Consider the following 53,304-nt stretch of genomic DNA (forward strand, 5'->3'; position numbering starts at 1 on the left):
CACAACGCTCGGGTAATGTCGAAGCGGCATCACTCGACGACGAGAAGGGACGACCATGGTCGACATCCGAAAGAAGCGCTGGCCCCTCATCGGGATCACGGCGGTTGCAGCAGTGGCACTGACGGGCTGTGCAGGCGGCGATCAGCCGTCCGGCGACGGCGGCAGCGAAGGCGGCGACGAGACGCTCATCGTCTACACAAACTCGAACAGCGACGGCCGCGGCGAATGGATCATCGAGAAGGCGGCCGATGCCGGCTTCGAGATCGAGATCGTCGGCCTGGGCGGCGCGGATCTGACCAACCGCATCATCGCCGAGAAGAACAACCCCGTCGCGGATGTCGTCTTCGGACTCAACAACATGTTCTTCGAGCAGCTCAAGGCCGAAGAGGCCATCACGGCTTACGAGCCCGAGTGGAGCGGCGAGGTTCCCGCCGACGCCGGCGACCCGGCCGATGGCGCGTACTGGCCGCTCGTCGAGCAGGCGATCGTCACCGTGTACGACGAGAACCGCGTCGACGCCCCGCCCGCCACCCTCGAGGAGCTCTACACCGACGAGGCGTTCAAGGGCCACTACGAGGTCAACCCCGCCCTCGGTCAGGCGACTCCGCAGCTCGTGCTCGCCAGCATCCTCACCGAGAACCTCGACGAGTCGGGCGACCTCGGCGTCAGCGACGAGGGCTGGAGTCTCGTCGAGTCGTACTACGCCAACGGCTCGCCCGCGGTCGAGGGCACCGACCTCTACGCCCGCATCACCCGCGACGAGGTCGACTACGGCGTGCTGCCCTCGAGCGGCATCGAGGCGCGTGACGCCGAGTACGGCACATCGACCGGCGCGATCGTCCCCGAGTACGGCGTGCCGTACGTGACCGAGCAGATCGCCCAGATCGCCGGCTCCGGCAACGATGAGCAGGCGCAGGAGTTCATCGACTGGTTCGGCAGCGCCGAGGTTCAGGGCGAGTTCGCCGCCGAGTTCAACGCCATGCCCGTGAACGAGGGCGCGATCGAGCAGGCGAACCCCGCCGTCGTCGAGCTGATGGAGTCGATGCCGCGTCAGGACATCGACTTCGGCTTTGTCAGCGAGAACCTCGGCGCCTGGGTCGAGAAGGTCACCCTCGAGTACATCGGCTGACATCGCACATGATTCGCTTCGAAGACGTCGAGGTCGTGTTCGGCGACCACAAGGCAGTCTCGAACCTGAATCTGGAGATCCAGGAGGGTGAGTTCTTCACCCTCCTGGGTCCCTCCGGATGCGGGAAGACGACCGCCCTGCGCTCGCTGGCCGGGTTCATCGAGCCCACCGCGGGTCGCATCCACATCGGCGGCCGCGACGTCACGCGCGTGCCCAGCGAGAAGCGCGACGTGGGCATGGTGTTCCAGAACTACGCGCTCTTTCCGAGCATGAACGTGCGGGACAACATCGCCTTCGGCCTCTCGGTCAAGAAGGTGTCGAAGGCCGAGCAGCGCAAGCGCGTCGACGAGATCGCCGAGCGCACCGGGCTCGCCGCATCGCAGCTTGACAAGAACGTGTCCGAGCTCTCGGGCGGTCAGCAGCAGCGCGTCGCGATCGCCCGCGCGCTCGTGCTCACCCCGCGCATCCTGCTGCTCGACGAGCCGCTGTCGAACCTCGACGCCAAGCTGCGCGTGCAGCTGCGCGAGCAGCTCAAGCAGCTGCAGCACGAGGTCGGGGTGACCACCGTCTACGTCACCCATGACCAGGAGGAGGCGCTGACCCTCAGCGACCGCATCGCCGTACTCGACGCCGGTCGCCTGCAGCAGGTCGGCACTCCCGAGGAGATCTACGACCGCAGCGCCACGGCGTTCGTCTGCCGGTTCATCGGCGAGAGCAACCGCCTGACCCCCGGCATCCTCTCCCGCCTGTCGGGGACGGGCCTCGACGCGACCGCCGAGAGCTACGTTCGCCCCGAGAAGCTACAGCTCGCAGGCGCCGACGACCCGAGCCCTGCGGCCGCCGGTCTGACCGGCACCGTCGTGGAGCGCACGTACCACGGCAGCCACAGCGTGTACGAGATCGCGGTCGACGACGCGACCCTGCGCGTCAGTGTTCCGGCGAGCGCGAGCGCACGACGGTGGGATGCCGGAGAGACCGTTCAGATCGGCGTCGACCCGGCGTGGGTCCTGCAGTACCCGGCGGCCTGAGATGACGACGCCGACCAACCCCACTCCGCCGCCCGAGGCGGCGCTGCCCGGCGAAGCCGGGGTGCTGACCGCGACCGCCGCATCTGAGACGGCCCGTGGCACGCGCCGCCGTCACGGCCGCCCCGGCAGCATCCGCGCCATGCTCCGCTCGCCGCTGGCGTGGGTCACCGGCATCGTGGTGATCTGGTTCGCCGCCGCGTTCCTCGTGCTGCCGAACGCGGCGCTGCTGGGGACGACGTTCTTCCCCGACGGGCAGTTCAGCGTGCGCGCCGTCGAGAAGCTGCTCGGCAGCGAGCGCGCGATGAAGACGCTCGGCAACAGCTTCCTGCTCGCGATCACGCTGTCGATCACGGTCAACGTGGTGGGCGTGTTCATCGTGCTGGTGACGCAGTACTTCAAGATCCGCGGCGCCAGGCTGCTCTGGCTCGGGTACGCGACAACCCTGATCTACGGCGGCATCGTGCTGGCCGCCGGGTACAACTTCATCTACGGGCGGTTCGGTTTCGTCACCAACCTCATGGCGAACGTCAATCCCGAACTCGACCGCGACTGGTTCTCGGGCTACTTCGCCGTCGTGTTCGTGATGACGTTCGCGACGACGACCAACCACATGCTGTTCCTGTCGTCGTCGCTGGCGAAGGTCGACTACGCGTCGATCGAGGCTGCGAAGCTGATGGGCGCATCGAGCTGGACGATCCTGCGCCGCATCGTGCTGCCCGTGATGAAGCCGATGCTGTTCGCCGTCACCGTGCTGACCTTCCTCATCGGCCTCGGCGCCCTCACCGCGCCGCTCGTGCTGGGCGGGCCCGACTTCCAGACCGTCGCGCCGCTGATCATCGACCTGTCGCGCAGTCCCGTCACCCGCGACATCGCCGCGCTGCTGGCGATCGTGCTGGGTGTGGCCACGATCATCCTGCTGGCGATCATGAACCGGGCAGAGAAGTCCGGCGTGTACTTCTCGGTGGCGAAGGTGGCGACGCCGATTCAGAAGCAGCCGATCCGCAACCCGTTCGCGAACGTCGTCGTGCACGTCGTGGCGTATGCGCTGTGGATCATCTACCTCATCCCCGTGGTGCTGATCATCATCTTCTCGTTCGTCGACGCGCGCAGCATCCTGGCCGGGTCGATCACGCTCGACAGCTTCACGCTCGACAACTACATCGCCGTGTTCTCCAGCGCCAGCGCCCTGCGGCCGTTCATCGTCAGCGTGGTCTACAGCGCGCTGGCGTCGGTGATCGTCGTGGGCGGGCTGCTGTTCGTCGCCCGCGTGCTGCAGAAGCACCGCAACGTGATCACGACGGCGATCGAATACGTGCTGCACATTCCGTGGATCCTGCCGATCGTGCTGATCGCGCTCGGTCTGGTGATGGCGTTCGACCGGCCGCAGGCCGTCGTGGCGAACGTGGTGCTCACGGGCACGCCCGTGCTGCTGCTGGTCGCCTACATCATCGTCAAGATCCCCTTCACGCTGCGGCTCTTGAAGGCCGGGTTCGCGTCGGTGCCGGATTCGCTCGAGGATGCGGCGCGCATTCTGGGTGCGCGGTCGCTGACGACGTTCCGCCGCGTGCTGATCCCCCTCGTGCTGCCCACCGCCGCGGCGATCACGGCACTGAACTTCAACAGCCTGCTCGACGACTACGACGCGGCCATCTTCCTGTACCACCCGCTGTATCAGCCGCTGGGTGTTGCGATTCAGGAGAGCACGCGGGGCGAGAACAACCTCGACGCGATGCCGATCACGTTCGTGTACACGGTGCTGCTCATGATCGTCATGGGGGTCACCATGTATCTCGTGTATGGACGGGGATCACGAGCCGGGTCGTCGAAGACGCCGCGCCGGCGGAGGTCGCGCGCGTGAGCGGTGCGGATGAAGCGCGGGTGGGCCGGACGGATGCTGCCACGCCCGCGCTGCGCGTGACGATCAGCGATGTCGCCGCCGCGGCGGGGGTGTCGCGGGCGACGGCGACGCGCGCGCTGAAGGGGGAGGGGCGGTTCGCCGAGGAGACGCGCGAGCGCATCCTTGAGATCGCCGAGCGGCTCGGGTACGTGCGCAACACTGCGGCGGCCGAGCTCGCCGCCGGACGCACAGGCACCGTCGGGCTGATGCTGCGCGATGCGAGCAACCCGGCATACGGTCTGCTGTTCTCGCGTCTGCAGGATGAGGCTCACCGCCACGGGCTCGACCTCGTCACGGTGACGATCGGTGCCGACGAGCGCGGCGCCGCGCAGGTGAATGCGCTGCACCGGCTGCTCGGGATGCGAGTGGCGGGGCTCATCGTCGCGACCGGCGGCGTGAGCACCGAACAGCTCGAGCCGTTCGCCGATCAGGTGCCGATCCTGCGCGCCGGGCGGGTGGAGTCGTCGCGCCGCATCCACACCGTGCACTACGACGATCCCGCGCACGGGCGTCTGCTCGCGACGCACGTCGCGACGCTGGGCCACCGCCGCGTGGTGGTGCTGGCGGGAAGCCCCGAGGCGTCGTACCCCGAGCATCTGCGCGCGACCGCCATGCGGGAGGCGCTCGAGGATGCCGGGGCGAGCGTGACCCTGCTGTCGGCCGGCGCCGCGCCGGAGGACCGCGTCGACGAAGCGCTCGATGTCGTGCGCGACGGCGCCACCGCGGTGATGTGCGCCTCGGACTACCGGCAGCTCGCCGTGATGCGCGCAGCGCGCGCTGCGGGGCTGTCTGTGCCCGGTGACGTGAGCGTGACCGGGTGCGACGGCATCCTCCCCGGAGCGGACCTGCTCGGGCTGACCACGGTGCGCATTCCCGTGGAAGACGTCGCCGCGGCCGCCATCGAGACCATGCAGACGCTGCTGACCGCCGAGACGGATGTCGAGACCGTGCGGCGCGGGTTCTCGGGCTCGCTCGTCGCCGGCACGACCGCCGCCGCCCTCTGAACCTCACTTCGTTCGTTCGCCGACCTGGAAGAGACATGATCCTCACCGAGCATCCCCGCCCGTCGCACACCTTCGTGCACGTCTCAGACACGCACCTGCCAGCCGAGCGGTCGCCGCTGTACGGCAGCGGGACGGATGCCGACGCGAACCTTTCGCTCATGCTTGAGCGGCTGGTGTCGTCCGGGTTGAAGCCGGATGCGCTGCTGATGACCGGCGATCTGGTCGATCGTGGCGATGCGACGGCGTACCGGCGGCTGCGGGCGCTCGTCGAGCCGGCCGCGGCTGCGCTCGAGTGCGAGGTGGTGTGGGCGGCGGGGAACCACGACGCGCGCGGGGTGATGCGTGCCGAACTCGGGCTGAGTGGTGCCGCGGACGAGCCAGTCACCGAGGTTCGCTGGTTCGGCGGGATGCGGGTGATCGTGCTCGACTCGACCGTGCCCGGCGAGCACTGGGGTGAGATCGACGAGGCGCAGCTCGGATGGCTGCGCGACCACCTGGCGACGCCCGCTCCCGCTGGCACGCTGCTGCTGATCCACCACCCGCCGCTGCCGACCGTGCTCGATCTGGCGGTGACGGTCGAGCTGCGCGACCAGGGGCGCCTGGCTTCTGTGCTTCGCGGTAGCGACGTGCGCGGCATCCTCTCGGGCCACGTGCACCACCCGTCGTTCGGCACGTTCGCGGGCATCCCCGTCGCGGTGGCGTCGTCGAGCGCGTACGGGCAGGACCTCGCGCAGCCCGTTGGAGCGACGCGCGGGCAGGACGCCACGCAGGGCTACAACCTCGTGCACGTGTATGAGGACACGATCGTGCACTCCGCCGTCGGGCTGGAGCGCGGCACGGACGTCGGTGAGCCGGTCGCGGCGGATGAGGCGCAGCGGCGGATCGCCGGTGCGGGGATCGGATGGCGCGGGGTCGACTGAGGCGGTGGACCGGTGACGGTGGTTCTTCAGCGGACACCACGACGGAGACCGCCCTGCACCGGGATGTCGCCGTGACCAAGTATCTTGCGCGATATGGCATTCAAGACCCGGAGCGGAAGAACGGCGGCCGTCGGTCGCGGCGCGATGATCGTGGGGATGGCTCTTTGGTGGGTCGTACTCGCTGAGATCGTTCTGGCCGCGCTGGCGGTCGGGGCAGGTGCCTGGGGCGATTGGGCCGCGGGCGAGTCGCTCGCTGATGGAGACTACTTCTTCCTTCTGGCAGTGGAGACGGCCACTTCCTTGGTCACCTTGGCACTGGCCTTACACCTCGTGGCAGTCGGCTGGACACTTCCTGTCTTCGTCGGCCCCAAGAGCCGGATCCGCGATCTCGTCGCCGCCGGAGTCCGATCACGCACGGGGTGGTGGTTCCTGAGCAGTGCGGCCCTGCTCGGCTCACTCCGCATCGCGCTCTCGTGGCCCGCGAGCGATGCGCAGCTCCTCGTGATGATCGGCTTGCTGGTCGCATGGATCGCCGTGTGGATCATCGTCCTGCGGGGCCTGAGGATGATCGCCCACGCCGACCGACAACAGGCGTACTTCGAGGGGATGACCGAGAGCGAGAAGCAGGTCGCCGACAATCCGTGGCCGTCGCTCGCGACACCGGGCTACCTCGACGTGGATCGCCTGGAATCAGCAGAGGATGCCGATCGCTACGCGCATCGCGCCGCAGACACCGCTCGGGTTCACGACTGGCTCGGCGGCGGCGTCATGGTGCTCGCGACCGCACTTCTCGGCGCTGCTGTCTCACGGTTCTTCGAAACATCCGAGTCGGCGCCGTGGGTATGGGTCGCGGTCTCGCTCCTGGCAGTCGCCTTCGGGTACGCGGTTCAGCGGCGCGGCAGGGCGTACCACCGCCTGCGGGAGTCGTATGAGAAGGCCAGCGCCGAGCTGACCGCCCGGGAGAACGCGCGGCCGACGACCTGGCGCGGCAGATTCGCGCAGAGCATGCGAGTGCTCCTCGGCGGCTGATCGGTCGCGGCTGTGGGCGGAGCATCCGACCCGCTACTTCGTCGCTGCCTCGGCCCTACGTACCGCCGCGCTCACGGAGATACCGCTTCTCCACCTCGTTCGCAGCGAGTTCAGCGGCGGCGCGGAACTCGGCGCGCGACTCGGCGTGCCGGCCGAGGTCGTCGAGCAGGTGCGCCCGCACGCTATGCGTTCTCGCCGCGACGAGCGGGTCGGCCATGATGCCGTGCTTGCGGTCGAGGTCGTCGAGGAGTGCGAGCCCGCGTGGGGCGCCAAAGGCGCGGGCGACCGCCACGACACGGCTGAGACGGACGGGAGCGGTCGGCTCCAGCCGCTCCAGCCACAAGTAGAGGGCAGCGATCTGCGTCCAGTCGGTATCGGCCTCGGTCGCGGCCTCCGCGTGCACGGCGGCGATAGCCGCTTGGATCTGGTACGGGCCGAGCTCGCCGCGCTTCCAGGCGGCTTCGATGCGCCGTCGCCCCTCATCGAGGAGTGCGGCATCCCATCGGGAGCGGTCCTGGTGCTGCATGAGCACGAGGCGGTCGTCCTCCTGGCGCGCGTCGCGGCGGGCCTCGGTGAGAAGCATGAGCGCCAGCAGCCCCTGCACCTCGGCGTCGTCGGCAGCAACGCCCGCGAGCATCCGCGTCAGCCGGATCGCCTCCTGCGTGAGGTCGATGCGGCTCAGTGCCTCGCCCGCGGTTGCGGTGTATCCCTCGTTGAAGATCAGGTAAAGCACGCGGGACACGGCGGCGAGGCGGGTGCGCAGGTCGTCGGCGGCGGTCAGCTCGAATCGCGCACCCGCGTTGCGGAGCGTCTGCTTGGCGCGGCTGATGCGGGTCGCCATCGTCGCCTCGCTGACGCCGTAGGCACGTGCGATCTCGGCGGTGGTGAGTCCGCCGACCGCGCGCAGGGTGAGCGCGATGCGCGACGCGTCGCTGAGCGCGGGGTGGCAGCAGAGCACGAGCAGCTCGAGGCTGTCGTCGTGACCAACCACGACGGGTCCAGGGGTGAGCGGCGCGGCGCGCTTCTCAGGGCTGTCGACCCACTCCTGCTCACGCCGGCGGTCGGCATCCTCGGAACGCAGCAGGTCGATGAGCTTCCGATATCCGACGCGGATCAACCAGCTACGCGGCTCGACCGGAATGCCATCGGTGCGCCAGGCGGTGTGCGCGGAAAGCAGCGCCTCCTGAGTGGCATCCTCGGCCGCGTCGAACCGGCCGAACCGCCGCACCAGCGCACCGAGCACCTGCGGGGCCTCTTCTCGCAGAATGCGCTCGATGCGCTGGTCGACGGATGCCGTCACGCGAAGTCATCTCCCATGATCGGGCGAATCTCCATGGGCTCGTCGAGCACCGACACCATCTCGGCGACGATCTCACGCGCGCGTTCCATGCCGCTGCACTCGATGATGGCGAAGCTGGCGAGCACCTCCTTGAGCTCGGCGAAGGGCCCGTCTGTGGCGACGACGCCGTTCGGCCCCTTGCGGACGGTGGTGGTCACCGCGGGGTGGCCCAGGCCCTCGCTGAGCACGAACTCGCCGGTCTCGCGCAACCGGGCCTCGAACTGCTGGTAGGCGGCGAAGGCGTCGAGCGCCTCCTGGGTGGGAGCATCGGCGGTCGCGGCATCCCACGAATCGGCGGGGGTGTAGCTGAGCAGCAGAAACTTCACGGTTCTCCTCTTCGAAGTGTGAGCGTGCAGGGGAAGGGTATCGAGTGTCGGGTCGCTCACGCGTCGGCCCGTAGGCGGATCGCCATGACAGCGACCCAGGTGAAAGCGACCAGACCGGTGAGCGCGATCTGGATGCTCGACTCGGTGGGCGACGTGGGCAGCAGCAGCACGAGCGCGACGACGCCGTGACCGATGGATGCCGCCGCGCGACGCCGGCGCACCGACCGCACCACGAGCAGGATGCACGCGACCGCGAGGCTGAGGAACGACACCGCTGCTGCCGACACATGCACGATCGCGTGCCAGGACAGCGGGACGGTGCCTTCCGGCGCGCCGACCGGGAACCCGTTCTGAGGGTCCATGGGGAACAGCCCGGCGAGGATGAAGCCGAGCCCGAAGCCCGCGATGAGCAGCGGCGCCCAGCGCCGACCGAAGCCGTCGGGGCGGATGCGGCGGTACCCCGCCGCGAGCGCGAGGCCCCCGAGCCCGGCGATCACGAACGAAAGCACCTGGATCCAGCCGAGGTCACCGGTGGCGAGCTGGCTGAGCGGATGGATGCGGATGTCGAAGCCGGGGCGAGTCAGCGCCTGCAGCAGCGACGAGAGGTAGAAGGCCGGTCCTGCGAGTGCGGCGAGGAGCAGCAGTCGCCGCGTTGTGGCCGGGTGCGTGGTGCCCGTCGGAGCGGCGTTCCCGGTGCTGGTGCGGATGGTCATGATGTGGTCTCCGTTTCCGGCCCCGGAGTGGGGCCTCATGGACACCACGGAGCCGAGACCGACTCCTTGACATGAACGACCACGAATCTCTCTCGTGGCTGATGTCGAGAACGCTGCACGGGCTCCGTCGTCTCTGTTGAACGCGGCATCCGGCCGCCGGAGAGAGAAGGAATGATCATGAACGAGACCAGCGCGCAGACGATCGGTGAGTACGGCATGGGCGAGCAGCCGGTGCCGAGCGAGCAGCTGAAGGCGCTCGACCGCCTGGTGGGGACGTGGACCGTCACCGGTGGCGCCCCGGGAACCGTGACATACGAGTGGGCCCTGGGCGGGTTCTTCCTCCTTCAGAAGGTCGACCTCGAGCAGTTCGGCGAGAAGGTCGAGGGCTTCGAGGTGATCGGCAATCTGCGCCCGTTCGGAGAGCCGGTCGGCGAAGACCTCGCCTCGCGCTTCTACGACTCGCAGGGCAACACCTTCGACTACGTCTACGAGCTCGAGGGCGACACGCTGACCATCTGGGCCGGCGCGAAGGGCAGCCCGGCGTATTTCCGCGGCACCTTCAGCGGCGACGACCGCGAGATGGTCGGCGAGTGGGTGTACCCGGGTGGCGGCGGGTACCCGTCGACGATGACCCGGTCGTGACGCGAGCGGCTCCGCGGCCGGACGGTGCGAACCGTTCAGCCGCGGGGCGCTGTGCGAGTCAGGATGCCTCAGTCGTCCTGACCGGCGACGAACTCGACCGTCTTGGTCTCCGAGCGGTTGCCGTACATGTCGACCGCAGTCACCTCGGCGATGTAGGCGGTGCCCTTGGTGAGGGTGAGAAGCGGAGCATCCTCCTGCCGCCCGTCGCGGATCGCGAGCGGGACCTCGAGGATGCTGGGGCGCGGCGCCATCTGAAAGTCGGAGAGCACCTTCGCACCGGCGAGGATGGGCAGTGCCTCGGCGCCGGTGGCGGCGTCGCGCACGCGCACGTCGTAGCCGTAGACGGACTCGTCGTCTTTCGCAGCGGTGACGCGCAGCATGTCGCGACCGTCGGCGGTGACCTTGTGCTGCGGCTTTCGCTGCAGAACGGGCGCCACGGCGTCGCGGGCGGCGGAGGTGTAGTCGAAGTTCGCCCGCACCTCGTCGGCGGTGTCGCCCTCGAGGCGCACCGTCCAGCCGGGTCCGGCCAGCGTGCCGGCGCTGATGAACGGGAAGCCCGATTGGAAGCCCCACGCGCCGTTCGAGTACGTGCGCTCGTTCTCGGCGGCGAAGTTGATGCGCTCGATCTCGGTGCGGTCGTCGTATACCTCGACGTGCAGGGCCTGCGCGGTGGGGATGGTGTACTCGCTCCACAGGGCGTCGCCGTAGATCTGGTAGGCGTCATGCGGGGTCTCGGTGTACGACATGGAGCCGTCGTTGACCGCGGTGAACTCGCCCTGCCAGATGGAGCGCTCGTCATTCAGGTTCAGGTGCGAGTGGCCCGAGAAGTACACGACCTGCGGATGCTTGGCGAGGTCGCTGGTGAGCGACGGGTTCGACGACTGGGCGCCGTCGTGCACCGTGTTCGCGGTCGGACGGTGACCGATGACGAAGACCGGCTTGCTGTGCGCATCGGGTCGAGCCGACAGCTCGGCGAGGCGGGTCTGCAACCAGGTGCGCTGCGAGCCGGAGTAGCGCTCAGTATCGATCACGAGGAAAGTGTGCTCGCCGATGGTGCGCTCATAGTAGCCGCCGGCTGCGTTGGGGAACCAGTCGCCGTAGTACTTCTCCATATCGGCGTTGCCGACGTCGTGGTTGCCGTGCGACATCAGCACCGGGGTGTCCTCGATGCCGAGACGCGTCATGTTCTCGTCGAAGATCGTCTTCACGACCTGGTGGTCGGGTGCGGTGTTGCCGTGGTTGTCATTGATCTGGTCGCCGTTCGAGACGATCAGGTCGGGGTCGGGGTCGATGGCGGCGAGGGTGTCGAAGTGGCTCTTCCAGATGCCGCGGTTCTTGTCGCTGAGTGAGGAGGTATGCACGTCGCTCATCACGAAGAACGACAGCAGCGGCTTCTCGTCGGACTTGACGATGTACCCCTCGACCTCGGCGGGCGAGACTCGGTTGCCCTTGACCGTGACGGCGGTGAGGTTGGCGGTCTCGTCGATGACGATCGGCTTCTTGTAGCGCGGGCTCTTCTCGGTGGGCATCGAGCCGTCGAGGGTGTACCGGATCTGCGTGCCCTTCGGGGCGGTGAGTTCGACGGTGGTCGGCCCGGTGAACCGTCCGCCGTCCTGGCTGAACACCGGCGCCGGCAGCTCTCCGGTGCTGGTCGCGCTCGCGTTGGCGGCGCCGGGCAGCGCCACCGCCGTGGCGACGGCGGCCAGGGCGCAGGCCCCGGCGATCTTTCGCTTCATCACTTGTCTCCAGGTTGTCTATCCACGTCGCCCGCGGTCGGGCGCCACCTCGGACGCTAGGCAGTCGATCGGACGGTGGGACGACGAAGAAGGGAACGTCAGGAGAACAGGTTGTGCGCGGAGGATGCTCAGACGGCGGAGAGTAGTGAATACAAGACGAACGGGCTCGGTCAGCCCCGGCGGACTTCGTCGACGGATGCTTCGCCGGCCGCATCCGCTGCCTGCAGTGAGAGCCCGAGTTCGACGAAGACGATGCGGCTGCTGAGCCTCGGACCTTCCCGCCGGGCGAGTCCCACTTTGACGGCGCCGAAGGTGATAGTCGTGGTGGCGGGGAGCACGATGTCGTCGGCCTCGCCGGTGTCGGGGTCGAGTCCGCTGGGCAGGTCGACGGCGATCACACGCGAAGACGCAGGGAGCAGCGCTGTCACAGCGTCGCGCGCTGTGCCGCGGAGCGCGCCTCGCGCGCCGATGCCGAGGATGCCGTCGATGACGAGGTCGTAGGCGGCCGGATCGGTCTCTTCGAGTCGGACGGACGTGGCGCCGGCATCCGTCGCGGCTCGGAGTGCTTCGTCGTGGACACGGTCGGAGGTGTGGAGGATATCGACCTGGATGCCGCTGGCCGCGATCGATGCCGCGGCGAACAGCGCGTCGCCGCCGTTGTCGCCGGCTCCGGCGAGCACGAGCATCCGCGTCGGCGCGTGCTCGGCGATGACCTCGGCGAGCGCGTCAGCCGCCCGGCGCATGAGCGGGATGCCTGCGGCGAGAAGTGGCGCCTCGGCGGCGCGAACCTGGGAGGCGGTGAACGTCGGGACGGTGGTCGCCATGCGATCAACATACGACAGCATCATGCGTCGTTCGTCGATAGAGCGTGCCCTTGCTTGTCTGTTGTCAACCCTGCTGCCCCGCCTCGAACTGAGTGCGACGCTGATGCTCCATCACCACACGACTCGGAGGCTGCCACGTCTGACCCCACCCCGTTCCCCACCGATCCGCTCGAGCCCGAAGGCACTGATCCCGACCTGAGCAAGGACGACGACTCCCGCCAGCAATCTTCGGGAGCGGATGAAGAGCGCCCGGACGACCGGGCGCCGACCATGGACGAGCAGCGGGAGGATCGGGTCGCGGCGGAGGAGCAGGGGAAAGGTGAGGGGTATACGCCGATACCGTGAAATATCAGGCGACCATGCGATGGATCACCCGAGTCGCCTCAACGCGGACTTCGGCGAGCAGATTTAGGTCTATGCGTAACGCCGTACCGCGTCGCGGATCGCTTCCGCATGGACGTAGATCTCGTCGAGATCCTCAATCGGGTGACGCGTTTCGCTCTTCTCCTCATCGAGCAGACCTAGATACCTTTGCTTACCGTTGAAATGCAAGCGTGCAATCGGCTTTCGGTTGTTGTCGTCAAGAAGGACGGCGAAGTAGCTCTTGGCGTCCCGCTGAGTGACGCGCTGGGGCTTGACCTCTCCGCAAGCGATAGCTTTCACGATCTGGTAACCCTCTAGTTCCTCTAGCGTCGTCTCGATCTCGGTGTCGCGGTCCAGATCGGCTTCAGCAACTTCGGAACTCGTCGCAGGCGGCACTTCAGCGATCTGGCTAGCTCCGCTTACGCCAAGCGCGGCCTTGAGCCGGTCGTTGACGCGCTCGTTGAGGAACTGATGCGCAGCCTTTCCGACAAGTCCGGTGAATTGCTGTCGCACCCGCTGCGTGAAGGCGCCGTCATAAACGCGGGAGGTGAAGAACTTGATCCACTCGTCCGTAGGCTCTCGGAACTGCCCGGCTATCTCCCGCTTCAGTGCACCGATGTACTTGAGTTCCTCGGCTGCGCTGATGATGGAGTCTAGATCGAAGCTGTCCTTGCTCAGCTTCTGGATCTCTGCGATGAGTGTCTCGTCGATGTCAAGTAGGTCGAGGACAAGGAAGGGTTTTGCGTCCATCCGGTTGGGCGCATCGAGGTCGGTATAGAAGTGCCAGACGACACCGTTCGTGAGCACGGCGATACGGGCGTTCGTCACCGCGAAGTACCGGAACAGCTGCGAAGCGTGCTCAATCTTGAGTGAGCCCATCGACGGCTTGCATTCGATGAGGATCTGGACTTCGCCATCACGCATGATGGCGTAGTCGATCTTTTCGCCCTTCTTCGTACCGACGTCAGCAGTGAATTCGGGCACCACCTCGAGCGGATCGAAGACGTCGTACCCCAGGATCGTCGAGATGAACGGCATGACGAACGCGTTCTTCGTAGCCTCTTCCGTCCCGATCGCGGTGGCCTGGTTCCGCACCTTCACAGCGAGTGATTCAAGGCGCTCTGAAAATTCCACTCGTCGCTCCCTCTCCGTTGACTGAGCGTTGCGGCTCTCCCCTCGAGAGCCTGACTCAGACCATAGCGGACGGTAGGCGTGGTCGGGTGTCCGGCCATACCCAACGAATCCGGTATTGATTATCTGAACAAGGGTCGTGGCGTCGCCTGCCGCAAAGAGCCGGAGTGACGCAGACTAGGTCAGGGCACTCGAATGAACCAACCATTTGACGTCGTCGGCGCGATCATCGTGCGAGACAGCAGCGTGCGCGTTGCCCAGCGAGGCCCCGGAAGGGCGCTCGAAGGGAAATGGGAGTTTCCTGGCGGGAAGGTCGAGCGAGGCGAACGTCCGGAGATGGCGCTGGCGAGGGAAGTCCATGAAGAGCTGAACTGCTCGGTTGAAATTGGTGCACGCGTTACGACTACCACTCACGACTATCATTTCGGAGTCATCCGTCTAACGACGTACTATGCGACGGTCACGGCCGGTCAGCCGGCAGCGACCGAGCATGCCGCACTTCGATGGGTAAGGATAGAAGAGCTGCAGGATCTCAACTGGGCGCCAGCCGACCTGCCAGCGGTGCAAGAAGTCTTGCGAGATTATCTACGAAGTTAGCTTGGGCGGGCCGCCTGCTGAACTTCGAAGTGGTCGTCGTCTCGAAAGGCCAGGCCCAAGCCAGCCCCCTCGATCAGGTCGCGTAGATCAGCCCTCGGGCGTGCCGGCAGCAGCACGGCACATCGAAGGCCGGCAACGTCTACATGGCGACGATAGTCATATAACTGTCCAACGGCCATACGCACATCTGAACGCCCCGCGAGGGCTTTCGCCTCGTACAACACTCGGTCTGTATTGTCGTACGCGTCGGTTAGCAGCAGCGACTCCTTGGGTATTCTGATCGCCCATCGCGAGAACTCGTGGCCAGTTTGACTGGCTACGAATTCCTCTACGAGCTGTGACTCCCGTCGCACGGCCGTGCGTGCCTCAATTCCGCTCGTCTCGTAGAAGTGAGTTGAATTGAGTTCGACAGGCACCTGGACAGAGCGCATACCTTGCATCACACCTGACACCCCGACAGTTTGCATTATCGATTCGGGGACCGCAGCAACAGGCAGCAGTCGGAAGACAATAACGGTCCGAACCGCTTGCTTCATGTCCAGCGCCGGCATGCGCTCGTATGGCAGATGCGGATCAAGAATGAACTGACCGATGTACTGTTGACGCCGCGTCTGACGCCCGGGTACACGCCCTGCAGCGACGAACGCATGGAGCGTTCGTCCCTTCGCCGCGTGAGTCATGATCGGCGAATTACTTCCGGTCTCGACCTGGTCGCCGTTCTGGCCTGCTCCGGTGTAGTAGAAGACGCTGCCGTCGGCCGAAAAGCCGTCGTAAACGTATCCGAACTGTGACCCTTAACTTGGATCGGTAAAGATGAACACTGTCCTCGACTTGTTGCCAGGAACGATGCCCCCAGACTGCACGCTTCCGCCATACTCGACGACGAGATCCTCACGCGTGTAGTACTCACCTACGATAAGTGGCAATGCGGAGGACATGAGCTCACCATATCGACCCGGCGGCTCAAAGTACGCGACCTGAGATCTACGCAACACGTGCGATCTCGGCCTGGGAGAGTGTCTCCCTGCTAGCGTCAGGCTCATGTTCACAGCCGAGACCGTCATCGCGCTCCGCGCCATCGTCGCCGAGCGCGAGTGGGACCAGTTCCACTCGCCCGAGAATCTGGCCAAGAGCATCTCCATCGAGGCTGGCGAGCTGCTCGAGTGCTTCCAGTGGAGCCCCGAGTTCGACCAAACCCGCGTCGAAGAGGAACTCGCCGACGTCGTCACGTACTGCATCCACTTGGCGGGCAGGCTCGGCGTCGACCTCGACGAGATTGTGATGCGCAAGCTCGAGAAGACGCGCGCGAAGTACCCAGTGGAGCACTCGCGCGGCAGCAGCGCGAAGTACACCGAACTGCCCAATGACGGAGCACCGTGAGCTTCAGCATCCGACACATCCCCTTCGAGCGCGCGCAGGTCGACACCTGGGCGCGCGAGAACGATCAGCACACCAACTGGCCCGTCGTCTATGTGATCGACGGCGCGAACCGGCGCGCCGCGCCAACGCTGTACGTCGGCGAGACGACCAGCGCTCACAAGCGAATGCGGCAGCACCTCACCGGGTCCAAGAAGGACGAGGGGCTCGAGTCGATCCGCGTCGTCATTGACGACCGCTTCAACAAGTCCGTCTGCCTGGACCTCGAGTCGCACCTGATCCGCTGGTTCCACGGCGACGGGCGCTTCAGCTTGCTCAACGGCAACGACGGACTCACCGACTCCCGCTACTACGATCGCGAGCTGTATCGGGAGTCGTTTCGCGACGTTTTCGAGGCGCTGCGCGCTGAGGGGCTGTTCACCCGCAGCATCCCGCAGATCGAGAACACCGACCTCTTCAAACTCTCGCTGTTCAAGGCGCTCAGCAGCGACCAGGCCATTGCCGTCGAAGACATCGTCGACGGGCTGCTCGCCGACCTGCAGCATCCTCACGCCCGCTCCACCCTCGTCGTCCAGGGGGACCCGGGCACGGGCAAGACGATCATCGCGATCTTCCTGATGAAGTTTCTCGCCGACCTCCGCGACTTCCAGACGCATGAAGACGTCGACCCCGAGTCGATATTCGCCGAGTTCTTCACGCCCGAGAACCGAGAACTGCTCGCCGACCTGAAGATGGCGCTGGTCATCCCCCAGCAGTCCCTGCGGCAGTCGGTGAAGAACGTCTTCAAGAAGACACCCAAGCTCGACCCGGGGATGGTGCTCACCCCGTTCGAAGTGGGGGAGTCGGATGCCGTCTACGACCTGATCCTCGTCGACGAGACCCACCGCCTGAACCAGCGGGCGAACCAGGCGTCGGGTGTGCAGAACAAGAAGTTCGGCGTGATCAACGAACGGCTCTTCGGCGAGGATGACGCTCGGCACACGCAGCTTGACTGGATCAAGGCGCGCAGCCGGCACCAGCTGCTCCTCGTCGACGGCGCGCAGAGCGTGCGGCCGCACGACCTCTCGCCTGCGACACTTGCTGGCGAGCTGCAGGCGGCGAAGGCCGCGCACCGCCACTACCCGCTCACCACGCAGATGCGTGTGAAGGCCGGTGCCGACTATGTCGAGTACATGCGGGCGCTACTGCACGGCGAGCACCCGCAACAACCCGACCTCGGCGACTATGACCTGCGCTTCTTCGACGACCTCGGAGAGATGCGGCGGGCGATCCGGGAGCGCGACGCGGAGGTCGGCTTGTCGCGGCTCGTCGCCGGGTACGCGTGGGACTGGGTGTCGCGTCGCGACCCCGAAGCATTCGACATCGAGATCGACGGCGAGCGGATGCGGTGGAACAGCACTGACAAGGACTGGATCAACTCACCGGGATCGCTTGAGGAGGTCGGCTCGATCCATACCGTCCAGGGCTACGACCTGAACTACGCCGGCGTGATCATCGGGCCTGATCTGCGGCTGTCGCCGGATGGCTCGATCATCGCCGACCGCGAGGGGTACCGCGACAAGAAGGGCAAGGAGAACACCGGTCACCTAAAGGACGCGTTCGGGGACGACGACCTACTCGTGTTCATCCGCAACGTCTACGGGGTGCTGCTCACGCGCGGAATGCGGGGAACGTACGTGTACGTGTGTGATGAGCGGTTGCGGGAGCGCCTTCGCGCCTGCCTGAGTTAGATCAGTTGGTTGGGGACGCCTATGAGCGGCGGCTCGACGGCATCCTTCACTTCGGAAGCGATGCGCTCCCTGATCCTCTCGACCACCTCTTCGGCCGCCTTCATCTGCTTCAGCAGTGCGCGATGGTTAGACCAGTGCTCTTCCCAAAGCTCTTCTCCAACCAGCGCGGCGAAGTTCACCTTCGTCGGACGTGTCCAACGCTCGTAGCGCTCCAGCACGGCAGCACGAGCCTCGATATCGGGCACATTCCTCGACTTCGGCGAGAGCCGCGCCGACCCGAACATCCACTCGCGCCAGTGTTTGTTGCCTTTGCTCTGATTGCACTTGCCGCACGCCGGAACGAGGTTGTGGATTTCGTGGATGTAGCCCGTCGGTCGCTGATGCTGCACCAGCGGGCGCAGGTGATCCCACTCCGTCGCGTCGTCACCGCAGTATGAGCAGACCACCACATCGGACATCCCTAGGACCTCAAGCGCCTCGTCAATCTCGACATCACTCGGTTTGATGATCGGCACGATCCCGTTGACGAACGAGTTTGTGATGCTCGAGGAGCGTCCGGTTATCCGGACCGCTTTCGGCATCGCGAAGCGGAATGAGTTCGGCGCCATGCGCATCATCGTACGATCCCGGGTACCGCGCGATGGCAGCATCCGCGCACTCGTCCCCACGACCCCGATAACTAGCGCCACTACCACTGGCATCCATTCGATCCCCAGCGCCTGCGGAAAGATCTGCACCGCAGCATCCGCCATCTCGCGCAGGTCGCCCTGCAGCAACCGGCAGCCGAGCACATACGCGGGCGCCGTGATCACGGCGGGCAGCACCCACAAGGTAACCAGCGCGACCGCCCACACGACGAGGCGCCCCCACGGGCGCACATTACGCCGCGCCCGCGGCATCCCCTTCTGCTCCGATCTCGAGACGCGAGCTCGCTTTCTCGATACCCGCAAGCGCGTCCGCATCGCCGTCGGGCCGCACGGCCTTGCGATATGCGCGACGGATCTCATTCGAGACGACGTCGGCAAGGTAGCGCCACGGGTCCTTCGTCACCATGAGCCAGGTGTGCTCGGGCTCCCAGGCGGTGTCATTGACCACCTCGAGCGCGACGGCGGCGACTCCGAGGGGATCGACGACGGCGCCGACCTGCGCGAGTACGCGGCGCTGCACCCCGGGTACGATGCGGCGCAGAGCCTGGCGGCGAAACCCCTCGCGATCGAGATCCTCCTCGCCGATGCCGAAGATCCCTGCGTTGCGCAGCGCGGTCAGGAAGGCGCGGAGTTCATCGTTGGTCCAGTCGATTTCGGGCATGGCAGTCTCCTGTCGTGAATGAACGTTGACAAGAGAGGCGCCGCAGCCCGGGTCAGAGCTGCGGCCTCTCTCGCCTTCGCGGATCACGACGGATGTGGCTCACAGGAGCGAGGATAGCGGGCAAAGCGGACAATGGCGTCCTTCGCGTCGTCGCCGCGCTGCTCGCCCAGGATCGCGGGGTCAGCCGACGAACCGCGCCGCGCTCTCAAACCCCTGCGTGCACGCGCCTCGTGGGGCCTCGTCGAGAGCAGGGAGAAGATCGACGAGCTGTGGAACCCGGTCGTCGAGGCCTGGTTCACCGGCGGCAAGGACGACCCCGATGTCGGGGGTGCTGAAGTTCACCGCCGACTCGGCGGAGTACTGGGGCACCCGGTCGGCAAGATCGCCGCAGTGTTCAGCTTCGTGAAGGTGAAGGTCGCCGGCGACCGCCCCGACGGCGGCGACAGCGGCAAGGTCGACCACTGAGTTCACACTCCCACTGGAACAATACGGCAGCCCGGCGCGTCCACGGCGCGTGGGGCTTCGGCGTGCATCCGCCGCCGACGAGGGATCCTGATAACGTTCCCTCAGATCGCACCGACCGGAGCCCCCATGACCAACCGCACCCACCGCCCGACCATCAAAGAGGTCGCGCAGCGTGCGGGCGTGAGTCCCATGACGGTGTCGCGCACCCTCTCGGGCGGGGTCAACGTCAAGCCCGACGTGCAGCAGCGAGTGCTAGAGGCCGTCGCCGAGCTCGGGTACCACCGAAACGAGAACGCACGCAGCATCCGCCCCGGCCACAGCAGCGGGCTCATCGGCGTTGCGATCACCAACATCGCCAACCCGTACTACAGCACGTTCGCACTCGGCGTCGAAGAGGAGGCCGCGCTCACGGGCAGGCGCATCCTGCTCGGCAACACCGGCGAGGACACCGCGCGCGAAGCCGAGCTGGTCGGCGACTTCCTCGGGCGTCGGGTCGACGGGCTGATCGTCGTGCCGGCGAGCACAAGCTCGGCCCACCTCGCGCATTCGCAGAACCAGGGGGTGCCGGTCGTGCTCGCCTCGCGCCGCGTCGACGGACTCGCGGCCGACAGCGTCGTGCTCGCCGATGACGACGGCGCTTACCGGGGCACGATCGCCTTGATCGACCGCGGTCACACCCGCATCGGATACCTCGGCAATACCCTCTCGATCTTCACCGGCGAGCGCCGGCACGCCGGTTTCGTGCGCGCCCTCGACGAGCGCGGCATCCGCATCGACCCGGTGCTCGTCGCCGCCGGGCCACAGACCGTCGAACAGGCCCGCGAAGCCACCCGCGCGCTGCTGCGCAGCAAGAACCCGCCCACCGCCATCTTCTGCGCCAACAACCGCAACGCCATCGGCGCGCTCAAAGAGATCAACCAGCAGCTGCACACCGGCCTGCGACAGGCCTCCGAGTTCCCCGAGATCATGAGCTTCGACGACTTCGAGCTCGCTGAGCTGTCTCCGGTGCCGATCAGCGTGATCGACCACGACCCGCGGGAGCTTGGCCGTACGGCGGCTCGGCTGCTTCTCGACAGGCTGGATGCTCCCGAACGAGACGCCGCGCCGCGCGAGATCGAACTGCCCGTCTCGCTGCGCGTCGGTCTGCGCTGACCCACCGCGGTCCGTCGCCACCACGGTTGACATCTCCGAATAGAGATTGATAACGTTACCAACCAACGACGAGAGGACGCGATGGAGCTCTGCATCGATTTCGGTGGGACCGAGATCAAGCTCGCCCAGATCGACGGTGCGCGCGTCGTCGCCTCCGACAGCATCCCCGTCCGCGGCGACGCGAGCGACCTCGCCGCAGCCGCCGAAGCGGCCCGCACCCTCGGCAGCGCCGGTGCCCCAACCTCCCTCGGCATTGCCGTGCCCGGCGTCGTCGACCCGGCCACCGAACGGATGCTGCACGCCAACGCCAAGTACGACTTTCTCAACGACTTCGACCTCACTGCCTGGGCCGCCGCCGAGCTGAACCTGCCCGCGATCGTCGAGAACGACGCCCGAGCCGCGCTCGTCGGCGAGACCACGGCCGGCACCGCCGCTGGCACCCGCGATGCCGTGCTCGTGACGCTCGGCACCGGCATCGGCACGGCGGCGATGATCGACGGCGTTCCGCTGCGCGGGCATTCCGGGCACGCCGGCATCCTGGGCGGCCACGTCACCACTGACATCAACGGACCGACCTGCCCCTGCGGCAACATCGGCTGCGGCGAAGCGCTCGCCAGCACCTGGGCGCTCGCGCAGACCCACCCCGATCTCGCCATCCGCGACCTCTTCACCGGCGACGTTCACGCCGACATCCGCGACAGCTTCCTGCACGTGTGGGGCGCGACCGTCGTCACGCTGATCCACATGTACGACCCGTCGGTCGTGATCCTCTCGGGCGGCATCCTGCGCGCCGGCGACGCGGTACGCGAACCCATCGAGACCTACGTGCGCGCGCACCTATGGCCGTCGATCACACCGCCGCGCTTCGTCGTGCCACCCGAGCCCGAGTTGTCCGTCGCCCGCGGGCTCAGCGTGCTCGCCCGCGGCGCGACACGCTCCCCCGAAGACCAGGAGGACCAGTGACCACCCCGATCAGCGACATGCACGAAGGCCACACCCTGCGGGGCCGCTACGACACCCAGCCCACCGTGCCGCTGCCCTCCGGCGAGCGCATCCTTCGCGGAGCGGAAGCGTGGAAGGCGGTCGCGGATGCCGCGCAGCGGCGAGCATCCGTCATCCTGGTCGACACCTACCCCGGCACCGACGTCCCCGCGCTCACGACCCAGATCCAGAGCGCCCTGCCCGACTGGCAGATCGTCGACGTCGAGCAGGCCGCACGCCCCGTCGCCGAGGTCGAGCAGCTGATCGCCCCGAACCTCACCGACGATCGCGTCTTCGGCGTGATGAGCCACTACACCCTTCCCGACTTCTACGACGCCGACAAGCTCGACGCCCTCGCCGACCGGACGACCGAGAACACCGTCGTCGTCGGCTGGGGCGCCGCTCTCCTGCGCGACCGGCTCGAGAGCAGCCCCGTCACGGTGCTCGTCGACATGGCCCGGTGGGAGATCCAGCTGCGCCAGCGGGCCGGTGCCACGAACTGGCGCGCCGACAACGCCGGCGAAGACAACCTGCGCAAGTACAAGCGCGGCTTCTTCGTCGAGTGGCGCGTCGCCGACCGGCACAAGCGCACCCTCTTCGACACGATCGACTTCGTGCTCGACGGCAACGCGATCGCCCCGGCCGAGAAGCACGAGCACGAGGCCGGCATGATCACCGGCGACGCCTTCCGCGCAGCCCTCGCGAACGCGGCATCCCGCCCGTTCCGCGTGGTGCCCTTCTTCGATCCCGGGGTCTGGGGCGGACAGTGGATGAAGAACCTCATCGGACTCGACCCCTCGAAAGACAACTACGCCTGGTGCTTCGACTGCGTGCCCGAAGAGAACTCGCTGCTGCTCGAAGGCGAGGGCGGCGTCATCGAGATCCCCAGCCTCGACCTGGTCTTCTCGCAGCCCGTCGAGCTGCTGGGCGCCAAGACCTTCTCGCGCTTCGGCGCGGAGTTCCCCATCCGCTTCGACTTTCTCGACACGATGGACGGCGGCAACCTCAGCCTGCAGGTGCACCCGCTCACCGACTACATCCAGAACACCTTCGGCATGCACTACACGCAAGACGAGAGCTACTACATGCTCGACGCCGGCGACGACGCCGTGGTGTACCTCGGCACGAAGACCGGCATCGACCGCGACCGGATGCTGCGCGACCTTGCCCGCGCGCAGGACGGCGAGCATCCGTTCCCCGCTGAGCAGTACGTGAACGCCTTCCCCGCCCGCAAGCACGACCACTTCGCGATCCCCGCCGGCACCGTGCACTGCTCGGGTGCGAACTCGATGGTGCTCGAGATCTCGGCCACCCCGTTCATCTTCACGTTCAAGCTGTGGGACTGGGGCCGCGTCGGACTCGACGGCATCCCCCGGCCCGTTCACCTCGATCACGGCGCCCGCAACATCCAGTGGGACCGCGACACCGACTGGGTGCACGAGAACCTGCTCGATCAGGTCGAGACCATCGGCGAAGACGGCGACGTCGTCGAGGAACGCACCGGCCTGCACGCACTCGAGTTCATCGAGACCCGCCGGCACTGGTTCACCGAGGCTGCCGACCACGACACCGACGGCACCGTGAATGTGCTGAACCTCGTGGAGGGCGACGAGGCGCGCGTGGTCAGCCCGACGGATGCTTTCGAGCCGTTCGTCGTGCACTACGCCGAGACGTTCATCGTGCCGGCATCCGTGGGCCCGTATCGCATCGAGCGCACCGAGCACACCCGCAGCGAGCGCCTCGCCACCGTCAAGGCCTACGTGCGCGGCTCGCGCGCCGGCGACGAGTAGACCCGACAACTGAACACAGCACCCGGGGTTTCGCCTCGAAGACGACGAGACTCTTGCACCGCATCCATCACCTTGGTACCGTGAACCCAGATTTCTGGTAACGATACCAACGAACGAACAACGAACAAGGGAGTTCTGACATGATCGCGCGACGCACCATTGCCGCCGCCGCGGCCGGACTCGTCCTCGCCGGGGTCGCCCTCACGGGCTGCTCCGGCGGGGGCGGCAACGACGGCGGCGCAGACGGCGGCGAGGCCACCGGCACGCTCAACTTCTACACCGACAAGGCGGCGTGGAAGCCCGACTTCGAATCGCTCAACGACACGAGCGGCGGCGACGTCGACATCACCCTGAAGACCACCGGCTACTCCGACGCCAACCAGTACGACGCGTTCATCAAGCAGTCGTTCCGCACGAACAAGTCGCCGGGGCTGTTCACCTGGCACACCGGCGACTCGCTCAAGCAGCTGGTCGACGAGGGCCTGGTCGCCGAGACGAGCGACATCTGGCAGAAGGCGATCGACGAGGGCTGGGTGAGCGAAGACCTCGCCGAGGGCTACACCTTCGACGGCAAGCAGTACTGCGTGCCGATGAACATCGCCTACTGGATCATGTTCTACAACAAGCCGATCTTCGCCGAGAACGGCGTCGAGGTGCCGACGACGTGGGACGAGCTGAACGAAGTCGCCACCACCCTGAAGGATGCCGGGGTCACGCCGTACTACCAGACCAGCGTGCTGTTCACCTTCCAGTGGTTCCAGCACCTCGTCGCGTCGACCGACCCCGAACTGTACGAAGGCCTCACCACGGGCGACGTGAAGTACACCGACCCCGAGATCGTCGATGTGATGAACATCTGGCTCGAAGAGCACGAGAACGGCTGGTTCAGCGACGCGGGCAGCTCGACCGACCCGGCCGTGGCGCTGAAGCAGGGCGACTTCGCCATGATCAACTTCGGCACCTTCTACGCCGGCAACCTCGAAGGTGCCGGCATGAGCGCCGACGACTACGGCATGTTCGCCATCCCGGCGGTCAACCCCGACCTCGACAAGACCCCGGTCGCCGTCGAGTCGGGCCCGATCTGCGTGGCCGAGAACTCCTCACAGAAGGATCTCGGTCTGGCCTACTCGGAGTGGTGGATGTCGGCCGACGCGCAGACCGCCTGGAACGAGGCCCACGGCGACGTGGCGTTCAACCCGCAGGCCGAGGTCTCCGACCCGGCGCTGGCCGAGCTCGGCACCGAGATCGCCGGCGAGGACTACCAGCTGTACGACCGGTTCTTCGAGGCGATGCCCACCGAGATCGTGACCGTGGCCATCGAGCAGTTCGGCGCGTTCAACGCCAACCCCGGTGACCCGATGCCGTACCTCGAGAAGATCCAGGCCGTGGCCGACGACTACTGGGCTGAGCAGGAGTAAACACCGGATGGCGCATTCCAAGACGCCGTACCAGTGGTCCGCCCGGGGCTTCATCGCCCCGGGCGTGATCCTCGTCGCGGTGCTGCTGTACCTGCCGCTGCTGTGGACGGTGTTCCTCAGCTTCACGCAGTACAACGGCCTGGGCGACCCGGACTGGATCGGGTTCGACAACTACGTCGAGATGTTCACCGACGGCGACTTCACCGGCTCCGTGCTGAACACGTTGCTGTGGGTGATCGGCACGCTCATCATCCCGGTCGGCATCGGCCTCGGCGTCGCCCTGCTCACCTGGAACCTCGGCGGCGGGATCTGGCTGCGCCTTCCTTTCCTCATCCCCTACGCCCTCTCCGGCATCGGCGTCGGCGTGGTCTGGTCGTTCATCCTCTCCTCCGGCGGCGCGCTCGACCAGGCCCTCGCGGTGTTCGGCATCACCGATCCGCCGCGCTGGCTGCTGGATGCTCCGCTCAACACGGTCGTCATGATCATCGCCTCCTCCTGGCAGGGCGTCGGCGTGAATGCGCTGCTGTTCACGATCGGCCTGCAGGCGATCCCGAAGGAGCCGCTCGAGGCGGCGCGGATCGACGGCGCCGGCGGCATCCGGCTGTTCGGCAGCATCCTGTGGCCCATGCTGCGACCGCTCACCGCGGTCGTCGTCGGGCTCTCGATCGTCGCCAGCCTGAAGACCTTCGACATCGTCTGGGGCATGACCAAGGGCGGTCCCGGCACCGTCTCCGAGACCCTCGCACTGACCATGTACAAAGAGACCTTCGTCAACAGCGACTACGGCCTCGGCTCGGCGATCGCCGTGTTCCTCTCGGTCGTCACGCTCGTGGCATCCGTGCTCTACCTGCGCCAGCAGCTGTCGCCGAAGAACGAGGTGTGACCATGGGAAAGATCATCCGCACGGTCGTGCTCGTCATCCTCGGCATCCTCTGGCTGCTTCCTGCCTATCTGCTCGTCGTCAACGCGATGAAGGACCCCATGACCTTCACCTCGAAGCTGTCGTGGGTGCCGACCGACTTCCACCTGTTCGAGAACTTCGCCGAGGCCGTCAACCTCTCCGGGCTCGGCAGCAGCGTGCTGAGCACCCTGCTGTACGCCGTGCTCTCCCCGCTCATCGCCGTGCTCGTCGGCGCCGCAGCCGGGTTCGCGATCGTCGCCCTGCGACTCAAGCGGGGCTTCGCGTGGTTCGTACTGATCTTCGGCGGCACCGTGTTCCCGCTGCAGATGATCCTGCTGCCGCTGTTCGACGCCTATTCGCGGGCGGGCGTGTTCGACACCCGGGTCGGCATGGTGATCATCTACACCGCCATCTCGATCCCGTTCTCGGCGTTCGTGATGCGCAACTTCTTCACCGGGGTCGCGCACTCCACGTTCGAAGCTGCTGTGCTCGACGGCGCCACCACCTGGCGCATCTTCACCCGCATGTACCTGCCGATGGCGTCGAGCGCGCTGGTCGCGATCTTCATCCTGCAGGCCACGTTCGTGTGGAACGACCTGCTGCTCGGACTCACCCTGACCCAGAGCGACGACATCCGTCCGATCGTCACCACGCTCTCGAGCATGCAGAGCACCTACGGCGGAGCGCAGATGTCGACCGTGCTCGCCGCAGCCGTACTCGTCTCGCTGCCCACCGTGGTGCTGTTCCTGTGCACGCAAAGGTTCTTCGCCAAGGGACTGGCGCTCGGCCAGTACTGACCGCCCTCGTCATCCGGCTCCGAAAGGCATGATGCTCCCCACCATCCCCACGGTCGACGACCTCGCCGCCGACCCGATCACGCACCACTTCGACGACATGATCGCGCCACCCGGGCTCACCAACATGCTCGGCACCGTGCGCGTCGACCACGATCTCACCGCCGTGTCTGCCGTGCAGTTTCCGCCGGTGTCGCAGGGTCTCACGCAGACCGCTGTGCTCTTCGTCGATGGGCGGCTGTTCGCCTCGCATGGCGTGCCGGTGACGCACGAGTGGCGGCCCGACCGCGTGGTGCGCAGCGCCGAGGTGGACGGACTCGAGATCCGCACGACGACGGTGTGCGTGCCGGGGCGCACGGCGGTGGCGATCGACATCGAGGTGCGAAACACCACGGATGCGGATCGCGAGGTACGGCTGGGCCTGTCGGCCGCCGCCCGGGTCACCCGGTCGGCGGACGCGTGGCTGGATGCCGAGTCGCCGTCGGCGCGCAACAGCGCGGTGGTACGCGGCGAGGCGCTCGTGTTCTCCTCAGCGGATGCTGCGGCGTGGAGTGTGCAGGGCATCCGCGGTGGCGAAGCGGCGCTGAGCGGCGTGGCCGAGCTGCCCGACGCGTTCGACGTGGGCATCGGCGGCAACGGGCGCGGCGGCGAGCTGCGCATCGCGCTCACGGTGCCGGCCGGTGGCGTGGCCCGCGCTGGGTACGTGCAGACGGTCGGCACGTCGGAGGCGAATGCTCTCGCGGCCTACGAAGCCGTCAGTGCCGACGTGCCCGGTGCCGTGACGGCCGCGAAGGAATTCTGGAATCGCCAGCTGCGCGCCGCCTTCGACCCCGACGATGCCGAGTTCTCGGGCGCCCTACCGGTGCTGCAGACGAGCTCCGAGCCGCTGCGCCGGCTGTACTGGTGGGCGGCGCTCGGGCTGATCTGGTTCCGCCGCGACTTCGCCGACAACGTGCTGGGCCGCTCGTACGACACGCTCATGCCGAACTATTGGGGCACCACGACGTTCATCTGGGACTACAGCCTGAGCTCGGTCAGTCATGCGCTGCTCGATCCCGCCGAGATGCGCCGGCAGCTGAAGCACTGGATCTCGCTCGACATCCACTCGCACTTCGGCACCTCGTCGCTCACCGGCGGACCGGTCGGCCGGTGGTACTCAGTGAACGACTACGCCATGACCCGCCTGGTGCACGACTACGTGCGCTTCACCGGTGACGTCGGCTTTCTCGACGAGATCGTCGGCGATGTGTCGGTCGCCGACTCGGTAAGGCAGTGGGCCACCGCCTGGAAGGACCTGCGCCGCGACAGTCCGCTCGCCGACTACGGCGAGATTGACAACCTGCTCGAGTGCGTCAGCTCGTACACGCACGAGGTCGCCGGCCTCAACGCCGCCAACGTGTGGAGCATGCGCACCGCCGCGCGTCTCGCCGAGCTACATGGCGACGACGAGACGGCATCCGCTCTGCGCGGCGATGCCGATGCCCTGCTGCCCGCCGTGATCGAGCGTTACCTGCCCGGCACCGGCGTGTTCGCCACCGGGCAGCCCGACGGCACCCGCCTGCCGGTGCGGCACTGCTACGACTTCAGCGTCGTCGGCACGACCATCGCCGACGACCTCGAGCCGGCCGTGCGCGCCGAGATGGTCGACTTCTTCGTGCGCGAGCTGCAGACCGAGAACTGGATGCGCGCGCTCTCACCGTGGGATGCCGACGCCAGCTACAGCGTGCGGCCCGACCATCAGTGGAACGGCGCCTACCCGGCCTGGCCCGCGGATGCGGGGCGTGCGCTGGCCGCGCTGGGGGCGCCGTCCGTGCTCACGGAATGGATCGAGGGGCTCTCACGCACCGCGAACCAGGGGCCGATGGGCCAGGCGCACTTCGTCGACGAGGCCGTGCCGGGCATCAACGGCGGCGCCCGCAAGGCTCCCCCGCAGCTGCCGTACATCATCGATTGGGCGTGCTCGTCGTCAGGCGCCTGGATCGAGCTCGTGATCGAGGGCCTGTTCGGGGTGTCGGTGGATGCAGACGGCACGGTCACCGCATCCGGTTGCGTCGCCGCGCTCGACCCGGATGCCGCGCTGCGCGGCCTTTCGGTCGGCGCGCACACCTACGACATCGACGCATCGGGCCGGGTGATCGAGGTGTGACGGCATCCGGTCGTCGCCCGGGTTCGACCCGGTCGTTGAGCGAGGAGCGCAGCGACGAGACGAAACGCACCGATACCGCAGAAACCCCTACCAGCAGTTCTCAACACGAAGGAGTGATCGAGATGAACAGAAGAATCCTCGCTGCCGTCGGCCTCGCCGCGGCATCCGTGTGCGCCGGGGGCCTGCTCGCCGCACCGGCGAGCGCGGCCGTGCCGACGTCGCGCACCGACGGGCAGTGCTCACTGGTCGACAAGACGATCACGGCGACGGCATCCGTGAACGAGACCCTCACCGACGACTTCCGCACCTACGCCGAGACCGGCGGCGCGTGGACCGGCGGCGACAGCACCTACTCGCTGCCACTCGGCGGCGGCCGCACCGGCTGGTTCTTCAGCGACACGTTCCTGGGCACCGTGAACCCCGACGGTTCTCGCCCGACCGACTCGCCGTTCGTGAACCAGTCGATAATCGTGCAGACGAGCAAGGGCTTCGAGACGGTGACCGGAGGAACCCCGGATGCCCCCGAGTCGATCGTGCCGCCCGAGGACGACGGCCGGTGGTACTGGATCGGCGACCCAGCCTCGGGGAAGCGCGGCACGGTGCAGGTGCCGCTGCTTCAGTTCACCCGGTTCGGTCCGGGGCAGTGGGATTGGGGGTGGAGCGGCAACCGGCTGGCGACCCTCGACAGCGACACGCTGCAACTCGAGTCGATCATCGACCTGCCCTCGGCGACCGACATCAACTGGGGGTCGTGGACCCTGCAGGAGGGCCGCACGACGTACATCTACGGCATCGCCGACTACGACGGCGTGCGCTCGGCGCACGTCGCCCGCACGACCGACGGCACGGGCCTGGCGGGCGAGTGGACCTTCTGGGACGGCTCGGCCTGGTCGGCCGATGAGTCGGATGCCGTGCCCGTGGCGCCCTACGTGGCCAACGAGTTCAGCGTCTCGCGTTACCGCGACGGGTATCTGATGGTCACGCAGGACACCTCCGAGCTGTTCAGCACCCGCATCGTGGCACGCACCTCGTGCTCGCCGATGGGTCCGTTCACCGAGGGCGTCGAGCTGTACCGCACGCCCGAGACCGGGCTGTTCGGCAGCTACGGCGACGCCGACGTGTTCACGTACAACGCGCATGAGCATCCCGAGATGCGGCAGGGCAACAAGGTGCTGGTGACGTACAACGTGAACACCTTCGACAACGTCGGCGACGTGTACGACGACGCGACGATCTATCGCCCGCGGTTCATCGACGTCGAACTGACGGTGCGCTGAGGGGCGGGGCTGTGGCCGACGATCGCGCACGTCTCGCGTCGTTGCTGGCGTCGGGGGCTCCGGTGACCTGGGTGATGACCGGTGACTCGATCACGCACGGGTTGATCCACACCCGCGGCGCCCGCAGCTATGTCGAGCACCTGCACGAGCTGATCCGGGGCGACCTGGGGCGGGTGCAGGACGTCGTGTTCAACACCGCGATCACCGGCTGGCGGATGCAGCTGATCCTGGAGGACTTCGAGCGTCGGGTCGCCGTCTGGCGACCCGACGTGGTCACCCTGATGATCGGCACGAACGATTGCACGACGGTCTGGCTGGACCCGATCGTCGAGGTCTCGGAGTTCCGGGCCTCGGTGGGCGAATTCGTCTCACGTGTGCGGCAACTCGGCGCGATCCCGGTACTGCAGACCCCGCCGACGATCGACCTGCTGCGCGCGCCGGACCGGGAGCGCATCGGCGAGTTCGTGCAGGCGATCCGGGAGGTGGCGGCGTCGGAGGGCGTCATGCTCGTCGATCAGCACGCGGCCTTCGCGGCGTTCGCCGAAGGGACGGGGCCCGGAAACGAGGGACATCCGTGGGGGCTGCTCGACGATGCCTTCCATCCGAACGCCGACGGGCACGCGGCACTGGCGCTGGAGTTGGCGCGCGGGTTGGGCCTGACTGATGGCGTCGACGCGTCGCGCGTCGTGACGGACCTCGCCGCGCGGGTGGCTGTGGCGCGGCATCCGCTCTGGCCGCCTGTCGCGGAGGACTGAACGCGCGCGGGCCGGCACCTCACCCGTTCCAGTGCCGCAGCTTCTCCGGATTGCACACCACCCACACCGCCGAAATCCGATGCGCCCTCGACTCGGCCGTGACGGCACCGACGACAGCATCCTCACGCTCGAGCACGAAACCGGGAGCGCTGTTGATCGACACCATCGTCACCGACGTCTCGGGCGTCATGAGCGCGAGCAGCGCCACAGACGCCGCATCCGCACCCTCGACGGGCGATGACGTCCCCGGCACGCGGCCACCGCTGTCGATCACCACCACGACGTCGGGCTGCAGCACCGCGCGGATGCCGTCGGCATCCCCTACCGCCATCCCCATCGCCAGCTGCTCGATGAGTTCCCGATCGGACGCACCACGATGTCTCCGGCGCAACCACGCCGGCGGCTTCCTGCGGGTCATGCGATGACCGGCGTCACATGGCCGAGCTTGGGCGGGCTCATCATCCACAGCAGCTGCTCGATGCCGTCGTCCGACGCGGTGACGGTCACGACGGTGGTGATCTCGCCGTTCTCGGTGAGCGCCGCGGCCGGTTGTCCGTTGACCTGCACCCAGTCGATGCTCTTGCCCGTCCAGAAGTGGTGCGCGAAGGCGGCGATGAACTTCGCCACCCGCGTGCGCCCGATCACCGGGATCCGCGCGGCGAGCTTCACCCCGTTGCCGTCGGAGTAGCTGACGACGTCGTCGACGAAGAGCTTCTCGAGCTCCTGCGCATCGCCCTTCTGCGCCGCCACCAGGAACGCCTCCAGCAGGCGGCGCTGATGAGACGGCTCGACGGCCGTGTGCCGGGTCGACGACAGGTGCGCGCGCGCCCGGCTGACCAGCTGCCTGGCGCTCACGACACTGGCCGAGATCACCTCGGCAATGCGCGGATACGGATAGTCGAACGCCTCGCGCAGGATGTATGCGGCGCGCTCGGTCGGCGTCAGCTTCTCGAGCGTCAGCAGGATCGCGAACTGCAGCGCCTCGGCGCGCTCGGCACCGAGGGCCGGATCGTCGTCGGTGTTGATCGGCTCGGGCAGCCACGGGCCGATGTAGGTCTCGCGCTTGGTGTGCGACGACTGCAGCACGTTGATCGAGAGTCGCGTCACGATGGTCGCGAGGAACGCCGCGGGCTCCTGCACCTGGCTGCGATCGGTGTTCTGCCAGCGGATCCACGCGTCCTGCACAATGTCTTCGGCGTCGGCGACCGTGCCGAGCATCCGGTAGGCGATGCCGAACAGGCGCCGTCTCTGCGCGGCGAAGACCTCGACGGCCGCGTCGAGATCGTCGCCAGGGCGATCGTCGTCGCCTGCCTGTGTCACGCTGACACTCTCCACCCGATCACCGTGCGAGAGCAAGCTTGCGCCGTCCTTCCGCGTGCACCCAGTCGTCGAGGCTCGTCGGCGCCAGCCGCATCGGCTCGCGCGGCAGCAGCAGCTCGGAGGCGATGTTGAAGCCGATAGGCTCCACGGCATCGTCGGCCACCACGTAGCGCGGGTCGTGGTCGGTGCGCAGCACGCGATGCACGAACTCGGGCAACAGCATCCGCTCCGGCCCGGCCAGGTCGACCGCGGCGCCGGAGGGCGCGCCCAGGGCCAGCTCCACCAGCGCGTCGGCGACGTCGGATGCGGCCAGCGGCTGCACCGCACGTGCGGGCAGCCGCACGGTGCCGTCAGCGGTGTTCCACGCGGCGATCGTGCGCCCGAAGTCGAAGAACTGCGTGGCGCGCAGGATCGAATGCGCGACCGGCCCCGAGCGGACGAGCTGCTCCTGCACGCCCTTCGCCGCGAAGTAGCCGTCGTCTCCGGCGTGATCCGCGCCGACGATCGACAGCACCACGTGGTGAGCGACACCAGCGCGCTGCTCGGCGTCGAGCAGCCGCTGCGTCGTCTCCTCGAAGAACGCGCGGGCGGCAGGGCCCGAGAGGTCGGGCGCGTTCGTCGCGTCGATCACGGCATCCGCGTACTCGAGAGCCGCATCGAGGCCGCGACCCGTGCGCGCATCCACGCCGTTCGTCGGCGACGCGACCACCACGGCCTGCGCGCGCCGCTCCAGTCTGTCCACGACCATCCGGCCGACCTGGCCGGTACCGCCCAACACGACGATCCGCATCTCGCTCACTCCGTTCCGGACTCGCGCTCCGCGCGACGTGTCCCTCACCAGGTGAGACCGGGCGGCTCCGCGATCTGTGACAGCGGGCTCGGAACTTTCTCGCCCGGCTGTGCTCAGCCCGGGCTCGCCGCCCGGATGCGGCGGCGTTCGTAGGTGAGCGTGGCCGTGAGCAGCGCGAGCCCGACGACGCCGCCGGCGAGCTGTGCCACCCCGGTCGGCACCTCGACGCCGATCGCGAGGACGAGGGCGACCAGTGCCCCGCCGAGCACGGCGTTCACCGCGGCGATCATGCTCGCCATCGTGAAGAGGAACGAGGTGCGCGAGTAGCGGACGCCGAGCTCGCCGGTGCGCGGATCGTCGAGGCCGATCAGCTCGGGTCCCGAGGGATGCAGCGACGCGAAGTACTCGCGGATCCGCTTCATGCGCCGACGCACCGTGATGTTCTCGACACTGTTGTCGACCAGGCGCACGACGGTGAACCAGCCCAGCATGAAGATCGTCGGCAGCACCGTGAACGTCAGGGTCGCGAGCAGCACCGGCGAGCCGCTCGCGAAGCCGAGCGCGACGAGCCCGCTCGACAGGGTCGAGAGGTAGATCGTCGCCCGGGTGCCCGCCTCGCTGATGGTCGCACCGGCGATCGCCTGCAGCACGAACAGCTCGGTGCCCAGCGCGCTGTTCAGCGGCGCGCGATCCGGGGTGTCGGCGCGCTTGCCGTGACCGCGACGCCGGATCATGGCGTCCCCGCACCGTCTCCGGGCGGCTCGGCGACGTCGAGCACGGCTTGCGCGAAGGCGTGCGGCGCCTCGGCCGGAAGGTGGTGCCCCGCGTGCGGCACCTGCCGGTGCTCGCGCGGCCCGGTGAACAGGTGCGCATGCTGCGAGCCGTCGGTCGCGGGAAAGTTGCCGTCGGCCGTTCCGTCGAGCGTGATGGTCGGCACCGGGATCGGCGGTGCGGCGGCCAGCCGGGCCTCGAACTCGTCGAAGCGCGGCGCTCCGGGCGCCAGCCCGAGCCGGTGGCGGTACGAGTGGATCACCACGTCGACGTAGTCGGGGTTGTCGAACGACGCAGCGGTACGGTCGAGCACCGACGGGTCGTACGCCCACTCCGGCGAGTTGCGGCGCCAGATCACCTCGGCGATGTCGCGGCGGTCGGCCGCGAGCCCACGCCGGCCGCGCTCGGTCGCGAAGTACCAGAAGTACCAGAAGCCCGCCTCGAGGTCGGGACGGATCGGATGCTGTGCGGCGGCGATGTCCTGGATGAGATAGCCGTTCACCGAGACCAGCCCCGAGATGCGCTCGGGCCAGAGCGCCGCGACCACGCAGGCCGCGCGCCCGCCCCAGTCGTACCCGGCGAGCACCGGCTCTTCGAGCGCGAGCGCGTCGAGCAGCGCCACCACGTCGACGGCGAGTGCGGCCTGCTGACCGGAGCGCGGCGTGGCGGCATCCAGGAACCGGGTCTGTCCGTGCCCGCGCAGCGCAGGGATGACGACGCGGAACCCGGCGTCGACGAGCAGCGGCGCGACGTCGACGTAGCTGTGCATGTCGTAGGGGAAGCCGTGCAGCAGCACGACGGGCTCGGCGTGCGGGTCGCCGAGATCGACGTACGCGACCGACAACTCGCCCGCGTCGATGCGGCGGAGGGGCGGGAATGGCGACATGCGGATGCTCCGTCAGGATGGTCCGGCGCCCCGCACGGAGGATGCACGTGCGAGGCGCCGGGGGATGATCAGGCCGCGTGCTCCTGGGTTGCCACCCAGGCCCGGCCGGCCTCGGCGATCGCCTGCGCGACCACGTCGGGGTTCGACACCGGCACGGCGTGCGAGGCGCCGGCGATCTCGCGGGTGCCGTGGGATGCGGCGCGCTCGGCACCGGCGCGCAGCACCGCGAGCGGGATGTTGCGGTCCTGGTCGCCGAAGACGTGCCAGGAGGGGATCGTCTTCCACGCCGGCTCGGCGGCGGCCAGACCCTCGGACAGCGCCGCCTGGGTGACCGGTCGCTGGGTCGCCGCCATGATCGCTGCGACGTCCTCATCGACGTCTGCCGCGAACTGGTCGTGGAAGACGTCCTGACGGATCGCGAACTCGTTGCCTCCGGTCGCGACCGGGTAGGCGGCGAGCGCGTCGCCGAGCGTGCTGCCCGGTGCGCTCGTGGACAGCTCGAACGCGCTCTGTCCGGTCTCGGGCACGAACGCCGAGACGTACACGAGTCCGACGACGGCGTCGTTGCCTGCGGCGGCATCCGTGATGACGAGTCCGCCATAGGAGTGCCCGACGAGCACCACCGGGCCGCCGATCGACGCGATGACATCACGCACGTAGGCGGCGTCGCCGGCGAGGCTGCGCAGCGGGTTGGCGACCGCGACGGCCGTAACGTCGTGCTCCTGCAGACGCGCGATGACGCCGTTCCAGGAGGCTGATTCGGCGAAGGCGCCGTGGACGAGCACGATGGTGGGCTTGATGTGAGTCATGATCTTTCTCTCTGTTCGGGGTGGGTGATTCAGGCCTGCGCGAAGGCGGTGCGCAGGGTGTGGACGGCCTGCGCGATCGCGGCCGTGGTCGCGGCGGAGCCGCGCAGCGGGTTGAGCATCATGAAGTCGTGGATGGTCGCGTCGTAGCGCACGAGCGTGGTGCGCACGCCGGCGGCGATGAGCTTGCGGCCGTATGCCTCGCCCTCGTCGCGCAGCACGTCGTTCTCGTCGACCACGAGGAACGTCTCTGGCAGGCCGGCGAGGTCGTCGACCGATGCCTGCAGCGGTGAGACGGTCACGTCGGTGCGCGCGTTCACGTCGGGCATGTAGCTGTCCCAGAACCACGCCATGGCGTCGGCGCGAAGGTGGAAGCCCTCCGCGAATTCGCGGTAGCTGGCCGTGTCCTGCCCGGCATCCGTGACGGGGTAGTACAGCGACTGGTGGATGAACGACACGTCGCCGCGCCGCTTCGCGAGGATCGCGAGCACCGCGGCCATGTTGCCGCCGACGGAGTCGCCGGCCACGGCCATGCGCGACGCGTCGAGTCCCTTGGTGGCGCCGTCGGTCATGACCCAGCGCGCTGTCGCGTACGCCTGCTCGACGGCGACCGGATGCTGCGCCTCGGGCGAGCGGTCGTATTCCACGAACACCACGGCCGCCTCGGCGCCGGTCGCGAGGTCGCGCACCAGGCGGTCGTGCGTGCCGGCGTTGCCGAGCACCCAGCCGCCGCCGTGCACGTACAGGATCACGGGCAGGGTCCCGGTCGCGCCGACCGGCTTGACGATGCGCACCCGCACATCGCCCACAGCGGCGGGCACGGTGATCCATTCCTCGTCCACGGGAGGCTTTTCGATCGGGGCGGCCTGCACCTCGTCGAGCAGAGCGCGCGCCCCGTCGACACCGCGGTCGGCGAGGAACGGCGGGGTGGAGGTGGCGTCGGCGAACGCCTGCGCGTCCGGCTCGAGCACATGTTCGGTCATCGGAGAGTCCTTTCGTCGGAGGGGGCGGGCCCGCCGCGGGCGATCATCGGCGGGCCCATGCCAGAGATGACAGGGCTCTCGCCGCGGCTGTGACGTCGCGGACGGATTTCGTCGAGTTGCCGCGTTCCTGTCACAACCCGCGGACGCTGCCGGTCAATCAGATACACGCGGATGCCCGCGGCATCCCCCGGACGATCAAGGAGCGACATGAGAATCACGGTCATCGGCGGAACCGGACTGATCGGCACCCGCGTCGTGCGGAACCTGCGCAACGCCGGCCATGTCGTCGTCGCCGCCGCGCGCGCGACCGGTGTGAACTCGTACACCGGCGAGGGGCTGGAAGAGGCCCTCGCCGGCGCGGAGGTCGTCGTCGACGTGTCGAACTCGTCGTACACCGACGAGGCGGCGGCGCAGGAGTTCTTCTACACCTCGACCATGAACCTGCTCACCTATGGAGAGCTCGCGGGGGTCGCGCATCACGTCGCCCTCTCGGTCGTCGGCACCGATCGGCTCGCGCGCGCGGAGGGCGGCTACTTCGTCGCCAAGGAGCAGCAGGAGCGCCTGATCACCGCATCCGGTCGCCCCTACACGCTCGTGCACGCGACGCAGTTCTTCGAGTTCCTGCGCAACATCACCGACCACGCGATGCGCGAGCGCGCGGCGCATGTCGCCGACGTGCTCGTGCAGCCGATGGCGGCGGACGACGTCGCGAACGCGGTGGCGGGGGCAGCGCTCGGCGAACCGCGGTTCGGGATGATCGAGTTCGGCGGCCCCGAGGTGTTTCGCCTGGAGGAGATCGCCCAGCTCGACCTGCGCTGGCGCCAGGACGATCGCGACGTCGTCGCCGATCCGCTCGGCACGTACTTCGGCGCACGCCTGTCGAGCCGCGATCTGCTGCCCGAGGCGACCGCGACGATCGCGCCGACGCGCTACCACGACTGGCGCGTGCAGAACACGGCGGTCGCCTGACCGCTGTCACACCCGTGGCCGCCTCTCGGTCACAGCTATCAGACGTCGCCAGCGGCATCACCCTCACAAGAAAGGCTCGACATGGCAAAGATCGTCGTCATCGGAGGCACCGGCCTCATCGGCTCCAAGGTCGTCTCGAAACTGACCGAGCACGGGCATGAGGCCATCGCGGCCTCGCCCAACACGGGCGTGAACACCCTCACCGGTGAAGGCCTCGCCGAGGTGCTCGTCGGCGCGAACACCGTGGTCGACGTGTCGAACTCCCCCTCGTTCGCCCCCGACGACGTGATGGAGTTCTTCACGACCTCGACCCGCAACCTGCTCGCCGCAGAAGCGGAGGCCGGGGTGACCCACCACGTCGCCCTGACCATCGTCGGCACCAACCGTCCGCAGAACATCGCCTACTTCGCGGCCAAGGTCGCACAGGAGAAGCTGATCCGCGAATCGGGCATCGGCTACACGCTCGTGCACGCGACCCAGTTCTTCGAGTTCGTCGGCAGCATCGCCGACATCTCGACCGAGGGCGACACCGTGCGGCTTCCCGGTGCGCTCATCCAGCCCATCGCCGCGGAGGACGTCGCGACCGCCGTCGCCCGCGCCGCGGCCGGCGAGCCGCAGGGAGACACCGAGATCGCCGGCCCGGAGGCGCTCGGCATGGACGAGTTCGCCCGACGCGCGCTCACCTTCCGCAAGGACCCGCGCACCGTCGTGCGCGACGACGACGCCACCTACTACGGGGCGCACATCGAGGAGCACACGCTCATTCCGGTCGACGGCGCGCACATCTTCGAAACGACGCTCGAGGACTGGCTGCCGGCGAACCCGCCGCGCGCGTAGCGGCATCCTTGCGGTTCGCTCGACGACGTTCCCCTTGGCGTCGTCGAGCGGGCCGCCGGGTCGCCCGGGGACCTGGGCACCCTTCAGGCGGAGGCGGGCCGATAGCGGGTCGCGACCGCCCCGGACCCGAACTCCCGCCGATCCACGGCCTCGAGCCGGATGCGCTCGCGCAGGCCGTCCATCAGCCTCGGGCCGTGTCCGGCGAGGATCGGATGCACCACGAAGGTGTACTCGTCGATCAGACCTAGGTCGGCCAGCGCGAGCGGAAGAGTCACGCCGCCGACCGACAGGCCGTCGCCCGGCTGATCTTTGAGACGCTGAACCGCCTCGCCCAGTTCACCCCGCACCAGTTCGGCGTTCCAGTCGACGGCCGTCAGCGTGCTCGAGACGACGTGCTTCGGCGCCCGGTCGATGGCCTCGGCGAACGGGATCTCCCACTCATCCATCCAGTCGGGCCACGACCCCGAGGCGGGGCGCCGCCACGCGGACTCCATCATCTGGTACGTCACCCGGCCGTACAGCAGGGCGTCGGCGCGCTCGATGTCCGCCGTCCAGAAGCGCATCAACTCCTCGTCGGGAGCCACCCCCGCCTCGTGGTGCACGCAGCCGTCGAGAGTGACGTTGATCGCGTACCGCAGTGGTCTCATGCGTCGATCTCCTTCGATGCGAGCGGTGGCGGTCACCGGATGGGACTCACAGTACTGTCGGTGGGCGACGATCGTCAGCCGATCTAGGCTGACCGGATGCTGATGATCGCATCGATCGTGATGCGTGTGGACGATCTGCCTGCGCAGTCCCGTTTCTGGCAAGCCGCTCTGGACTACGTCGAGCGGGACCCCGCGGACGACGACTGGGTGGTGCTGAAACCGCGCCACGCGGACACGCCGTGCATCGCCCTCGATGCCCATCGCTCAGAACGGGTTCTGCCTCCGCGCATCCACCTCGACATCTACGCCGAGGATCAGCAGGCCGAGGTGCGCCGCCTCGCCGAGCTGGGCGCGCGCGAGGTGCACTGGGACAACCTGCCCGTCGACGCGGACTACGTGATCATGGAGGACCCGGAGGGCAACCGCTTCTGCATCGTCGACCGCCCGGACTGGTCGGGCTGGGGGCGAGTGCGGGGCGAGAAGGATTCCCGCTCCGTTACCGAATGAAAGCGGTCAGGGACCGACCACCGGCATCCGCGCCACCGCCGCCCTCACGAGCGCCGCGTTGTCGCCCGCGAGGCTGCCGTCGGGCAGCGTGAGGCCGTCCTCCAGGCCGATCCGCGCGTCCAGCCCCCACTCGATCGCCAGATCGAGCGCCGTCCACGTCGAGCGCTCCTCCCCGTGCAGCAGCACCGGCATGCCCGGCTCCGCGCGGACGACGTGGGCGAGCAGCCCCTCGGCGTGACGACGGACGTTCTCGGCGGGCTCGTCGGGCAGTTCAATCATCGCGCGCAGGCAGTCCGCGCGCACGGGCGAGCGGCGCCACGCTTCCAGCCCGCTGCCGTCCCAGATACCCGCCTCGACGCCGACGCCGCGGCTCTGCAGCAGCGCGGCGACCTCGTCGGCCCCTTCCTCGTGCCAGTTGACCGACGCGAAGTCCGGCAGCTCCGTCCACCCGGCGATCGCCGCCAGCCGACGCTCGACCTCGGGCTCCGCCCAGGCGCCCGTCGTCACGCCGACCGGCACGCCGGGGCACGCGGCCCGAACCGCGCGCAGCCAGCGAGCGACATCGCCGCCGGCGAGGCTGTCCTGCCCCGCGGCATCCTTGGGGTGCACGTGGATCTCGCGCGCGCCCGCCGCGACGGCATCCGCGGCTCCGTCGGCGACGATCGTCGCGTCGGCGCTCAACCGGGGATGCTGCGTCACATCCCTCGCGCCGTTCACGCACACCTGTACCCGGATCGCGCGCCCTTCGGCACTGCGGCCGTCGAAGCCGGCCCTCATCAACCGATCAGGTCGCGCGGGTGGCGGTCGTTGACGTCGTCTGCCGACGGGCCCTCGTCCGTGCGCACCGAGTGCTCCACCTGGCGCGCGACAGCGGCGCCGCGTCCGACCCGCGCCGCTTCCTCCTGAGTGTTGAAGCTGCTGCCCAACGTGTGCGCCTCCCCCTCGATCCGGTTGAACCAGATCCCGTTCCGCTGGAACGTCTCGATGTCGCCTGCGGCCATGGCCGTCACCTCTCTCTTGCCTCTGTTCTACGTCAGGGACCGGGTGGGCGTGCGGGGGTTGACACGCGTCGCGTTCGTTACCCGTTCGTGACCCGGCGAGGTGGTCTGGGGACTCGAAACTGGCTTCGAATGTCGGTGGCCCTCCCGATACTGGAAGCATGACATTCGCATCCGAGATCACCGATCGGGCGGCCGCGCTGGCCGACCTGCTCGGTGCGGATGTGCAGCCGCAGGAGCTCGCGACGCGGGTCTCGACGCTGAGCGACGCCGAGGCGGTCTCGGTGGCCGAGGCGTCGGCCGCGCTCATGCGCTGCGCCGAGCTCGCGCAGGTCGCGGCGGTCGGGGTGATCGCGACGCGCTCGGCACGGGATGCGGGGCAGTCCGGCCTCGCGCAGTCCCGCGGGCACCGCACCGCGGTCTCGCTGGTGCAGGAGCTCACGGGCACCGCGAAGGCGGATGCCGCACGCAAGATGCGCGTCGGCGAATCGCTGCTGGGAGCGCACGAGCCGACGGTCGCCCCGGATGCTGCCGCGACTGCCGAGACCGCCGGCGACGAAAAGGCGCAGCCGTGGGATGCTCCGCTCGGCGCCGCCCTGTTCGCGCAGGCCATCACTGCGGCGCAGCACGATGCCATCCGTCAGGGGCTCGGTGAGCCCCCTGCTCCCGAGGGAGCGGATGCCGACCAGACGGCTGTCGCGCGCGACGCCTGGTTCCTCGCGGCCGAGCAGCTGATCGCCGAGGCGTCAACGCAGTCGCTGGAGGAACTGCGGCACACCGCGCGGGCGATCCGCGACCAGCTGGACCCCGACGGCGCGTACCGTCGGTTCCTCGAGCGGTACGAGCGCCGCAGCTTCCGGCTCTGGACCGACGCCGACGGCAACCGGCGCGGGTCGTTCCTCTTCGACGATGAGGGAGGGATGCTCGCGCAGACCGTGCTCGACAGCGCCCTTCGCCCGCGCCGCGGCGGACCGCGCTTTGTCGACTCCGCCGAGCGCGAGCGGGCCGCGGAACTGAGCGCCGATGATCGCAGCAACGACCAGCTGGCCTATGACCTGTTCCGCGACGTGCTGCGCGCCGGTGCGCTGGCCGACGCCGAGACCGTCTTCGGTACGCGACAGGCAGGGGTGCGGCTCGTGAAGGTGGTCGATGAGACCGGCACGCCCTCGCCTACCGCCCACTCCGAAGACGGCCTGACGAGCCTGCCCGCCGCGGTCGCCGACCAGCACATCTGCGACAGCGGCTACGTGCCGGTCACGGTCGACGGATGCGGCAACCCGCTCGACGTCGGGCGGGAGCACCGCCTGTTCACACCTCGACAGCGCGTCGCCCTGGCCATCCGCGACGGCGGATGCATGTGGCCGAGCTGCGACCGCCCCGCGTCATACTGCGAAGCGCACCACATCGACCACTGGGCCGACCACGAGGGCCGCACCGACATCGACCGCGGCGTCCTGCTCTGCCGGTTCCATCATATGAATCTCCACCACCACGGCTGGCGGCTGACGCGACGCGGTAAAGAGGAGTTCGTCCTGCATCCGCCCGGCACGAGACCCGGCGAGGGGCCGATCAGGCTGCGGCCGCGACTGGCACTCACCTACGCGTGGGGGGGAATCGACCCGCCGCCGCGAAGATTCCGCCCGGCCGGCTGAGCCGCGGGCCGGGGACCGCGGCGAACCGCGGGGTGCGTCGACAATCTCGGGCTGCGTTGGCTCAGAGCGCGGATGAGAGTGCGCGCCGTTGCGGTTGCGAACACGCAAGACGCGCAACGGGACCGAGTCGCTCGCGCGAGCGGTGAGCCACCCCCGGCCTCGGCGACAGAGGCCCGAACACGCGGATGCCCGCGGCGCTGTTCTGCGCTGCGGGCATCCGAACGTTGTGTCAGCCGGCTGCAGGCCGGTACGGCGAGTACAGGGCCAGGTCGCCCAGAGTGTCGAACTCTGTCGCGGGGTCGGTGAGGATCGAGATGAGCGGGCGGCTGTGCTGCAGGGCCGGCCCGCTCGTGGATGGCAGGTACTCGAACACTTGCCGACCCGTGCGAGCGGGCACGCTCAGCGGAATGTCGAAGTAGCGCGCGATGAACTGGCCGGACTCGGCCGCCCTCTCACCGTTGTACGTGACTCCATTGGAGGTGAACAGTCGAACCGAGGGCAGGGGGAAGCCCCACACGCCGGTGCGGATGGCGCCGGTGTCGCTGTACGGGGTCTCGGTGGTGTTCCCGATGAAGAACCCCGGGCTTCCGGCGGGGTTGCCCTGCCCGCCGGGCGTCACCGCGTACCAGAGCAGCTGGTACGGCGACGCCACCGTGACCGGGCCCGCCGGGGTGATGCTCGCGGACGAGTCGACAGCCACGGTGAGCGGCCGCTGCTCGGCGGCCTCAGGGAAGGGTCCGTCCCACGTCAGGTCGAGGACGATCGACTGGCCCGCGGCGATCGACGCGGCCGGGATGGTCCACACGGTGGTGCCGTCGGCGGTCGTCGGAGTCGCCCCCGGCACCGAGAACGGGGCGACCGTCGCCCACGCCGGAGTGCTGAGCGTGATCGGACCGGAGTATTCGGCCGTGCCCGTGTTCGTCAGGCGAACCGAAACCGCACCGTAGGGCGCGTACACATCGGCGATCGGCGTCACCTCATAGGTGAGAGCGGCAGTCGCGGTCGAAGCCGCGGCGAGCGGGGTGGCGATGGCGACAGCGACCGCGGGGACGGACCAGGCCGCACCCTTGACGATCGTCCGGCGGCTGACCCCTTTCGCGGCGGCGTGGGCGTTCTCGGGCAATGAAGTGGTCACGCTAGTTCCCTCCTTGGCCACTGCAGTGGCAAGCGACAGTCGTGCGCAACGACATCCGCCAGATGGCTGGCAACGGCACGGCGGACTCATCCTAAGGACGCCCTGGCTGACCCCTGAGGCGTGCGCGGAAAATCACCCCGATCTTCACCCCATCCGCGGTCGCACCACAGCAAGCCGGTTAGTGCTCCGCGCCGCCGAAGCGCTCTGCCGACGCCACCTGCTGCGCCACCCGTCGCAGAGCGAGCAGCAGCGGCTCGACCAGCACCGATCCCAGCACGACGTAGCGCACGGCCGCCTCGGCTGACTCGGAGGGGACGCCGGCGATCTCGGCATCCGCGATCTTCCGAGCACTGTCGAGGTACACCGGCATCACGTCGTCCGAGACGGCGAACCCGGCGCGCTCCAATCCGGCCAGCGCCCGGGCGACGTCGCCGAGCACCGCCGGATCGCACATCCCGGGCCGCCACCCGAGCCCCGCCACGAGGCGCTCGGCATCCGCGAGATCCAGGCCTTCGTCGAGGGGCGGCGTCACCGCGGCGTGCGCGGCGCCGAGCAGATCATGCGCGTTCGCTGGTGCCGCATCGAGCGCCTCCAGAACCCGGCGCGTCTCTGCGATGCTCACCCTGGCATCCAGCAGCGCACGAATCACCCGAAGTCGTTCCACGTGCCGCTCACCGTACGTCGCCTGCGTCGGCGCGGTGCGCTCGCCCTCCGGGAGCAGACCCTCGCGCAGGTAGTACTTGATCGTCGGCACGGTCACACCCGTCTGCGCCGACAGCTCGGAAATCCTCATAGCCACCTCTTGACATCGATAGTATCGCTATCCAATATGGATAGTGGAACTATCGAATAGGAGAAGACCATGACACGAGTCGTCCCCGGACGCATGACCCACCGCCACGACGGCGAACTCGTCGTCTTCCACATCGGCATGCAGATCAACCGCTGGTGGCGCCCCGACCTGTGGCTGCCGGTCTTCGGCGCCATGCCCCGGATGCTGCGCGAGCTCTCCCGCGACGACGATTCAGGCCTGCTCGGCTACGAACTGCTTCTGGGCGGCGGAGGCCCGTACGTCGTGCAGTACTGGTCGTCGATCGAGAAGCTGTACGCCTATGCCGCGAACCCGACGCAGGAGCACCGGCCCGCCTGGACCCGGTTCAACCGGATGGCGCGAAAGGCGCCAGGGGCCGTCGGAATCTGGCACGAGACCTTCCTCGTCGAGCGTGCCGAGAGCGTCTACGTCTCGACGAAGCCGATGGGGCTGCCCAAGGCGACCGAGCTCGTCGAGGTCGGGCGCCGGCATGACGGCGCCAGGCAGCGGTTCGCCGACGGTCGCACCCGGGCGAGCGAAGCGGTCGACGCACCCGTCAGGCAGTGAGGGTCGAACTGCGATCCTCCCCGGCCGGCGCGTCCTCCTGCGGCGCTCCGTTCCCTCCGCGTTCGACAATCGCACGCACGACCGTGCCTGCGACGGCGATGGCCAGAGCGACCGCCGTCGGCATCCAGATCTCGCGAAGCGCCATCGGGAACACATCAGCGGCGGCAGCCGCCATCTCTCCCACGTCGCCCTGCAGCACCCGCATTCCGAGCCCGTATTGGATCGCGGTGAACAGCGCCGGCACGATCCACAGGGCCAGCAGTGAGACCAGCCACACGGCGAGCCGCCTCGCCGGTCGCACTCCGCACCAGATGAGCGCGGCTCCGACGATGACCGCCGGAAGCCAAGACACGATGCTCGACAGGAACATCGGCGGCGTGACCTCGCTCGTGAACGCGACGACACCGCGCGCGAACCAGCTTGCGAACGGAACCGCGGAGAGCGCGACTCCGAGCGCCGCCGTACCGGGCGAGAGGCGAGACGTCATCCACAGCGCCAGCTGTGCCAGCAGCATCGCGACGACGGCGCCGGCCAGCATCCCTGCGAAGTAGAGCCCGGCGCGCGAGTCGCCCCCACCGGCGAGCCCGAGGCCGTCGGCGAGCACACCGAAGCTCTGGATCGCCGCGACGAGATGCACGGCCGCGAGGCCCAGCACCGCAGGCCACACGGCGAGCGCGCGACGGCGCCGAGCGAACCGCAGCCCGATGCCGGCGAAAGTCCCGCCGAGCAGCACGAGGGAGAACAGAACCGTGGCGTAATACTGGCTCAACGGCAGCAGGACGAACGGCATGTCCTCCGGCATCGTCGCGCTGCTCCAGAGGTTCTGCAGGGGCAGCCGGCCACCGCCCATCAGCCACGGCAGGAGTCCCAGGGCGCCGCCGCCGACTCCGATCGCGAAGGATGTCAGGCGGTGCGCCATCACGGGAGCGGGAGAAGGGTCGGTCATGAGCACACGGTGCCACAGTTCGACTCGCAGACGCGGATCGGCTCGCGCGCGGCGGATGCGCACGCCTGCGAACGAACCGTGCCGCGGGCGCGGCCGCACGGAGGTCAGGCCCGCTCAGGGTCGGCATCCGGCCGGAATCTGAGCGGACTAAACTGGAAGCGCCCCGCCGGCCCCTTCCATTGGAGTGCGCGTGACCACCCCGAACACCCCCACCACCCACGTACCCGACTCTGTCGAGAACGCGATCGCCACCCCCGAGAAGGAGCAGCCGTACGGCGCTCTCGGACTCAAGGACGACGAGTACGCGCGCATCAGGGAGATCCTCGGTCGTCGCCCCACCTCTGGCGAGCTGGCGATGTACTCGGTGATGTGGTCGGAGCACTGCTCCTACAAGTCGTCGAAGAACTACCTGCGCCGCTTCGGCCAGAAGGTCTCCGACGAGATGCGCGAGCGCCTCATGGTCGGCATGGGCCAGAACGCCGGCGTCGTCGACGTGGGCGAGGGATGGGCGGTCACGTTCAAGGCCGAGTCGCACAACCACCCGAGCTTCATCGAGCCGTTCCAGGGTGCCGCTACCGGCGTCGGCGGCATCGTGCGCGACATCATCTCGATGGGCGCACGCCCCGTGGCCGTGATGGATGCTCTGCGCTTCGGCGCCATCGACCACCCCGACACCCCGCGCGTCGTGCACGGGGTCACCGCCGGCATCAGCTTCTACGGCAACTGCCTTGGGCTTCCGAACATCGGCGGCGAGACGGTCTTCGCCTCCGTGTACCAGGCCAACCCACTCGTGAACGCCCTCGCCGTCGGCGTGCTGCGCCACGAGGACCTCAAGCTCGCCAACGCCACCGGCGTGGGCAACAAGGTCGTGCTGTTCGGCGCCCGCACCGGCGGCGACGGCATCGGCGGAGCATCCATCCTCGCCTCCGACTCGTTCGACTCCACCGGCCCCACCAAGCGCCCCGCAGTGCAGGTCGGCGACCCGTTCGCCGAGAAGGTGCTCATCGAGTGCTGCCTCGAGCTGTACAAGTCCGAGCTCGTCGAAGCCATCCAGGACCTCGGCGCCGCCGGCATCTCCTGCGCCACCAGCGAGCTGGCCGCCAACGGCAACAGCGGCATGCACGTCTCGCTCGACAACGTGCTGCTGCGCGATCCGTCGCTCACCGCCGAAGAGATCCTCATGTCGGAGTCGCAGGAGCGGATGATGGCGATCGTCGCCCCCGAGAAGCTCGACGCGTTCATGGAAGTCGTGAACAAGTGGGAGGTCGAGACCAGCGTGCTCGGCGAGGTCACCGGAGACGGCCGTCTCGTCATCGACTGGCAGGGTGAGCGCATCGTCGATGTCGACCCGTCGACCGTCGCCGTCGACGGCCCCGTCTACGACCGCCCGGTCGCCTACCCGACGTGGATCGACGCGCTGCAGGCGGATGCCGCAGAAGACCTCCCACGCACCGACGACCCCGCGACCCTGCGCGAGCAGTTCCTGAAGCTGGTCGCGTCGCCGAACCTGGCCGACACGTCGTGGATCACCAACCAGTACGACTACTACGTGCTCGGCAACACCGCGCTCGCCTTCCCCGACGACGCCGGCATGATCCGCGTCGACGAGGAGTCGGGTCTCGGGTTCTCGATCTCGACCGATGCCAACGGCCGCTACTGCCAGCTCGACCCGTACGCGGGTGCGCAGCTGGCCCTCGCCGAGGCATACCGCAACGTCGCCGTCACCGGCGCCACCCCGACCGCGATCACCGACTGCCTCAACTTCGGCTCCCCCGAGAACCCCGAGGTCATGTGGCAGTTCGGGCAGACCGTCGACGGCCTGGCCGACGGATGCTACGCCCTCGGCACTCCCGTCACCGGCGGCAACGTCTCGTTCTACAACCAGACCGGTGACACCCCGATCCACCCGACCCCGCTGGTCGGCGTGCTCGGCATCATCGACGACGTCGCCCGCCGCATCCCGTCCGGCTGGCAGGATGCCGGCGAGAACATCTACCTGCTCGGCGTGACCTCCACCGAGCTGAGCGGCTCGGCCTGGGCCGATGTCATCCACGACCACCTCGGCGGCCTGCCCCCGAAGGTCGACCTCGACGCCGAGAAGCGCCTTGCCGGCCTGCTCGGCGCGGCACGCGAAGAGTGGCTGATCTCCTCGGCACACGACGTCTCCGAGGGTGGCCTCGGCCAGGCTCTCGCCGAGGGCGTCATGCGCTTCGGCGTCGGCGCCCGCGTGTGGCTGACCGAGCTCATGGAGCGCGACGGCGTTGATGCCGCATCCGCCCTGTTCTCCGAGTCCACCGGCCGGGTCATCGTGACCGTGCCGCGCGAGGACGACGTGAAGTTCCGAGGCCTGTGCGAGGGGCGCGGCTACCCCGTGCTGCGCATCGGCGTGACCGACACCGAGCCCACGCTCGAAGTGCAGGACGTGTTCACCGTCACGGCCGAGGAGCTGCGTGAGACCTCACGGGCGACCTTGCCGGCTGTGTTCGGCCCGACGGTCACCGAGCCGGCCTCGGTGTGAACGCTTCGGCGCTGTCGTTCTCTGCCCGCGCGGCGGGAATCCGCACAGCGCGAGCAGATTCGAGCAGCGCGAACCGAGCGGATGCTGAGAAGAGCAGCGCGAACCGAGCGGATGCTGAGAAGAGCAGCGCGAACCGAGCGGATGCTGAGAAGAGCAGCGCAAGCTCGCTCTAAGAGGAGGACGACAGTGAGCCGCACCGACGAGGACTACGGCGATCTCGGCGAGCGCCGCACCCGCCGCATCCGCCTGGTCGCGTGGGTGACGATCATCGCGCTGATCGTGGGCGGTGGCGGCGCCACCGTGTTCACGCTCCTGTTCGGCTGAGACGCCGCGGCTGCCGCATGGTGGCGGGCGCGAGCGGATGCGGAACGCGGTCACCGCTGTCAACCCTCTCGCCCGTACTTCGCGAGCGAGAAATCGTGGAACGCACAGATCGAGAACACCGGAGGTTCACGTGAGCGACGCGACACAGCCGAACGACCCGGCCGACAACGGAATGGACAAGGGCACCGGCGACCCCGGCGACGACCGGGCACACCTGATGGATCAGCCGCCGGCACAGGCCGATGACGACGAGCAGGACGAGGACGACCCCGAGCACGGCCAGGCCGGATGACGCGTCGTCCGATTCCCGCCAGCGCGCGGTGACGGACCGGCGAAGACTGGGATTCCTGAATGGAGGAACCCCATGGGCAACGTCACGTCGATCGATCCACACACGGCGATCTCACCGGCCATCCTGTACTTCGGCACCCCCGTCGCGCTGCTGACCACCGTCGACGCCGAGGGGCACGCGAACATCGCGCCGAACTCCTCAGTCTGGTGGCTGGGGCAGACCGCCGTCGTGGGCGTCTCGGCGAGCAGCCAGACCGGCCGCAACCTGCTCGCGACGGGCGAGGTGGTGATCAACCTTCCGTCTCAGAACGAGGTCGACATCGTCGATCGGCTTGCTCTGACCACCGGCCGCCCTGAGGTCTCGGCCCGCAAGCACGCCGCCGGTTACAGATCCATCCGCGACAAGTTCGCGCACGCCCGGGTTTCGCCCGTGGCGGCGGAGACGGTGACCCCGCCCCGGATCGCCGAGCTTCCCGTGCACCTGGAGGGAACGGTGCGCACACTGCATCCGCTCGACGGTGTATCCGACCCCGCCGAGGCGCGCGTGATCGCCGCTGAGGTCGCGATCACCCGGGTGCATGTGCGCGAGTCGCTGCGCATGCCTGGATATCCCAACCGCATCGACCCCGAACGCTGGCAGCCGCTGCTGCTCAGCTTCCAGCGGTTCTTCGGCCGCGGCGGCGAGGTCATGCCCTCACGCCTCGCCTCCATCGACGAGGAGTGGTATCGCGGGTGAGCGCCGACGCGAGTACGGACGGCACGGGGCCGGGATCACGCCGCGTCAGCGAACCTTCGCACGCGAACGGCGTTCACACCAGCTATGTTCGAGAGCCGCTGTACGAGCGATTCCTTCGTGAGACTCGCGGGCGCTTCGAGCTTCATGACGATCCGCTGGTCGTTGCGGGAACGACGCTCCTTGACGTCGATCTCTCCGAACACCACGGATGGTGAGCCGATTGTCGCAAGAACCGTCGGCAGCACCGTCGGCTCGGGGTCGCAGTCGAGCCTCACGACCAGTTCATGCTTGCGTCGCCACCGCGCGGGGCGCAGGTAGGGCACGCCGACGAGCGCAATGAGCACGAGTCCGGTGCCGACAAGGACGAGTGCATAGTTCCCGGCACCCGACATGACGCCGACGGAGGCCGCCAACCACAAGGTCGCGGCGGTCGTCAGCCCGCGGATCGTCGCGCCGTCTCGGAGGATCGCTCCCGCACCGATGAATCCGATCCCCGACGCGACCTGCGCGCCGATCCTCGCCGGGTCGGCGTTCGCCCCGCGGATCACGTCCTCGAAGCCGTAGGCCCCGGCGAGGGTGAACATCGCCGACCCCATCGATACCAGCACATGTGTGCGCAGCCCGGCCGGGTGGCCACGCAGCTCGCGCTCCATTCCGAGAGCGAGCCCGGCCGCGAGGGAGACCAACAGGCGAAGGGACAGATCAACCCACGTCACGCGGTCGCCTCGCGAATCACACGGACGTCCCCCGGACGCAACGGGATCCTGCCCGTGAACGCTTCACCGGTGAGAAGGTCCGTCCCCGCCGCATCGACAAACGCCTCCTTCGGTGAATGGTTGATGGCGAAGAGATACGATCGATCATCTCCCCTTCGTCGGATCACCTCCACGTGCGATCCGCGAACCCGCGCGGCGGGCCGGATTCTCGCGACGCGGCAGAACTCCCCGACCACCGCTGCAAGTGACGGCGGTGCCAGATGTGTGGAGATGTACCACGCCGAACCCCCTGTCGGTCCGACGGCGTCGCGCACCGTGATGGCGGGCGCACCGTCAAGGGCCGGATCACTGTAAACGGCCAGCGATTCCGCGGTGGTGTTCCTCAGTCGTTCGGCCCAGACCGACCCGGTGAGCTCGTCTTCCGCAACGCCCGGATGGCGGTCGGTGACCTGCATGCGAACTGACTCACCGGCGCGCAATGGCGTGAACTCCTCCACTCGCACACCGAGAGTCTCCCGCAATGCGCCGGGGTAGCCGCCCAACCATACGTGGTCGTCCGAATCGACGATCCCTGAGAAGTAGGTCACCAGAAGGTGAGTGCCACGCTCCACCGCATCGACGATCTTGTCGGCGAGCTCCTGGCTCATCATGTAGAGCCCGGCGACGACGACGGCCGAGTACTTCGAGAGGTCTGCCTTCGGCGGCACGACATCGACCGCGATTCCTCGATCCAGCAACGCGCTGTGGATGGAGCGCATCTCCGTCGAGTACGAGAAGTCGACCGTCGGGTGCCCGTCGAGTTGCGTGGCCCACCACGCCTCGTAGTCGAACACGATCGCGACCTGCGCAGTGTCGGCGGTGGTTCCGCGCACTTCCGCCAGGCGCGCGACCGATGCGCCCAGCGCGACGGCCTCGTCCCAGATTCGCGTCTCGGTTCCCGCATGAGGCACGACGGCCGAGTGATACTTCTCAGCGCCGAACGCCGACTGCCGCCACTGGAAGAACATCACACCGTCAGCGCCGCGAGCGATGTGCGCCAGCGTGTTGCGTCGCATCTCCCCGGGCGTCTTGGCGATATTCCGCGGCTGCCAGTTGACCGCGCTGGTCGAGTGCTCCATGAGCAACCACGGCCGGTTGTCGCTGAGGCCCCTCGTGCGATCGGCGCAGAACGCCAGCTCTCGCCACGACTGCGCGTCGTCGGCTATCAGATAATGGTCGTTCGCGACCAGGTCCACGTGCTCCGCGAAGCTGCCGTAATCGATGCTGCTGATGTGCTCGGTGACCATGAAGTTCGTCGTGACCGGCACATCGGGAGCAATCGACTTCAGGATGTCGCGCTCTGCGTCGTACAGGGCGATCTGCCGGTCAGAGCTGAAGCGGGCGAAGTCGAGACGATGAGCGGAGTTCTGGAGAGTCGTGGTCTCTCTGGGCGGGTCGATATGGTCGAAGTCCCGGAAGTACTGACCCCAGAAGGCCGTACCCCATGCATGGTTCAGCCGGTCGATCGTGCCGTAGCGTTCGCGGAGCCACTGTCGGAAGTCGGCCGCCGAGCGTTCGCAGAAGCAGAACGTGTTATGACAGCCCATCTCGTTTCCGACGTGCCAGATGGCGAGGGCGGGATGATCCCCGAACTCCTCGGCAAGGCGCCCGACCAGCCGGAGTGCGTAGCGGCTGTACGCGGGTGAACTCGGGCACCAGTTCTGCCTGCTGCCTTGCCCCAACCGCACGCCGGTACGATTCGTCATCGCCATCTCGGGGTGAGCGTGGTACAGCCACATCGGCGGGCATGCTGTGGGCGTTGCCAGGCAGACCGAGATCCCCGCGGCGTGTAGGCGATCCATAACGCGGCGCAACCATTTGAAGTCGTATACGCCGTCGTCCGTTTCCAGCGCTCCCCAGGCGAACGTGCCGAGGGTGACCATGGTGATCCCCGCCTCGACCATGAGAGGGATGTCCTGCGATTGCGTTGCCAAGTCCCACTGCTCGGGGTTGTACTCAGCACCGAAGATCACGCCCTCGGAGCGAAGTGGATGAGAATGCACGGTTCCTACTTTCACGATAAAGCGTGGGAGCAGAGTAGCAGACACCTTTCATCGGCGCGTGGTCGCCGGTGCGCGACCGAGTCAGTCGCGGCGCGCCGGCCCCGTGGATCCGCGTACGATCAGCTCGACCGGAACTTCGATATGACGGTCATCCGGTTCACGCCCCTCGGCGATGTCGATCAGCAGTCGCGCGGACAAGCGGCCGATCGCATAGCGGTCGGTGCGGAACGTGGTCAACGGCGGACCGAGGATCTGCGAGGTCTCGACGTCGTCATGGCCGATGACCGATAAGTCGTGGGGAACGACGAGGCCGTTGTCCTGGGCTGCGAGATACGCCGCATGTGCGAGATGATCGCTGTTCGCGATGATGGCGGTCGGGCGCTGCGCTCGCGGCGCCGCGAGCGCCGCGGAGATCGCCGCCCGCGCGTGAGCCGCGTCCCATCCGCACGCGATCATGTGAGGCGTGAGCGAATCACGCCCCATGGCTGCGATGAACTCCGAGTCGCGGTCGGAGTCCGAACGCTCCTTCACGGTTCCGGTCAACAACGCGATGCGGCGATGACCGAGCTCGCGCAGGTGCTCCACCGCCAGCCGCACAGCTGTCACGGCATCCGAGCGCACCGACAGGACATTCGGGTCGTTCCGGGCCGCAAAGGCGTTGAGGATCGCGATGGGCCGCTCACTCTTGCGCCTCCACGTCTTACGCGCGGCTTCCGTCTCGAGTGGGGCGATTGCAAGCCCTTCGAGCTCACGTGCCGCAAAGGCCTCGATGAGCGCGAGTTCGTGAGCAAGGTCCAGCCGCGAGGAGCCGATCATCACCTGGTAACCGTGCGCAGCGCATTCGTCGTCGAACCCTTCGATGACGTTCAGAAACGCGGGGTTGTGCAGGTTTCGGTTGATGATGCCCATCATGCTCGTGCGCTCGGTGCGGAGCGCCCGAGCCGCGTAGTTCGGGCGATACCCCAGTTCCTCAGCGAGGCTGAGAGCGGCCGCTCTGAGTTCATCGCTCACGCCGGGCCGCCCATTGAGCGCCAGGCTCACAGCCATGGAGCTCACACCCAGGCGTCGCGCGAGGTCAGCCAGCGTCGGAGATGAGCCTGAGCCTGGGCTTCGCACCCGCCCACGAGGCCGGCCGCCCGCGTCTGAGCCTGTCGGAGAGTCGATGACGCCCTCCTTGTTCATGCCGCCGAAAGCCTGCGCTCGGCGAGACCGCCCTTGCAAGTACATGATACAGACGGCCTGCGAATCGGGTCTTGTGCCTGAGCACGGCCCGTGAGTAG

The 53,304-nt window shown here is 68.1% G+C and carries 53 protein-coding genes; 29 read left to right on the top strand and 24 right to left on the bottom strand.

Annotation, left to right across the window (positions count from 1 at the left end; genetic code table 11):
- Window positions 1-55 precede the first annotated feature (55 nt).
- The 6 genes from RIN43_RS15020 (at window position 56) to RIN43_RS15045 (ending at window position 7,007) form a co-directional block, all read left to right on the top strand.
- Entirely contained in the window at window positions 56-1,129 is a 1,074-nt protein-coding gene (locus tag RIN43_RS15020; protein ID WP_309129732.1) for an extracellular solute-binding protein, read from the top strand.
- 8 nt (window positions 1,130-1,137) lie between these two features.
- The gene (locus RIN43_RS15025) at window positions 1,138-2,157 is read left to right on the top strand and encodes an ABC transporter ATP-binding protein (protein ID WP_309129733.1); all 1,020 of its coding nucleotides are present in this window, start codon (window positions 1,138-1,140) and stop codon (window positions 2,155-2,157) included.
- A 1-nt stretch (window position 2,158) separates the two neighbouring features.
- On the top strand, window positions 2,159-4,015 hold the full coding sequence (locus tag RIN43_RS15030) for an iron ABC transporter permease (protein WP_309129734.1): 1,857 nt from the start codon (window positions 2,159-2,161) through the stop codon (window positions 4,013-4,015).
- Window positions 4,012-5,058, top strand: coding sequence for a LacI family DNA-binding transcriptional regulator (locus RIN43_RS15035; RefSeq protein ID WP_309129735.1), 1,047 nt, complete (start codon window positions 4,012-4,014; stop codon window positions 5,056-5,058). Before RIN43_RS15030 ends, RIN43_RS15035 begins: the two co-directional genes overlap by 4 nt.
- A gap of 35 nt (window positions 5,059-5,093) precedes the next feature.
- Window positions 5,094-5,978, top strand: coding sequence for a metallophosphoesterase (locus tag RIN43_RS15040; protein ID WP_309129736.1), 885 nt, complete (start codon window positions 5,094-5,096; stop codon window positions 5,976-5,978).
- A 156-nt stretch (window positions 5,979-6,134) separates the two neighbouring features.
- A complete protein-coding gene (locus tag RIN43_RS15045; protein ID WP_309129737.1) occupies window positions 6,135-7,007 on the top strand; it encodes a hypothetical protein in 873 nt (290 codons plus the stop codon).
- A gap of 55 nt (window positions 7,008-7,062) precedes the next feature.
- Here RIN43_RS15045 and RIN43_RS15050 read toward each other — a convergent pair whose 3' ends face one another.
- From RIN43_RS15050 to RIN43_RS15060, 3 genes are read right to left on the bottom strand one after another with little or no spacing between them, the layout of a single operon-like run.
- Window positions 7,063-8,307, bottom strand: a complete 1,245-nt coding sequence (locus tag RIN43_RS15050; RefSeq protein WP_309129738.1) for a sigma-70 family RNA polymerase sigma factor — start codon at window positions 8,305-8,307, stop codon at window positions 7,063-7,065.
- Window positions 8,304-8,672 carry a YciI family protein gene (locus RIN43_RS15055; RefSeq protein WP_309129739.1) on the bottom strand — a complete coding sequence of 123 codons (369 nt, stop codon included), beginning with the start codon at window positions 8,670-8,672 and terminating at the stop codon, window positions 8,304-8,306. Before RIN43_RS15055 ends, RIN43_RS15050 begins: the two co-directional genes overlap by 4 nt.
- Window positions 8,673-8,728: 56 nt before the next feature.
- Window positions 8,729-9,385: a DUF998 domain-containing protein gene (locus RIN43_RS15060; RefSeq protein WP_309129740.1), complete on the bottom strand. Its 657-nt coding sequence runs from the start codon at window positions 9,383-9,385 to the stop codon at window positions 8,729-8,731.
- A gap of 177 nt (window positions 9,386-9,562) precedes the next feature.
- Between RIN43_RS15060 and RIN43_RS15065 the strand changes: the two genes are divergently transcribed.
- On the top strand, window positions 9,563-10,027 hold the full coding sequence (locus tag RIN43_RS15065; protein ID WP_309129741.1) for a hypothetical protein: 465 nt from the start codon (window positions 9,563-9,565) through the stop codon (window positions 10,025-10,027).
- Between the two features lie 68 nt (window positions 10,028-10,095).
- On the opposite strand, the gene RIN43_RS15070 is transcribed toward RIN43_RS15065, so the two are convergent.
- The 3 genes from RIN43_RS15070 to RIN43_RS15080 form a co-directional block, all read right to left on the bottom strand.
- Window positions 10,096-11,763 carry a chitobiase/beta-hexosaminidase C-terminal domain-containing protein gene (locus RIN43_RS15070; protein WP_309129742.1) on the bottom strand — a complete coding sequence of 556 codons (1,668 nt, stop codon included), beginning with the start codon at window positions 11,761-11,763 and terminating at the stop codon, window positions 10,096-10,098.
- A 170-nt stretch (window positions 11,764-11,933) separates the two neighbouring features.
- The gene (locus RIN43_RS15075; RefSeq protein WP_309129743.1) at window positions 11,934-12,587 is read right to left on the bottom strand and encodes an NAD(P)H-hydrate epimerase; all 654 of its coding nucleotides are present in this window, start codon (window positions 12,585-12,587) and stop codon (window positions 11,934-11,936) included.
- 414 nt (window positions 12,588-13,001) lie between these two features.
- On the bottom strand, window positions 13,002-14,084 hold the full coding sequence (locus tag RIN43_RS15080; RefSeq protein WP_309129744.1) for a type I restriction endonuclease: 1,083 nt from the start codon (window positions 14,082-14,084) through the stop codon (window positions 13,002-13,004).
- A gap of 192 nt (window positions 14,085-14,276) precedes the next feature.
- Between RIN43_RS15080 and RIN43_RS15085 the strand changes: the two genes are divergently transcribed.
- The 3 genes from RIN43_RS15085 (at window position 14,277) to RIN43_RS15095 (ending at window position 17,785) form a co-directional block, all read left to right on the top strand.
- Window positions 14,277-14,678 carry a (deoxy)nucleoside triphosphate pyrophosphohydrolase gene (locus RIN43_RS15085; RefSeq protein WP_309129745.1) on the top strand — a complete coding sequence of 134 codons (402 nt, stop codon included), beginning with the start codon at window positions 14,277-14,279 and terminating at the stop codon, window positions 14,676-14,678.
- A gap of 1,041 nt (window positions 14,679-15,719) precedes the next feature.
- A complete protein-coding gene (locus RIN43_RS15090) occupies window positions 15,720-16,058 on the top strand; it encodes a nucleotide pyrophosphohydrolase (RefSeq protein WP_309129746.1) in 339 nt (112 codons plus the stop codon).
- On the top strand, window positions 16,055-17,785 hold the full coding sequence (locus tag RIN43_RS15095) for a DNA/RNA helicase domain-containing protein (RefSeq protein ID WP_309129747.1): 1,731 nt from the start codon (window positions 16,055-16,057) through the stop codon (window positions 17,783-17,785). The genes RIN43_RS15090 and RIN43_RS15095 overlap by 4 nt, the downstream gene beginning before the upstream one ends.
- On the opposite strand, the gene RIN43_RS15100 is transcribed toward RIN43_RS15095, so the two are convergent.
- A complete protein-coding gene (locus RIN43_RS15100) occupies window positions 17,782-18,684 on the bottom strand; it encodes an HNH endonuclease (RefSeq protein WP_309129748.1) in 903 nt (300 codons plus the stop codon). The genes RIN43_RS15095 and RIN43_RS15100 overlap by 4 nt on opposite strands.
- Complete coding sequence (locus tag RIN43_RS15105) at window positions 18,665-19,093, bottom strand: hypothetical protein (RefSeq protein ID WP_309129749.1); 429 nt, start codon at window positions 19,091-19,093, stop codon at window positions 18,665-18,667. The genes RIN43_RS15100 and RIN43_RS15105 overlap by 20 nt, the downstream gene beginning before the upstream one ends.
- A gap of 132 nt (window positions 19,094-19,225) precedes the next feature.
- Here RIN43_RS15105 and RIN43_RS15110 point away from each other — a divergent pair, with 132 nt between their 5' ends.
- From RIN43_RS15110 to RIN43_RS15155, 10 genes are all read left to right on the top strand, one after another.
- On the top strand, window positions 19,226-19,558 hold the full coding sequence (locus tag RIN43_RS15110; RefSeq protein ID WP_309129750.1) for a pyridoxamine 5'-phosphate oxidase family protein: 333 nt from the start codon (window positions 19,226-19,228) through the stop codon (window positions 19,556-19,558).
- A 126-nt stretch (window positions 19,559-19,684) separates the two neighbouring features.
- The gene (locus RIN43_RS15115; RefSeq protein WP_309129751.1) at window positions 19,685-20,710 is read left to right on the top strand and encodes a LacI family DNA-binding transcriptional regulator; all 1,026 of its coding nucleotides are present in this window, start codon (window positions 19,685-19,687) and stop codon (window positions 20,708-20,710) included.
- 81 nt (window positions 20,711-20,791) lie between these two features.
- Window positions 20,792-21,673, top strand: coding sequence for an ROK family protein (locus RIN43_RS15120; protein WP_309129752.1), 882 nt, complete (start codon window positions 20,792-20,794; stop codon window positions 21,671-21,673).
- A complete protein-coding gene (locus RIN43_RS15125) occupies window positions 21,670-23,481 on the top strand; it encodes a class I mannose-6-phosphate isomerase (protein WP_309129753.1) in 1,812 nt (603 codons plus the stop codon). The genes RIN43_RS15120 and RIN43_RS15125 overlap by 4 nt, the downstream gene beginning before the upstream one ends.
- A 140-nt stretch (window positions 23,482-23,621) precedes the next feature.
- Window positions 23,622-24,899: an extracellular solute-binding protein gene (locus RIN43_RS15130; protein ID WP_309129754.1), complete on the top strand. Its 1,278-nt coding sequence runs from the start codon at window positions 23,622-23,624 to the stop codon at window positions 24,897-24,899.
- 7 nt (window positions 24,900-24,906) lie between these two features.
- Window positions 24,907-25,782, top strand: a complete 876-nt coding sequence (locus RIN43_RS15135) for a sugar ABC transporter permease (RefSeq protein WP_309129755.1) — start codon at window positions 24,907-24,909, stop codon at window positions 25,780-25,782.
- A 2-nt stretch (window positions 25,783-25,784) separates the two neighbouring features.
- Window positions 25,785-26,597 (top strand): carbohydrate ABC transporter permease, encoded by an 813-nt coding sequence (locus RIN43_RS15140; RefSeq protein ID WP_309129756.1) that lies wholly within the window; start codon window positions 25,785-25,787, stop codon window positions 26,595-26,597.
- A 31-nt stretch (window positions 26,598-26,628) separates the two neighbouring features.
- Window positions 26,629-28,740: a hypothetical protein gene (locus RIN43_RS15145; protein WP_309129757.1), complete on the top strand. Its 2,112-nt coding sequence runs from the start codon at window positions 26,629-26,631 to the stop codon at window positions 28,738-28,740.
- 122 nt (window positions 28,741-28,862) lie between these two features.
- Complete coding sequence (locus RIN43_RS15150; protein ID WP_309129758.1) at window positions 28,863-30,017, top strand: DUF4185 domain-containing protein; 1,155 nt, start codon at window positions 28,863-28,865, stop codon at window positions 30,015-30,017.
- 11 nt (window positions 30,018-30,028) lie between these two features.
- Entirely contained in the window at window positions 30,029-30,772 is a 744-nt protein-coding gene (locus RIN43_RS15155; protein WP_309129759.1) for an SGNH/GDSL hydrolase family protein, read from the top strand.
- Window positions 30,773-30,791: 19 nt separating this feature from the next.
- Here RIN43_RS15155 and RIN43_RS15160 read toward each other — a convergent pair whose 3' ends face one another.
- The 7 genes from RIN43_RS15160 to RIN43_RS15190 all read right to left on the bottom strand — a co-directional run bounded on the left by RIN43_RS15160 (window position 30,792) and on the right by RIN43_RS15190 (window position 36,328).
- Window positions 30,792-31,190, bottom strand: a complete 399-nt coding sequence (locus RIN43_RS15160) for a hypothetical protein (RefSeq protein ID WP_309129760.1) — start codon at window positions 31,188-31,190, stop codon at window positions 30,792-30,794.
- Window positions 31,187-32,092 (bottom strand): RNA polymerase sigma-70 factor, encoded by a 906-nt coding sequence (locus tag RIN43_RS15165; RefSeq protein ID WP_309129761.1) that lies wholly within the window; start codon window positions 32,090-32,092, stop codon window positions 31,187-31,189. The genes RIN43_RS15160 and RIN43_RS15165 overlap by 4 nt, the downstream gene beginning before the upstream one ends.
- A 19-nt stretch (window positions 32,093-32,111) precedes the next feature.
- Entirely contained in the window at window positions 32,112-32,882 is a 771-nt protein-coding gene (locus RIN43_RS15170; protein ID WP_309129762.1) for an NAD(P)H-binding protein, read from the bottom strand.
- 113 nt (window positions 32,883-32,995) lie between these two features.
- Entirely contained in the window at window positions 32,996-33,616 is a 621-nt protein-coding gene (locus tag RIN43_RS15175) for a hypothetical protein (protein ID WP_309129763.1), read from the bottom strand.
- The gene (locus tag RIN43_RS15180; protein ID WP_309129764.1) at window positions 33,613-34,539 is read right to left on the bottom strand and encodes an alpha/beta hydrolase; all 927 of its coding nucleotides are present in this window, start codon (window positions 34,537-34,539) and stop codon (window positions 33,613-33,615) included. The genes RIN43_RS15175 and RIN43_RS15180 overlap by 4 nt, the downstream gene beginning before the upstream one ends.
- Window positions 34,540-34,607: 68 nt before the next feature.
- Window positions 34,608-35,348 carry an alpha/beta hydrolase gene (locus RIN43_RS15185; protein WP_309129765.1) on the bottom strand — a complete coding sequence of 247 codons (741 nt, stop codon included), beginning with the start codon at window positions 35,346-35,348 and terminating at the stop codon, window positions 34,608-34,610.
- A gap of 29 nt (window positions 35,349-35,377) precedes the next feature.
- Complete coding sequence (locus RIN43_RS15190; protein ID WP_309129766.1) at window positions 35,378-36,328, bottom strand: alpha/beta hydrolase; 951 nt, start codon at window positions 36,326-36,328, stop codon at window positions 35,378-35,380.
- 207 nt (window positions 36,329-36,535) lie between these two features.
- Between RIN43_RS15190 and RIN43_RS15195 the strand changes: the two genes are divergently transcribed.
- Together RIN43_RS15195 and RIN43_RS15200 are read left to right on the top strand one after the other, a co-directional pair.
- Window positions 36,536-37,297 (top strand): NmrA family NAD(P)-binding protein, encoded by a 762-nt coding sequence (locus tag RIN43_RS15195; RefSeq protein ID WP_309129767.1) that lies wholly within the window; start codon window positions 36,536-36,538, stop codon window positions 37,295-37,297.
- A gap of 81 nt (window positions 37,298-37,378) precedes the next feature.
- Complete coding sequence (locus RIN43_RS15200; protein WP_309129768.1) at window positions 37,379-38,134, top strand: SDR family oxidoreductase; 756 nt, start codon at window positions 37,379-37,381, stop codon at window positions 38,132-38,134.
- 83 nt (window positions 38,135-38,217) lie between these two features.
- Here RIN43_RS15200 and RIN43_RS15205 read toward each other — a convergent pair whose 3' ends face one another.
- Complete coding sequence (locus RIN43_RS15205) at window positions 38,218-38,781, bottom strand: dihydrofolate reductase family protein (protein WP_309129769.1); 564 nt, start codon at window positions 38,779-38,781, stop codon at window positions 38,218-38,220.
- 96 nt (window positions 38,782-38,877) lie between these two features.
- On the opposite strand from RIN43_RS15205, the gene RIN43_RS15210 reads away from it, so the two are divergent.
- A complete protein-coding gene (locus RIN43_RS15210) occupies window positions 38,878-39,288 on the top strand; it encodes a VOC family protein (protein ID WP_309129770.1) in 411 nt (136 codons plus the stop codon).
- 6 nt (window positions 39,289-39,294) lie between these two features.
- On the opposite strand, the gene RIN43_RS15215 is transcribed toward RIN43_RS15210, so the two are convergent.
- Complete coding sequence (locus RIN43_RS15215; protein ID WP_309129771.1) at window positions 39,295-40,065, bottom strand: 3-keto-5-aminohexanoate cleavage protein; 771 nt, start codon at window positions 40,063-40,065, stop codon at window positions 39,295-39,297.
- Window positions 40,065-40,289, bottom strand: coding sequence for a hypothetical protein (locus RIN43_RS15220; RefSeq protein WP_309129772.1), 225 nt, complete (start codon window positions 40,287-40,289; stop codon window positions 40,065-40,067). The genes RIN43_RS15215 and RIN43_RS15220 overlap by 1 nt, the downstream gene beginning before the upstream one ends.
- Window positions 40,290-40,447: 158 nt before the next feature.
- On the opposite strand from RIN43_RS15220, the gene RIN43_RS15225 reads away from it, so the two are divergent.
- Window positions 40,448-41,938: an HNH endonuclease gene (locus RIN43_RS15225; RefSeq protein ID WP_309129773.1), complete on the top strand. Its 1,491-nt coding sequence runs from the start codon at window positions 40,448-40,450 to the stop codon at window positions 41,936-41,938.
- A 229-nt stretch (window positions 41,939-42,167) separates the two neighbouring features.
- On the opposite strand, the gene RIN43_RS15230 is transcribed toward RIN43_RS15225, so the two are convergent.
- Together RIN43_RS15230 and RIN43_RS15235 are read right to left on the bottom strand one after the other, a co-directional pair.
- Window positions 42,168-43,073: a hypothetical protein gene (locus RIN43_RS15230; protein ID WP_309129774.1), complete on the bottom strand. Its 906-nt coding sequence runs from the start codon at window positions 43,071-43,073 to the stop codon at window positions 42,168-42,170.
- 178 nt (window positions 43,074-43,251) lie between these two features.
- Window positions 43,252-43,866, bottom strand: coding sequence for a MerR family transcriptional regulator (locus RIN43_RS15235; RefSeq protein WP_309129775.1), 615 nt, complete (start codon window positions 43,864-43,866; stop codon window positions 43,252-43,254).
- 69 nt (window positions 43,867-43,935) lie between these two features.
- Here RIN43_RS15235 and RIN43_RS15240 point away from each other — a divergent pair, with 69 nt between their 5' ends.
- Window positions 43,936-44,451, top strand: a complete 516-nt coding sequence (locus RIN43_RS15240) for a DUF4188 domain-containing protein (protein WP_309129776.1) — start codon at window positions 43,936-43,938, stop codon at window positions 44,449-44,451.
- Here RIN43_RS15240 and RIN43_RS15245 read toward each other — a convergent pair.
- Window positions 44,441-45,397, bottom strand: a complete 957-nt coding sequence (locus tag RIN43_RS15245) for a hypothetical protein (protein WP_309129777.1) — start codon at window positions 45,395-45,397, stop codon at window positions 44,441-44,443. The genes RIN43_RS15240 and RIN43_RS15245 overlap by 11 nt on opposite strands.
- Before the next feature lie 190 nt (window positions 45,398-45,587).
- Here RIN43_RS15245 and purL point away from each other — a divergent pair, with 190 nt between their 5' ends.
- From purL to RIN43_RS15265, 4 genes are all read left to right on the top strand, one after another.
- Window positions 45,588-47,915 (top strand): phosphoribosylformylglycinamidine synthase subunit PurL, encoded by a 2,328-nt coding sequence (gene purL / locus RIN43_RS15250; protein WP_309129778.1) that lies wholly within the window; start codon window positions 45,588-45,590, stop codon window positions 47,913-47,915.
- Window positions 47,916-48,101: 186 nt separating this feature from the next.
- On the top strand, window positions 48,102-48,239 hold the full coding sequence (locus RIN43_RS15255; RefSeq protein WP_309129779.1) for a hypothetical protein: 138 nt from the start codon (window positions 48,102-48,104) through the stop codon (window positions 48,237-48,239).
- A 130-nt stretch (window positions 48,240-48,369) separates the two neighbouring features.
- The gene (locus RIN43_RS15260; RefSeq protein ID WP_309129780.1) at window positions 48,370-48,531 is read left to right on the top strand and encodes a hypothetical protein; all 162 of its coding nucleotides are present in this window, start codon (window positions 48,370-48,372) and stop codon (window positions 48,529-48,531) included.
- A gap of 72 nt (window positions 48,532-48,603) precedes the next feature.
- On the top strand, window positions 48,604-49,266 hold the full coding sequence (locus tag RIN43_RS15265; RefSeq protein ID WP_309129781.1) for a flavin reductase family protein: 663 nt from the start codon (window positions 48,604-48,606) through the stop codon (window positions 49,264-49,266).
- A gap of 35 nt (window positions 49,267-49,301) precedes the next feature.
- Here RIN43_RS15265 and RIN43_RS15270 read toward each other — a convergent pair whose 3' ends face one another.
- The 3 genes from RIN43_RS15270 to RIN43_RS15280 form a co-directional block, all read right to left on the bottom strand.
- Window positions 49,302-49,982 (bottom strand): MgtC/SapB family protein, encoded by a 681-nt coding sequence (locus RIN43_RS15270; protein WP_309129782.1) that lies wholly within the window; start codon window positions 49,980-49,982, stop codon window positions 49,302-49,304.
- Complete coding sequence (locus tag RIN43_RS15275) at window positions 49,979-52,024, bottom strand: beta-galactosidase (RefSeq protein WP_309129783.1); 2,046 nt, start codon at window positions 52,022-52,024, stop codon at window positions 49,979-49,981. Before RIN43_RS15275 ends, RIN43_RS15270 begins: the two co-directional genes overlap by 4 nt.
- Before the next feature lie 81 nt (window positions 52,025-52,105).
- Window positions 52,106-53,251, bottom strand: a complete 1,146-nt coding sequence (locus RIN43_RS15280) for a LacI family DNA-binding transcriptional regulator (RefSeq protein ID WP_309129784.1) — start codon at window positions 53,249-53,251, stop codon at window positions 52,106-52,108.
- Window positions 53,252-53,304: the final 53 nt, after the last annotated feature.

This window comes from Microbacterium sp., assembly GCF_031178445.1.
Lineage (GTDB): Bacteria > Actinomycetota > Actinomycetes > Actinomycetales > Microbacteriaceae > Microbacterium.

What these genes read in the sequence shown, in the direction of transcription:
- RIN43_RS15020 (WP_309129732.1), top strand. Translation starts at nt 56, where the DNA reads ATGGTCGACATCCGAAAGAAGCGCTGGCCCCTCATCGGGATCACGGCG.
- RIN43_RS15025 (WP_309129733.1), top strand. Translation starts at nt 1,138, where the DNA reads ATGATTCGCTTCGAAGACGTCGAGGTCGTGTTCGGCGACCACAAGGCA.
- RIN43_RS15030 (WP_309129734.1), top strand. Translation starts at nt 2,159, where the DNA reads ATGACGACGCCGACCAACCCCACTCCGCCGCCCGAGGCGGCGCTGCCC.
- RIN43_RS15040 (WP_309129736.1), top strand. Translation starts at nt 5,094, where the DNA reads ATGATCCTCACCGAGCATCCCCGCCCGTCGCACACCTTCGTGCACGTC.
- RIN43_RS15045 (WP_309129737.1), top strand. Translation starts at nt 6,135, where the DNA reads ATGGCTCTTTGGTGGGTCGTACTCGCTGAGATCGTTCTGGCCGCGCTG.
- RIN43_RS15060 (WP_309129740.1), bottom strand. Translation starts at nt 9,385, where the DNA reads ATGACCATCCGCACCAGCACCGGGAACGCCGCTCCGACGGGCACCACG.
- RIN43_RS15065 (WP_309129741.1), top strand. Translation starts at nt 9,563, where the DNA reads ATGAACGAGACCAGCGCGCAGACGATCGGTGAGTACGGCATGGGCGAG.
- RIN43_RS15070 (WP_309129742.1), bottom strand. Translation starts at nt 11,763, where the DNA reads ATGAAGCGAAAGATCGCCGGGGCCTGCGCCCTGGCCGCCGTCGCCACG.
- RIN43_RS15075 (WP_309129743.1), bottom strand. Translation starts at nt 12,587, where the DNA reads ATGGCGACCACCGTCCCGACGTTCACCGCCTCCCAGGTTCGCGCCGCC.
- RIN43_RS15085 (WP_309129745.1), top strand. Translation starts at nt 14,277, where the DNA reads ATGAACCAACCATTTGACGTCGTCGGCGCGATCATCGTGCGAGACAGC.
- RIN43_RS15090 (WP_309129746.1), top strand. Translation starts at nt 15,720, where the DNA reads ATGTTCACAGCCGAGACCGTCATCGCGCTCCGCGCCATCGTCGCCGAG.
- RIN43_RS15100 (WP_309129748.1), bottom strand. Translation starts at nt 18,684, where the DNA reads ATGCCGCGGGCGCGGCGTAATGTGCGCCCGTGGGGGCGCCTCGTCGTG.
- RIN43_RS15105 (WP_309129749.1), bottom strand. Translation starts at nt 19,093, where the DNA reads ATGCCCGAAATCGACTGGACCAACGATGAACTCCGCGCCTTCCTGACC.
- RIN43_RS15110 (WP_309129750.1), top strand. Translation starts at nt 19,226, where the DNA reads ATGGCGTCCTTCGCGTCGTCGCCGCGCTGCTCGCCCAGGATCGCGGGG.
- RIN43_RS15115 (WP_309129751.1), top strand. Translation starts at nt 19,685, where the DNA reads ATGACCAACCGCACCCACCGCCCGACCATCAAAGAGGTCGCGCAGCGT.
- RIN43_RS15120 (WP_309129752.1), top strand. Translation starts at nt 20,792, where the DNA reads ATGGAGCTCTGCATCGATTTCGGTGGGACCGAGATCAAGCTCGCCCAG.
- RIN43_RS15130 (WP_309129754.1), top strand. Translation starts at nt 23,622, where the DNA reads ATGATCGCGCGACGCACCATTGCCGCCGCCGCGGCCGGACTCGTCCTC.
- RIN43_RS15135 (WP_309129755.1), top strand. Translation starts at nt 24,907, where the DNA reads ATGGCGCATTCCAAGACGCCGTACCAGTGGTCCGCCCGGGGCTTCATC.
- RIN43_RS15140 (WP_309129756.1), top strand. Translation starts at nt 25,785, where the DNA reads ATGGGAAAGATCATCCGCACGGTCGTGCTCGTCATCCTCGGCATCCTC.
- RIN43_RS15145 (WP_309129757.1), top strand. Translation starts at nt 26,629, where the DNA reads ATGCTCCCCACCATCCCCACGGTCGACGACCTCGCCGCCGACCCGATC.
- RIN43_RS15150 (WP_309129758.1), top strand. Translation starts at nt 28,863, where the DNA reads ATGAACAGAAGAATCCTCGCTGCCGTCGGCCTCGCCGCGGCATCCGTG.
- RIN43_RS15160 (WP_309129760.1), bottom strand. Translation starts at nt 31,190, where the DNA reads ATGACCCGCAGGAAGCCGCCGGCGTGGTTGCGCCGGAGACATCGTGGT.
- RIN43_RS15170 (WP_309129762.1), bottom strand. Translation starts at nt 32,882, where the DNA reads ATGCGGATCGTCGTGTTGGGCGGTACCGGCCAGGTCGGCCGGATGGTC.
- RIN43_RS15175 (WP_309129763.1), bottom strand. Translation starts at nt 33,616, where the DNA reads ATGATCCGGCGTCGCGGTCACGGCAAGCGCGCCGACACCCCGGATCGC.
- RIN43_RS15180 (WP_309129764.1), bottom strand. Translation starts at nt 34,539, where the DNA reads ATGTCGCCATTCCCGCCCCTCCGCCGCATCGACGCGGGCGAGTTGTCG.
- RIN43_RS15185 (WP_309129765.1), bottom strand. Translation starts at nt 35,348, where the DNA reads ATGACTCACATCAAGCCCACCATCGTGCTCGTCCACGGCGCCTTCGCC.
- RIN43_RS15190 (WP_309129766.1), bottom strand. Translation starts at nt 36,328, where the DNA reads ATGACCGAACATGTGCTCGAGCCGGACGCGCAGGCGTTCGCCGACGCC.
- RIN43_RS15195 (WP_309129767.1), top strand. Translation starts at nt 36,536, where the DNA reads ATGAGAATCACGGTCATCGGCGGAACCGGACTGATCGGCACCCGCGTC.
- RIN43_RS15200 (WP_309129768.1), top strand. Translation starts at nt 37,379, where the DNA reads ATGGCAAAGATCGTCGTCATCGGAGGCACCGGCCTCATCGGCTCCAAG.
- RIN43_RS15205 (WP_309129769.1), bottom strand. Translation starts at nt 38,781, where the DNA reads ATGAGACCACTGCGGTACGCGATCAACGTCACTCTCGACGGCTGCGTG.
- RIN43_RS15210 (WP_309129770.1), top strand. Translation starts at nt 38,878, where the DNA reads ATGCTGATGATCGCATCGATCGTGATGCGTGTGGACGATCTGCCTGCG.
- RIN43_RS15215 (WP_309129771.1), bottom strand. Translation starts at nt 40,065, where the DNA reads ATGAGGGCCGGCTTCGACGGCCGCAGTGCCGAAGGGCGCGCGATCCGG.
- RIN43_RS15220 (WP_309129772.1), bottom strand. Translation starts at nt 40,289, where the DNA reads ATGGCCGCAGGCGACATCGAGACGTTCCAGCGGAACGGGATCTGGTTC.
- RIN43_RS15225 (WP_309129773.1), top strand. Translation starts at nt 40,448, where the DNA reads ATGACATTCGCATCCGAGATCACCGATCGGGCGGCCGCGCTGGCCGAC.
- RIN43_RS15235 (WP_309129775.1), bottom strand. Translation starts at nt 43,866, where the DNA reads ATGAGGATTTCCGAGCTGTCGGCGCAGACGGGTGTGACCGTGCCGACG.
- RIN43_RS15240 (WP_309129776.1), top strand. Translation starts at nt 43,936, where the DNA reads ATGACACGAGTCGTCCCCGGACGCATGACCCACCGCCACGACGGCGAA.
- RIN43_RS15245 (WP_309129777.1), bottom strand. Translation starts at nt 45,397, where the DNA reads ATGACCGACCCTTCTCCCGCTCCCGTGATGGCGCACCGCCTGACATCC.
- RIN43_RS15265 (WP_309129781.1), top strand. Translation starts at nt 48,604, where the DNA reads ATGGGCAACGTCACGTCGATCGATCCACACACGGCGATCTCACCGGCC.
- RIN43_RS15280 (WP_309129784.1), bottom strand. Translation starts at nt 53,251, where the DNA reads ATGTACTTGCAAGGGCGGTCTCGCCGAGCGCAGGCTTTCGGCGGCATG.